Source organism: Ornithinibacillus gellani, assembly GCF_003730295.1.
Classification (GTDB): domain Bacteria; phylum Bacillota; class Bacilli; order Bacillales; family Amphibacillaceae; genus Ornithinibacillus_A; species Ornithinibacillus_A gellani.
Genome location: NZ_QTSZ01000041.1, coordinates 173,014 through 230,684 on the forward strand (window position 1 = coordinate 173,014; position 57,671 = coordinate 230,684).

The following is a 57,671-nucleotide window of genomic DNA, read 5'->3' on the forward strand; positions in this document are numbered from 1 at the left end:
GAAACTTCTCTTCAAAATTATAATTCTTATGGGCAGCACCAATAAAATCTAATACCGTTAAGCATTCTTTTCCTTCTGCAATTCGTAGACCACGTCCCAATTGTTGTAGAAATATCGTTAAGCTTTCCGTTGGGCGGAGAAAAAGTATTGTATTTACATCCGGTATATCGACACCTTCGTTAAATAAATCTGCTACAAAGATGAATTGAATCTCACCTTTTTTTAATTGCTCTTGCGCAGATGCACGTGTCGCTTTATCCGAATTTCCGTGTAACGCAACAGAAGGAATTCCTCTTTTATTAAAATATGCAGCCATATATTTGGAGTGGGCTACCCCAACACAAAACCCTAATCCTTTCACTTCAGCGATATCTGACACGTATTTATATAGGCTGGAAACTATTTGCTGGCTGCGTCTTGTATTATTTGTGTAGATATTTTCTAATTCAGACGTATCATATCCTCTTCTACTCCATTTCAAAGTAGTAAGGTCCACTGTGTCACTTACGCAAAAGTATTGAAATGGACTTAATAGTTTACGATTAACTGCTTCTGTTAGTCTCATTTCGGAAGCAATTTTCCCATCAAAGTATTTGGTGATATCCTGTCCATCCATCCGTTCAGGCGTTGCAGTTAACCCTAATAAAATTTGTGGTTTAAAATGGTTCAACAGCTTTTTATAGGAATTGGCTGCGGCATGATGGAACTCATCCACAATAATAAAATCATAAAAGTCCATCTCAATTTTTTCATATAATTTTTTACTATTAAAGCTTTGGATACTAACAAATAAATGTTCAAACGAATCAGGCTGATAATCGCCAACGAGCATATCACCAAAATTAAAGTCCTTTAAAATAGCACGAAATGTATCCCGGCTTTGATTCAAAATTTCTTCACGGTGGGCCACAAATAACAATCTTGCAGTATGTTCCTTATGGGTTGTCAAAAACCTTTGATAGTCAAAAGCAGATATTACCGTTTTCCCAACACCAGTTGCCGCCACAAGCAGATTTTTATTCCGACCAAAAACTTCTCTTTCCACCTGCAAATTCTCCAACATTTCTTTTTGGTAATAATAAGGCCGGATTTCAAAATTAAAATGAAAACTATCTTCACCCTCTGGTTTTTTCTTCTTTAGTGCAATTTGAAGCATTTGCTTGTCTGATTCACTTTCTCCATCAAACTGCTTAAATTCATTGTCATTCCAATAGCTTTCAAAAGTTGCTTCAAATTTCTTTACAACATCAAACGAATCCTTTTCACTAATCTTCAAATTCCATTCTAATCCTGATGTTAAAGCAGGGTTAGACAAATTAGATGATCCAATATATGCTGTTGTAAAACCTGTTTCGCGCTTAAACATATATGCTTTCGCATGAAGACGTGTCCGGTCTACATCATAGGAAATTTTGACCTGTGTATTTGCTAGTTTGCTAAGCTCTAATACAGCCTTAAAGTCCGTTGCTTCCATGTACGAGGTTGTTATTATTCGTAATTTCCCTCCATTTTGAGTGAATGTTTCCAGTTCCTGTATAATACATCGTATGCCACTCCACTTTACAAAAGAAACTAAGAAATCAATTTCATTTGATGAAATAATTTCTTTTTTAAGCTCATTTAACATATTTGGCTCTTGTGCGGATCCAGTAAACAACGTACTTTCCGCAATGGAGGTAACAGGTCTAATCGCTTTCTTCTTTTGAATACTATGTACCTTATTAAGTTTTTCCTGAATTGCCTGTAATACCTCCCCCGATTCATCTATTTCCAGTTTTGAGAATTCATCTTCATCCAATTCATCGCTTAACATTGTAATAATTCGGTTACAAGTCATAATTTGTCTTAATAACGCTTCTTTATCGTCTTTTTCACTATCACGAACATAATTTAATGCTTTTCTAGTTACATTGGAAATATAAGAAGATAAGATTTTACGTGCCTCTTCCACATCCAAGTTTCCTTTTTCAACCAAATATGTATCATCAACAAAAGATAAAAGCTCCTGTTTCATCTGTTTATTAATAATATCTTCATAAATGCCTGGTTTTAGCAACTCCACTCCCCCATTCTGCCTCCATTATAAGCATTAACATACACAAATAAATGGTATCGTATGGACGCTAAGTCTGCTATTCTCAATATATAATGAAAACTATTACATAGCAAAAAATTAAACAAAGTGATTATATTTTGAAACCAGCAGGTCACCCCATCGTTCCTTCCACAAATTTCAAAAACTTATCTGCTTCCTCTGTAAATGGGTTGTGGTTGCTTTTTTCAAAAGTTGTTAGGGTTGCGGTTGGTATAAGATTGGCGATTTCCACACCAAATTTGTATGGGCATTGTGCGTCATGTTTTCCGCCATAGATATAGCTTGGTACGTTCACATCCGGTAATTCGTCGCGGAGATCGTATGTAGCGCATTCTATTTTTCGAAAGTAGTCCAGGCGATCGCCAACAGTTTTTCCACTATTTGGTTGTTTTAGGGATTCTTTTAGCTTTTCTACATCGTAATAGGACATCCGTGCCCATTCATAATTTAGTTGGCGCCGAGTTTCTATTGGCGTATCTAGGTCATTTAGCTTATCCATAATCGTTATACTTCGTGCAAAATGTTTATTTTGTGGGCAATATATACTGTCCGGGTCAGCACCATATGCAGCACTGGCAGCCGCTCCGCCTGCTATGATTTTGGTTAATGCTTCGGGATGAAGAATGGCATATTTCAGCGCCAGCATCCCGCCTGTCGAGTGACCAGCAAAGCCCCATTTTTCCAGTCCTAAAGCATTCCTAATTGCTTCCAAATCCTGCACCGAAGCCTCCATGCTATATGCATGCTCATGTTCTGCTTTTACGGAATTTCCGCATGCCCGAAGATTAATTAAATACACCCGATAAAATTTTGTAAATGGGTTGGCAAATGTATTTCCTTGCTCATTAAATTCGCTATACAGATGTGTCACTGCTAATGGTTCCCCTTGCCCTGCTTCAAATAATTCAAATGTCCCTCTGTCTGTATCAATGAAACGCTGACGCCACATTTTTAAGACCCCTCCTATTTTTTCAATTCCATCTTCATCCATTATACTATTTTCTTATAAAACCATTGTGAAATAGGAAACCTTTGTTGCGTACACGACGTCTAATAAGCAAATAGGGATTCCTTAGGAGGATTGTAACGATGAAAAAAGCCTTTCAGCTGATTATCATATTGCTACTTGCCAGCTTCCTTTCCGGATGTGGCATGAATAATTCTTCCGGTGACCAAGTGACTGAAATAGATCATCAAATGGAAGAAAAACTCGGCAAACCTGATATTTACGGCTATGTCATGGATAAACAAGATGAAAGGATTTTAGTTGTGAGTCACGAACCAGAAGACTTTCGTGCGACAGGTGGTGTAGCTGAATTTCATAATGCGATCTGGGTTTCTCATATGCCAAAGACCATCCAGACGGGACAAAAAATAAAAATGTGGTTCAGCGCAGTGGCAGAATCCTACCCCGCTCAGGCAGCTGGTGGTAAATACATGCTCATTGAAGAACCGAAGCCCGCCGGCGCACATTTAACAGAAGCTGACGCTTTGCAGCAAGCATTGCAGCAATTGAAAATAGACGAAGGAATACCAACCGTGACATCGATTCTTTATGAATCAGACACGTGGGAGGTTACCATAAAGCACCTCATGCAGGACGATGCGGATGATCAGGAAAGTATCATTTATATCAATGACAAATAAGAACCCTTCCAACGTTTTCCGTCACAAGGGTTCGCCTCTTCTTATCTTATGTCATTGTCGCTGATGTAGCGGCTGCATCATCCGCCTTCGCACAATCAATGGCAATCACGAGCGCCAAGATAATATGTTCCACCGCTTCATCAAAAATTTGAATTTTATAGCTATCGCCCCATGAGAACCATGCTTTATCCACCTGGGCGATGACCTCGCCTTGCTTCACGACCTGGAAATTCATGTCCCACCAATTGCCGCGTACTTCAACACCTGCCGCATCAATTGTATAGCGCGCTTTAAAAAAGGAAAGTTCCTTTTTAATCGTAAGTACCTCTCGCCCATCCACTTCAACAAAAAATTTCGGCAAAAAACTAAACGTCTTTTTCGTAATAGTGGCCACCGTATCCCGGGCTGCATTCATGATGTCATATGTTTTCGGTATTTGCATGAAGCTGCCCTCCACATAATAGGCATCCTGCTCCATCGCATTTTTCACAGTGAATTTACCACCCAAACTGAAAACCTTCTGCTTCATAAATAGTTCGATCATTTCCGCGCCCCCTTTTATCCTAGTATATTACAAAAGGAGACACAATGGTTTAACCATTTCATAAATAGACTGAAAAAACATACAATCGGTGGAACATGAATGTTTCTCACGGTATAATTTAAAGCAGAATAGATAGAAATGGGGTATCAACATGATGTGCGGTTCAAAGTGCTTTCTTGTAGAGATTAAACAAGAAGGCACCAAGCAAATGAAGGAAGTTATCGCAAAAACCCCTATTCATGCGAGAAAAATAACACGGCAAACCTATGGAGCCGATATTGAAATTGTCCGTGTGAAAACGAAACAACGCACATAATCAACTACAAGCGAAGGAGTGATTGGATGGCAATATATAGTTCAGTCGAAGCTTGCCCAAAATGCGGGGAAACCGAGCTTGGAAAAGGGAAACAAAGTGGCTACAGCGTGATGTCCACTAAAAATAAAATAAGCATGGGGTCACCAATAGAGTACATTATTTGCACCCAATGTGGGTATATTATTGAAGGATACGTTACAAAGCCCGAAAAGTTTAAAGGAACGATGTACTAATAACGCGGCTTGGACAGAGACTTTCCCGGGTGCATAACCGGTCATTTTTTGTGCACCCAATCCTTCAATTCACATCAGTTGGACGCACCTTCTGTTCATGCTACAATGAATGCATTCCTTGTATAAAAATCATATAAAAGCTTCATTGCTCCTCTCATACTATTCCCCTTTATTTATTACATAATTAGGAATTTTCATGAATAATTGAGAACATGTGCGCATGTCACAAACTTTTCACATTCCGCTCTAGACAGAACATAACAAGCACGAACCCCTACGCCATCATATTTCATATTAAAAACTACTTCATTTGCAATATCCAATCGTTTGACAAATAATATCTTCTCGATAATAATTAATATGTGATTAGAATTAATATAGTTAAGCAATAATAATGCTATAAACTATTATTGCTTCATTCTTATGCAAAAAATATCATCAGGAGGTTTTTTATTATGTCACTTATCGGAAAACAGGTAGAACCATTTAAAGCATCTGCTTACAATAGCGGAAACGGAGAATTCATCGATGTAACAGATGAAAATCTAAAAGGCCAGTGGAGCATCGTTTGCTTTTACCCAGCAGACTTTACTTTCGTATGCCCTACAGAGCTTGAAGATCTTCAAAGCCAATACGCAGCATTGAAAGAGCTTGGTGTTGAAGTTTACTCTGTATCAACAGATACACATTTCACACATAAAGCTTGGCATGATCATTCAGATGCCATTGGCAAATTAGAATATATTATGATTGGCGACCCATCTCAAACTATTTCTCGCAACTTTGACGTATTGGATGAGGAAGCTGGTCTTGCACAACGTGGTACTTTCATTATCGATCCAGATGGTGTTGTACAAGCTGCTGAAATCAATGCAGATGGAATCGGTCGTGATGCAAGCACATTGATTAAGAAAATCAAAGCTGCACAATATGTACGTAACAATCCAGGCGAAGTTTGCCCAGCTAAATGGGAAGAGGGTTCTGAAACATTGAAACCTAGCCTTGACCTTGTAGGTAAAATTTAAGGAGTGCACCCAATGATACTAGAAGCAGATTTAAAAGCACAGTTAGCACAATACCTTGAAATGATGGAAGGTGACGTCGTTCTTGGCGTACATGCAGGTTCAGACGATACTTCCCGCGATATGGTAGCGCTCGTAAATGAGATTGCAGACATGTCCAATCGTATTAAGGTAGAAGAAGCAAAACTGGACAAAACACCAAGTTTTTGTGTAAACCGTCCTGGCGAGGATACAGGCATCGTTTTTGCTGGTATTCCACTAGGTCATGAGTTTACTTCCCTAGTACTAGCACTATTGCAAGTAAGTGGACGTGCTCCAAAGGTGGAAGAATCTGTTGTTGAACAGGTTAAAAACCTGAAAGGCACTTACCATTTTGAATCCTATATCAGCCTAAGCTGCCAAAACTGTCCAGAGGTCGTACAAGCATTGAACATGATGTGCGTACTGAACCCGAATGTGACACATACCATGATTGACGGTGCTGTCTTCAAAGAGGAAGTAGAAAGCAAAAAAATCATGGCTGTACCAACTGTTTTCCTTAATGGAGAAGAGTTTGGCGGCGGCAGAATGACCATTAAAGAAATCCTTGCCAAAATGGGCAGCACACAAGATGCATCTGAGTTTGAAAACAAAGATCCATTCGACGTGCTTGTTGTTGGTGGCGGACCTGGTGCAGCAAGTGCAGCTATTTATTCCGCTCGTAAAGGGATCCGTACAGGTATTGTTGCGGAACGCTTTGGTGGTCAAATCCTGGATACAGCTGCAATTGAAAACTTCATCAGCGTAAAGCGCACAGAAGGACCAAAGCTTGCAGCAAATCTGGAAGCACATGTAAATGAATATGATATAGATGTCATGGATTTACAACGTGCAACACGCTTAGAAAAGAAAAACCTAGTTGAAATAGAATTAGAAAACGGTGCCGTGCTGAAAAGTAAATCCGTCATCCTCGCAACTGGTGCACGCTGGCGTAATATCGGCGTTCCCGGTGAGGCAGAGTTTAAAAACAAAGGCGTTGCCTACTGCCCGCATTGTGATGGACCATTATTTGAAGGCAAACACGTCGCAGTTATTGGCGGCGGTAACTCCGGTATCGAAGCAGCTATTGATCTAGCTGGAATTGTAAAGCATGTAACTGTTCTTGAATTCTTAGATGAACTAAAAGCAGATTCTGTATTACAGGAACGCCTTTACAAGCTACCGAACGTTACCGTAATCAAAAATGCACAAACAAAAGAAATCACCGGAACTGACAGCGTCAACGGCATTTCGTATATCGAACGCGACACCGGCAAAGAGCAGCACATTGAGCTGGAAGGTGTATTCGTTCAAATCGGTCTTGTACCAAACACGGACTGGTTAGGCGATGCCGTCGAACGTAATAAATTCGGCGAAATCATGGTCGACAAAAGAGGCGCAACAAACGTCCCAGGTGTATTTGCAGCAGGCGATTGTACAGATGTAGCCTATAAGCAAATCATTATTTCCATGGGCGCTGGAGCAACCGCATCCTTAAGCGCATTCGACTACCTCGTTCGAAACGCAGACGCATTCGAACCAGTAAAAGCATAACAAACATAACAGAAGCCACCTTTTGAGGTGGCTTCTTTGATTATGGTGAGGTTGAAATCGGTGAACCAATTTCAATAGTATCTATATACATCTTCGAGTAGTGCTGTTTATTTTTCAGCTATGGAAGCTTTATATCCTTTTCTAATTACCTCATGAACCTGATGAATAGTCACATATGCCTGTGAATCAATTTCCTTAATCAGCTTTTTTAGTCGAACAAATTCAGTTCTACTAATAACAATGTAAAGAACCTTTTTATTATCACCGGTGTATCCTCCATAACCATCAAGTATTGTGATACCCCGTGCCATACTGTGCAATATATTATTGGCAATTTCGTCTGCAGAATTTGACATGATAAATACTGCCACTTTTTCATCCATTCCCTCAACAAAAAAGTCGATAACCTTTGCACCAATATAAACTGAAACAATAGTATACATTCCCTTGTCTATCCCAATCACAAAAACAGAACCTAGCACTATAATGATATCAATTAAAAGCATGGACTTTCCTATACTGAGCCCTAAGCATTCATTAGCTATCTGGGCAAGTACTGTTGTTCCTCCATTCGTCCCACCAGCACGAAATATTAATCCAAGACCAATCCCGATAATTAGCCCAGCAAATACCGCAGAAAGCAACGTATCTTCTGTTAACATCCACCGATTACTTTCCGTGATATGCAAAAATAAAGAGGAAGTGAACACAGAAAATAACGTATAAAGCATAATTTTTCGTTCAAAAAATTTATAACCAACAATTATTAAGGATAAGTTTAAAACGAGATTAATTAATCCAGTTGACCAGCCAAATAAATAATGAGCTATTACAGTAAGGCCCAGGATTCCTCCTTCAGAAAGCGAATTGGGGATGATAAAAAAATTTACACCGATGGAGAAAACCAGTCCTCCAACTCCTATTAAAAATAAATCAATTATTGTTTTTTTCATGATTCATACCTTATTTCTTTTCATTAATAATTTTGAATATCCTCCATAAATAATTGAAAACTTTTATGATTAATTAATCTGTTGACCATCTGCCTATCTCTAGTCCAATTTGAAAACATATCACAAAGTATATTCAAATTATGATCTCCATCTTTTTTGGTTTTAATAAGAAACAGCACTTTAATAATATCTTTTTCCCAAATAATTGGAGATTTTAGCACCGCTATATAGCAGACAGGTTTCCGACATATTTTCTGAAGGTCTTGGAGATGAACGATATTATTACCAATTTCATGGGAAACAAACGGAACTTCAACATTAACGTCTTGTTCAATGATATTTTGTTTCTTTAAGTCAACCACAACTTGCTGTAAGATCTCCTGTTGGCTATCTCCTTCCAGCTCAAAATTCATATGTTCGGGTTTAAAATATTTATCTACATCTAAATCGTTAAGATCGACCTTGTTAATGATTTTCCAAATGTTATTAATATAATTTCCCTTTTCAATAGACACTTGGGGTATTGGACGGGATATCTTTACCTCGTACGATGATACAAGTACATCAATTTCACGAATATGTTCAATTGCATCATCTATGGAATCAAAGTTAATCAATTTAAAAGACTCTTCGGGAAAGTTATCTTCCAATTCATTGATATACATAATTGTTTCAGCCCGTCCACGCCCACTCACAAGACAAATTGTTTTTCTTTCCTTTTTTCTTAAATTCCGTAGCGCAACATTGAAATAAAGTACAAGGTAGCCAAACTCATCTAAATTTATTTTAATATCATAGTGATCTTCAATCACTTTTGTTGCTGAAATAGCAACTTTTGTAGCAAATAAGTATTTTTGAAGATTTTCGTGAACAACTGGATTACGCAGAACCATACGATTTTTAATTCGTCGTATCATTTGCAAAAGATGTAGCGCAAGATATTCATTCAGAATCGGATCAAGTGAAATATCGATATCAAAATTATTCTTAATCTCTGCATAAACTTCTGTCAAAACATCATTCACTTCGGCTAATTTATTATCATTCGTCTCTTTATTTTGTAGAATTTGTTTTCCTTCTAGATGCATACAAATATAGACAGCATCACCATCATTTAGCCCTGTATTGAAAACCGAATTTAAGACATGACACAACTTCATACTGGCTGAATAAATATTAGGGTAATCCGTTTTTATCCCTTCTCTATATTCCTTCGGCGTTTCCACAAACTGGGCAGACTTGCTTCTAAAAATAGAAATCAAGACGTGAATAGCAATATTTTTCAGGGAGAAATCAGATAAAATAATTTGATTTTGATCACAAATTATACGCAGTTGCTCTTCAATGATAGGAATGATTGCCCGATTTAAATCATATACCTCTAAATCAATTCCCTTACTATTTTCAACAGTTGTTTTATTATGAAAGAAATGTTCTGCAATACAAACTCGTTTATTTAATTCTTCTCCTCGAATAATAATACCGTAATTTGCTTTAGACTCAATTTGAAGCTGATAATTGTCAAGGATCCTTTTTACCTCTGGCATATCTCCGTTTAAGGTTGATCGACTTACAAACATTTCATTTGCCAAATCATCCAGTTTTATATAATTGTTACTCAATAATAGAGTCCTTAAAATATAAAAAACACGTTCATAGTTATTGCGTTTAAATAGATGCAATCGCTTCATGTCAATTTGCGAGAAAAATTCTGAAAGGTATTCTTTGGAGGAGCTATCATGATAGTTTAAGGAGTAACCTTTATTTGGGCTGGAATTTATTCCGATTCCATGTCTATCTAATTTCTTTCGTAAATAAGCAATATCACTTTTTACGGTGCGAACCGATGTATCAGCCGCTAAAGACAGATTTAAAGACGTAATAACCTTTTGATTAAATAACTCATTTAAAATAATTAATTGTCTTCTATTCAAATCCATCATAATTAGCCCTCCAATAAATGAACCAACATCTAATGTACAGAATTTATCTGTCAGTACCTTAATGACTCATGTCTTACCCTAATAATTATATCTAAAGAAACTAGACCCCTACCTTCCATATTTGGTATTCCTCCAAATACTGGAGTTGGGGTCTAGTTACGTCAAACAGTGGAAACGACTTAAATAATACCTAGTAATGATCCACCGATACCTACTACAATTGTAATCAGTAATATTGCTGTTGGTTTCATACCCTTTTTCAATAAATAGTACATGAAAATAGTATAAAGCAATGGTAATAATAATGGGAAGATTTGATTCAAATAGTCTTGCATTGGAATCTTTTCACCGCCAACATTGAACACTAGGGATGATTCCAATTTCACCATCGATGCTGTCATTGCCCCAATAACCATCAGTCCAACAATAGTTGCTCCCTTTGATATTTTCTGCATAATTCCTGAATTATTAGCCTGATCCATAATTTTGGTTCCAAATTTATAACCAACTACCCCACCATAATAACGGATTACCATGTGTGGAACATTGAATAGTAACAGAAACAGAATCGGACCTAAAATACTTCCCTGTTGTGCAAGCGACAAACCAATACCAACTGCAATAATTCTAATCGTACCCCAGAATAGGGAGTCCCCAATTCCAGCAAAAGGGCCCATCAACCCAATTTTCACGTTATTAATAATATTTTTATCAAATTTCGGGTTTTGACTTGCTTCTTTTTCCAATGCGGTTGCAACACCTGTAATTGTTGTAACTACATGCGGCGTTGTATTAAATATATTCATGTGGCGTTCTAGTGCTTCTGCTTGATCATTTTTATTTTTATAATAACGCTTTATTGCAGGCCACATACCAATAGAAAAACCGAGTGCTTGCTGTCTTTCATAGTTGTATGAGGCTTCCAGCATAAAAGAACTCCAAAATATTTCCCGCATTAATTTTTTCTCATCTTTATTTAACTTTTTCTTTTCATCAGACATCGAATAAATCCTCCTCATCGTCCACATTTGTACTACCTTCGGCTACAGCTACATCCATTTCTTTACCTTTCATTTCATAAACAATGATAAAAGCTAGAACAACACCGAATAATGTGATTCCTAAGATTGGCAATTCCATGTAAGCAAATAAAGCAAAACCTAGTAAGAAATATAAGATGTTTGTTTTTTTCATCATTGGCAACAGTAATAATGCAAAACCGACAGCAGGTAATAGTCCACCCGCTACTTCTAATCCATTCATAATTGTTTTAGGAATGTTATTTACAAAGCTTTCGACAGCGGAGGAGCCAAAGAGAATGGCAACAAAGCCGACAACAAAATACATTGCACATTGTAGTAATAGCCCTGCCACATTCAGGGTGATTAAACCTTTTATATTTGCTTCTCTAGCTAGTCTCATGGCAAAATCCATGAACCAGCTTCGAACAATAAATACAATAACTTTTAACGACTGCGCTAACAGTGCGATAGGTAATGCAAGTGCTAATGCTGCTTCTGTACCGCTTCCACTTAAAATCGCAAAAGCTGTACCAAGTCCCGCTCCTACAAGAACATCTGGTGGAACTGCTCCACCCACTTGAATAAATCCCATAAATATTAATTCTAAAGATGCACCAACTAAAATACCCGTCTGTAAATCGCCTAATACTGCACCAATAATTGTCGAGACAACAATTGGTCTTATAACCATCGGTGTGCCCAACATTTTTTCTATAAACCACAGAACTGCTAGGATTAAACCCACTAATAATGCTGTTTGCATTAATGTTTCCCCCTTCTATTAAGGTTAAAATGAAAGTTTATTTTTTAATGTTGTATAGTTTTTTACTTTTTCATCTGGAACTTGACGAACTTCTAATTCAATACCTTTTTCTTGAATCTTATCTAAATACTCAATATCCTCTTTTGACACATAAACTGCCGGAGACAATAATACTGTGTTATCTTTCTTCTGCATTCCACCAATATTTAACACTGGTTCTTCATCAATCTTTTCAATAAATTCAAATGCCTCTTTCGGATTTGAAAAAATAACAAAGACCTTCATCGATTGGAGTTTCGGGTTTTTTACTAATTTTACCGCGTCCTCGACATTTCGAATTGCAAGTCTGACACCATCTGGATTACTCATTTTTAATGCCATTTTTCTAACTTCATCATTAGCTGCATTCTCATCAGCAATCACAATTGCATCAAAAGACAATGCTGAATTCCAGCTGTATACTACCTGTCCGTGTAATAAACGATCGTCAATTCTCATTTTTATAATCATTATTAAAATCCTCCATTCAAAGTTTAAAATTTATATATCGAAATCGTCATCTGATTGTTTTGTATTTACTTTTGCAACTTCAGCATTTGCAAAAATAATTTGATCCTTGGAACTGTTAACAATTTCTGTAAGTTTAGTTGATATAACGTCCTGTTCTCCTAGCATACACACCTCAAGTAACACAGGAAGATTAACACCAGAAATAACAAAAATGTTTTCTACAGTTAAATATTTAAGAACTGTCTGATTGACACTTCCACCAAAAACATCAGTGAAAATAATTAATTTATCTTCCTCGGTAATATGTTCATTTAAGAAACTATCCAGTTTCTCGTTAAATGGAATTTCATCAATATATGCATTAATAAAATGCAGGTTTTCCTGTTTTCCTAAAATCAATTCGATAGAAGAAACAATTCCTTCTGCAAACTTAGCATGTGTCGCTACTAATATTTTTTTCATTTTTTAACCTTCCTTTTGTTTATTTTAAATAGACTTATTAATGTAGTTCACAACTTGGGGGTATATTCCTTGAGTTAAGTCCCTTCCTTTATCAGTTGCCAATAGATATGCTAGAACCTGAAAAAATGTAATGTATTCCAAGCTGCTAAAATATTTACTTTTCGGATCAACATTAAAACTAGCATCCGAATTGTCGCCTATTAAATAGCAAGCAGATATTTCCTCGTTAATAAAATTAGTAATTCTTTTTGCTTTTTCCACATCTTCATTGTCCCTACTTACAATGAAATATCCCATCGTTGTATCAAAGGCATTTTGTGGACCATGAATCAACTCTTCCAATTCAAAGCTATTTGTAAGTATGGGTAACATCTCCATAAACTTTATATCAGCTTCCTGAGCTACCGGCCATAAATCATTTGTTCCTGAAAATATAAAGCTAGATTTACGCATTAATTGAAATTGATTCTTTTTATACCATTCGAAAGTATTTTCCTTAACGGTTATTAAATTATCTATCATCAAATGATAGTCCTGTATATATGCTTGGACCTCGTCATCGGATACTTTATTGTAGTACTTTGATAAAGAAATATAGAACCAATATAATGTTGCGCATGTAGCAGAATACCCAAGTGTTCGGTATACATATTCTTCATTTTCAGAGCCAATTTCCAGCGGAACATCTGACAACTTTGCGATTGGAGTATCCAAGGTTTCTGTTAATGATATAGTCGGATATCCTTTGTGTTTGACAAGATTTAAAGCCTCGTATACTAGCTTCGTTTTTCCACCTTGTGAGATAAACACATATAAATTATCTTCACTTAACAATTCTCGATTATAGTATTGAACAAAAATATTAGGATACACAATTTCTACTGGAGAACCGATTACATTTTCCGCAAAACTTTTAGTTGTAAAACCTGCATTATAGGAAGTTCCAGATGCAACCACAACAATTTTATTCACCTTAGAATGCGTTTCCAAAATACTTTCTAATTTATTACTTAAATTATCTCTGGAATCAACAATCTTTTTTAGTTGAACAGGTATACGCTCAATCGTATCCATCAAACTCATTTAATCACTACCTTATTTTTTAATTATTTTTAGAATAAGTCAGATAGGCCAAATTATCCATATTTCATTTTGCACGATTTATAGTGCATAAAAATATTTTTAGAAAATTAGTGAGAATTAGTTCAGGAATATCGCATAGGGTAGGCGCTAACTCGCATGCCCCCTTTCTAAATTCACACGAAGACCACCCACACTCGCGCGCCAATTCCTTAGCCCACACAACAATCCATTGCAAAATCATAGCAAGCCACTCCATAACATGCCCTCTCAACAACAATTAATGGAATCGGCAGTCCGATTCCTACCATAAATACCTATCCATGAACATGAAATCGGCTGCGGCCGATTTCTTCCTCATAATTTCTCTTATTCAATTCGACAAAAATAGAGGATTATTAAGGCTTTATAACGAATGTATGAGTGATAAAAGAGAGGAGAGATTTCATGAGAGCACCGATTGCGAAGCGTATTCCGCATCCTCATCGATTGCATGGCGATGTGCGTGAGGATGATTATTATTGGCTGAAGGATCGTTCGAATCCAGAGGTAATTCAATATTTGGAGGATGAAAATAAGTATTATGACCAGGTGATGGAGCCGCTGGCGGCGCTGACGGAAGATATATTCCAGGGTATGGTGGATCGTGTGCCTGATTCAGAGGTAAACGTTCCGATTAAGCGCGGGCCGTACTTCTACTACGCTCGGTTGGACAAGAGCAAGCAGTATCCAATTTACGCGCGGAAGCAGGCGGATACCAGGGGGCAGCTGGTCGATGCACAGGAAGAAGTTGTGCTTGATTTGAATCAAATGGTGGACGCGGATGGTTATCTCAGTGTCACTGCGCAGCAAATGGACACCGCGCATCGTCGGCTCGCTTATTTGGAAAATCGCGATGGGACAGATCGATATACGATTTTTGTAAAGGATATGGAAACGGGGAAATTATTGCCTGACGAGATTCCGGATGTCTATATTTATGGCAGTATGGAATGGAGTCGGTGTGGGAACTATATTTTTTACATAACGGTAGATGATATGGAGCGCCCATGCCGATTAATGAGACACCGCATGGGAACGGGTGTAGAGCAAGATGAATTAATCTATGAAGAAAAGGATGAAACATTTACCCTGTTCATTCAGAAATCACAAAGCGGGAAATTTATTATCGTCCATGCTGATTCTACTACGACGAGTGAAATGCGCTTGCTTGATGCAGATGAACCACTCTCCGATTTGCGAGTTGTTGAAGCGCGTAAACCTGGTGTGTTATATATAGTAGAGCATTGGCAGGATGAGCTGCTTATTCTAACCAATGAGGGTGCAGAGAACTTCCAGCTGCTCCGCTGCCCACTGGATGACTTAACCAATAGAGAGCATGTGGTCACCTACCATCCAGACCGCTATCTACAGGGACTGTATCCATTCCGTGATACCTTGCTTGTCTCTGGACGGGAAAACGGCTTAACTCAAATTTGGACACTGGAGAATGACCAGCTCATACCCCTAAAATGGGATGAGCCGCTCTATACCGTTGATGTCTTATCCAATCAAAGCTATGATGCGGATGAAGTCTTAATCCATTATGAATCATTGCTAACACCGGAAACGACTTACGGAATCGATTTACAAACGAAAGCAAAGAACCGTCTGCAGGTGGCACCTGTCAGCGGAGCATATGATCCTTCCCAATATCGCCAGGAGCAGCTATGGGCAGTCGCAGAGGATGGCGTCAAAGTGCCGCTAGCTGTTGTGTATAAGGAAGGCGCATTTGACCAAGGTCCCGCTCCGTTAATCCTCCATGGGTACGGCTCATATGGTGCCAATAGTGATCCTTATTTTAGTCCGTATCGCTTACCCATTTTGGAAAAAGGTGTTGTATTCGTAACTGCCCAGGTACGTGGTGGCTCGGAAATGGGACGTCATTGGTATGAAGATGGAAAAATGCAGCAGAAACGCAATACATTTACCGACTTCATCGCTGCTGCCAATCACCTTATTCAAAATAAGTACACTACCAAAGAACAACTCGCAGCTCGCGGTGGTAGTGCTGGTGGACTGCTTATTGGAGCCGTCGCTAATATGGCCGGTGAGCTGTTTGAAGTAATGGTTCCTGAGGTACCGTTTGTCGATGTTGTTACTACGATGCTGGACACGTCCATCCCGCTCACCACCTTGGAATGGAGTGAATGGGGCGACCCGAGAAAGCAGGAAGATTACAACTATATTAAGTCCTACAGCCCCTATGATAATGTGGAAGCGAAAGCATATCCTCATCTATACATCACAACTGGCTTGAACGACCCGCGTGTCGGATATTGGGAACCTGCAAAATGGGTGGCCCGTTTACGTACGTTAAAAACAGATGACCACACCGTCGTTCTGAAAACCAATATGGGTGCCGGACATTTCGGTAAATCCGGTCGCTTTGACCACCTGAAAGATGCTGCCAAGTGCTATGCATTTATATTGGATAAGATTGGATATACCAAATAATATATTACCATCGAAGGAGGCTGAATCGCCTCCTTCTTCTTATTCCTCACATCGCCAGCAATCAGATGGGGGCTTCTTCAAAATGTTCATGGATTGTTCAGTATTTCACAATCCATTCATTACATTGCGTGATATGATAAAAATGTAATCATGATCGATTCCATTACATCATTTCTTTCCTAGCTGGACAGGTTCAAAAATCAATCAAATTCAATTCCAAATTAAAGGAGAGGCTCACAAATGAAAGCAGTAGTCGTTAATCCAAACAGTAAAGCAAACGTGGAAGTAATTGAAAAAGAATTACGCCCATTACAACCAGGGGAAGCATTAGTTGATATAGAATTTTGTGGTGTCTGCCATACAGATCTCCATGTAGCTGCCGGTGATTTTGGCAATGTGGAAGGGCGCACACTCGGACATGAAGGAATTGGTGTTGTTTCAAAGGTTGCGGACGATGTAACAAGCTTGAAAATTGGGGATCGCGTTAGTGTTGCATGGATGTTTGAGGCTTGTGGCAGATGTGAGTACTGTATTACTGGCCGGGAAACATACTGCCGTGAAGTAAAAAATGCAGGCTATAGCGCAGATGGTGGTATGGCCGAGCAATGCATCGTTACTGCCGATTATGCCGTCAAGGTACCAGAAGGATTAGATCCAGCCCAGGCAAGCAGTATTACCTGCGCTGGTGTGACGACATACAAAGCAATCAAGGTGGCAGATGTTAAAGCTGGCGAATGGGTTGCTATTTATGGCTGTGGCGGCTTAGGTAACTTAGCGATTCAATATGCGAAGCATGTGTTCAATGCCAAAGTTATTGCCATTGACATTAATGATGATAAATTATCACTCGCCAAAGAAATTGGTGCAGATATGACCATCAACCCTAGCACAGCGGGCGCTGCAGATAAAATCATTCAAGAACAGCTTGGTGGTGCACATGCAGCTGTCGTTACAGCTGTTTCCAAGGTTGCCTTTAACTCTGCTGTTGATGCCGTTCGTGCTTGTGGCAAAGTAGTCGCCGTCGGTTTACCATCCGAAACCATGGACTTGAGCATTCCTCGTCTCGTTCTTGATGGGATTGAAGTCATTGGCTCACTTGTAGGAACACGGAAGGATTTAGAAGAAGCCTTCCAATTCGGTGCAGAAGGCAAAGTTGTTCCAGTGGTACAAACCCGCTGTCTGCATGAGGTACAGGATATATTTGAAGAAATGGAACAAGGAAAAATTCAAGGTCGCATGGTCATCGACTTCAAACAGCAGTGACGAACAGACTTTCGCAGACTATCTTAAGATATGAGATAATAGCACCCCCCAAACAAGGATTTGGTCTGAAAATATATATACAGCGTAAAGCACCAAGATATATTTACTTACCATAAAAAAACAAGCGTGTTCAGATGATTTCAGCTGACACGCTTGTTTGTATTCATTTTAGATCATTGGTGAAGTTGCATCGGTTAATCATTCCACACGTGAATCCCCACCATTTTTAACGAGATGTATAACCGGCATCTGCATGGATTGTTGTGCCTGTCACATAAGAGGATGCATCAGATGCTAACCACAAATTTGCTTGAGCAATTTCATCTGCTTGCCCGAATCGATTGAGTAAGCTCAATTGAGGTGCATATTCTTCCTCTGTATAACCGAATTGTTCCAATGCGCCGCGCAACATTGGTGTATCAATCGCACCCGGAGCGACAGAGTTAACACGAATATTTTCTGCACCATTTTCTAATGCCGCTACCTTTGTCATCCCTACTACACCGTGTTTCGCAGCAACATATGCAATATTATTTGGCTGTGGACGGAATCCACTAACAGAGGAAATATTAATAATAGATCCACCTTGTCCTTGTGCTTTTAGTTGTTGTAATTCATATTTCATGCAAAGCGCTGTTCCTTTTAGATCAACAGCTATTAGACGATCCCAATAGTTTTCATCAAATTCAGCTGCTGGTTTATCATCAGGTGTTAATGCAGCGTTATTTACTGCAACATCCAATTTGCCATACGTCTCTACCGTAAATTTCACCATTGCCTGTACTTGTTCTGAATTGGAGACATCTACTTTAAAGAATGACGCATCTCCACCATTTGCTTGAATGGACTTGGTCACTTCTCTTCCCTTTTCTTCATTGAAATCAGCAATAACCACCTTTGCTTTTGCATCCGCAAACAGTCTAGCAGTAGCCTCTCCCATCCCCATTGCAGCACCTGTTATGATAGCAACTTTTCCTTCCAATACTGGAAATGTCATATCTATTACCTCCATATATTTTCATTGCACTTCTCTATTTATCTTAACCACTGAAGAGGGATCAAAACAATCCACAAAAAACCTTAAATGTTGATTAATGTACAATTGTGTGACTTTTGTTGATTAATCATTGTAAACTATTATTAATTGTTATGTTTTGCTGGATGGAGGTGGCTGGAATGGAAAGATACTTTGACAAACGCGTACAACGTTCAAAAACTGCAATAAAGGGTGCATTTTTAACATTACTTTATAAAAAACCTTTTTCTCAAATCACTGTTTCAGAAATAGTGAAAGAAGCGGATTATAATAGAGGAACTTTTTATGCAAACTTTGAGACAAAAGAACATCTACGAGATGAATTAATACAAGATATCTTACGTGAAATGGTCAAACAAATCCGTGTTCCTTATCAATCTAATAAAAAGGTTGATTTTTATAAAATGAATGCAGAAGACATCACATTATTCCATTACTTCAAAGAAAATGCCCGACTATATCGATTATTATTAAGTGATCATATTCGAGTAGATTTTCGGCATCAGATGGCAAAAGCGATAGAGGATTTATTCATTCTGGAGTATGACTATCAATTGAAAAAAGACACCATCATTGATTCAAAATGGTTATACATTTACAGAGCCCATGGTGTAGCAGGTCTCATCATTCGATGGATTGAAGAAGACTTTAAAGAAGATCCCATATATATGTCAAGGCAAATCATTGAATTAATGGTTACTTCTACCGATGGGTTTTACGTAAAAGATTAATAGAAAGAAACAAACACAGTTTACTATTTTCTCAGGGGTAATAGACTTCCCGAACGTTTGACATGGGATGATCGTGTATTTCGCTGCTATCTTAGCGTCATTCTACTGATACTGCCGATTTATTTCTCAGCTTGCTATCATTCAAATACGGGATTTACGAAAAGGTTCAAAGATTGTTCAATATTTCACAACTGATTCTTTGTCTCACATGTTATGATAAAAATGTAGTTACAATCGACGATGATATTATTTTTCCCTGATGTTAAAATTAAAAAATGAACCGTACTCTATACTCAAAAACAGTAGCTTATATGGGAATACAAATGGGATTAGAATCATGGGAGAAATCCAATTATATCATAATCGTTTGGAAGCATTATCAATCCATTTTAGGTATCCATCACGCGTTTAACTTAAAACGTATAGGGAATAAGGAACGTAAAATTGATTTTATGAAGGATCAGGGGTAATTGTTCCTATTATTGCAAAAATAGGGACATATCTGTTGTATCATTGACTAGTTAAACTGGTAGAATGTAGATATCTATTTTACGCATTACCCATGATGCCGTTACCCCGACATCCAGTGGGTATTCCTTTTTTCTAAAAAACAAATACATAGGACTGAAGGGAGCAATAACATGTTAAATCTTATTGGAATCGTGGGTACGAACTCTGATCAATCCACGAATCGTCAGCTATTACAATTTATTCAAAAACATTTTGCTGATCAAGCAAACATTGAAATCTGTGAAATTAAAGATTTACCTGCTTTTAATAAGCCAAAGGAAAATCAAGCACCTGAAGAGGTACAAGCACTTGCAGCTAAGATTACTGCTGCAGATGGTGTGATTATCAGTACACCAGAGTACAATCACTCGATTCCGGCTATTTTAAAAAGTGTGTTGGAGTGGTTATCCTATACTTCACAGCCACTCGTTGACAAGCCATTGATGATTACCGGGGCTTCCTATGGAAAGCTAGGTTCTTCCCGTGCACAATCCCATTTACGTCAAATTTTGGACGCACCTGAATTGAAGGCACGAATTATGCCAAGCTCTGAATTTCTTGTCGGCTATTCCTTGCAGGCCTTCGATGAAGAAGGAAACCTAAAGGATGCAAACAAAGTAAGTGAACTCGAAGATATTTTTAATGATTTTACACAATTTATTGAGATTACCAATCATTTGGTAAGCAAGAATCCAACGAAAAAAGCACAAAAATTTTCTTGGGAAGACAATTAATTACGAGGAGGGCTAGATCATGAAAATTGTTGGAATTGTTGGTTCAAACGCCGATTTTTCATATAATCATCAGTTATTAAATTTCATTGCAAAACAATATAAGCAATTGGTTGAAATCGAAGTGTTGGATATTAAAGACGTGCCCATGTTTAACCAATCAGATGATCAAACAGACAGTGCACCCATTCAACATTTAAATGAAAAAATTACCGAAGCAGATGGTGTTATTATTGCAACACCAGAATATAACCATTCGATTCCATCTGCATTACAAAGCGTCATTGAATGGCTCTCATTCAAAATTCATCCACTCGATGGAAAGCCAGTCATGATTGTTGGGGCTTCCTATGACGTACAAGGCTCCTCACGCTCTCAGCTTCATTTACGTCAGATTCTCGATGCCCCAGGTGTAAATGCAGTTGTGATGCCCGGTAATGAATTCCTATTAGGGGAAGTGCATAAAGCATTTGATGAAGAAGGAGATCTTAAGGACGCAGAAACAGCTAAATTCCTGGAATCCTGCATCAAGAAATTCATTCGCTTTATCAATGTCGTGAATGTACTGAATGCACCTGAAGGCATGAAAGACCTATCAAGCGCGGAGGATTTATATGCGACAGGCTCCATCGATACAACGATTCAAGGCATCGACATGATGGCCGATGATTGGGTCGAACAAGCTGCTGAAGCAACTGGCGCAGTAGACGGTGATACGTATGTAAAATTGGATCGTGGAATTTTGACCGTCAATCAGTTGAATCACTTTTTGAATTCTATGCCAGCTGAATTAACTTATGCGGACAGCAATAACCAATTCTTATACTACAACCATCATTTGGACGCGGAAGAAATGTTTGCTTCCCGCCGCCCGGAACAGGTTGGTTATCCATTAGCAGAATGCCATCCCAAGCAAGCATTTAGCGGTGTTTCTTGGGTCATTCAGCAATTACGTAAAGGGAAACAAGATGTCGTTAAAACACATGTACCAACACATGGTCCAGATAAATTTGTCGTTCATAATTATCAGGCGATTCGTGATGAAGAAGGAAATTATCTCGGAATTAACGAATACGTACAAGATATCAAACCAATCATTGATTGGTATCTCGAACAAACCGGCCAGCAATTAACAGGCGGTGATGTGGACGCCGTATCCGGTGCTACATCAAAGGTTGACACCGTCTCAGGCGCTACCGTTAAAGGCTAACATTTCATCATGTATAAAAAAGGTTGGGAAAAAAGAAGCAACAATCCTTTTTATCTCAACCTTTTTCTCATTGGAAAAATTGGAGGGGGATTATCATGCAAAGTCGCGAAATCCAGATGATGGGAACGGTGATTCAATTGGCCGTTCTGCATCCATACGCCACATTTATTTTGGACGAGCTCGTTCTGCAGCTGCAAACATATGAAAAACGGTTTAGTGCGCATGACCCCACTTCAGAATTAATGGAAGTCAATCAGAATGCCGGCATCAAGCCGGTTAAGGTACATCCAGACTTATATGCGCTCATTAAAATTGGTAAGCAGCATAGCACAGCGAAGAACAGCGCTTTAAATATTGCCATTGGCCCGCTTGTGCAAGCATGGCGGATCGGCTTTAAAGACGCTCATATCCCGTCAGAAGCAGAAATTCAATCCTTGCTGCAGCAAACGAATGCAGCGCATATCATGCTCAACGAGACGGAACAAACAGTCTTTCTAAAACAGCCCGGTATGTTTATTGACCTAGGCGCTCTGGCAAAAGGATATATTGCCGATTTACTCATTCGGGATCTAGTAGAAATGGATGTTCCAGCAGGTCTGGTCAATTTAGGCGGGAATGTGATGATCCATGGTACCTCGCCGAACCACGAAGACGGCTACTGGCGAATTGGCATCCAGCATCCCTTCCATCCACGAGGAAATAACATCGCCGTATATAAAGCCTGGAATCAATCCATCGTAACTTCAGGTATATATGAGCGAAACTTTACAGCCAAAAATCAAACCTATCATCATATTCTAGATCCGCAAACCGGCTACCCGATCGAATCGGAAATCGCCGGCTTAACGATTGTATCCAAGAAATCTGTCGATGGTGAAATCTGGACAAGCCGCCTCTTTGGCCAAACACCTGAGAAAATCATTCAAACACTGGAACAGGTGAAAGACGTAGATGCCATCGTCATTACGAAGGACGGCACGCTGCATTATTCAGATACACTGCAGCCATATTTGGAAGAAATAAAAACGACCTCTGCTAACTGAAGGGAGGTCGTTTTGTCTATTTAATTCATAACAGAAGGAATCCATAATGCAGCCGCACCTACTACGCCGCTGTTTTGTTCGAGTTTGGATGGTACAATCTCTGTTGTACGTCCATCTGGATTCAATGCATAGGATTGCACATACGAGCGAATGGGCTGAAATAAGGCAACGCCCACCTTGGAAACACCGCCGCCAATGATGATTTTTTCCGTATCAAATGTATTGATCAAACTAACACAAGCAACACCAAGCACTTTTATAACACTATCCAAATACGGAACAATTTCGGGATGGCCTTGATCATATAATTGAAAAACTTCCTCCGTAGATAAGCTTTCTCCTGTGATTTTAGAGCCTTCTCTGGAGATGGCCGTTCCGGAAGCTATCATTTCCAAGCAGCCTTTCTGACCGCAAGTACATGTTCCAAAGGAAGGATCAACCACCATATGGCCAATATCGCCGGCATTCCCTTTACGTCCACGTAATAATTTCCCATCACAAATGATACCGGAACCGATTCCGGTACTTACTGTCATATAAATAAAATGATTACATGATTGACCAGCGCCAATCCATTTTTCCGCTAGTGCCGCAGCATTCGCGTCGTTCTCCAGTCTTACCGGAAAATCAAATTCTTTTTCAACCCATTCTTTGATTGGAATATCCCTCCACGTTGGTAAATTAGGCGGACAAGTAATCATCCCCTTTTTACTATCCAATGGGCCTGGAGCACCAATACCAATACCTTTTATGTGCTGAGTTGGTATGTTGGCGTTTTGAATAACCTTATTCACTTCACGATTGATTCTTGAAATCATATCATATGGGGTTATCGTTAAATCTGTAGGTATGACAGACTGTTCAATCACCTTGCCTGTACTTTCTACAACGCCAATGGCAACCTTGGTTCCTCCTATATCTACACCGATCGTGTATAACATGGTAACCCTTCTCCTTCATCCTACAATAAGTTCTGTTGTACATAATGATAGACCGCTCCGATCAAATTGGCATCAGCATGAAAATAACATGTATCCATAGCCGGAATAATCGTTGCAACGTCTATCGCTGTAATAAGCTGATTCATTTCTTCCTTTAAGCGGGGGATTAAATCTGTTCTGGCACTAATGGCTCCACCAATTAAAATTAATTCCGGATCATATATATATTGAATATTATATAACCCAATTGCCAGCATGCGGTAAAATTCCGAAATCGCCTGGATACAGACGGGATCTCCCTGCTCCGCCTGCGCAAAAATCCCCTCACCGGTCAGTGCAGACGCATCTATCCCCTTCGCAAGCGCTACCCGCTTAATGATTGAGTATGTCGAAGCAACTTCACTAAATGAATTCATTCCATTTCCCAGCTCGTTCGGATTCAATATGATATAACCGAATTCACCACCATGCAAATGACTGCCTTTATGAATCTTACCATCCTTCACGAGCGCTCCGCCAATACCTGTACCAACGACGACGACAGCGACATCATTTTTATCCTTGGCAGATCCTTTCCAAACTTCAGCAAGCCCGACACAATTCGCATCATTTTCGATATGAGCGGTTAAGCCTGTCACCGATTCAATCCTTGCCTTCATGTTTGGACCATGAAGATATGGTATTGCGCTTGAGCCATGAATGATGCCATTGTCTGCCACAGCTCCCGGGGAACTAATGGCTATTCCATTAATCGCTTGATCTGCATAGATGTCAAGCTGATTTTGAATGACATCCAGTAAGCCTTCCAAACTTTTGGGAGTTGGTACATAGCCCTTGTCTAATATCATTCCCTCATAAGTAACGATACCATATTTTATATGCGTGCCGCCAAAATCAAATGCAAGGATATTGTCCATACGAGTCACACCTCAATAATCTATTCAAAGCCATTTTGTTGCGCAACCTGACCTAGCCATTTGCCGCTTTGTTTCACATAACGTTTTTGGGTGCGAAGATCAACCCGATATAAGCCATATCTATTTTTATATGCATTCAACCAGGACCAATTATCCATAAATGTCCATACATGATACCCAAAGCAGTTGGATCCTTCTTCCATTCCTTTGTGAAGCCACTTCAGATGTTCCTTGTAGAATTCAATCCGGTAATCATCCTGCACCATACCGGAATCATCAATAAACCGCTCTTCGTTCTCCACACCCATGCCATTCTCGGCAACATACCAAGGGATATTTCCGTAATTTTCTTTGATATGAATTGCGATATCATAGAGTCCCTTTTCGTAAATTTCCCAGCCGCGATACGGATTCATGCGACGCTCCGGCCAAATATACGGCTCAAAGAAGTTCTCAGGTAGAATTGCTTCTGTTTGTATAGGTGTCTCTCTTTCCTTTACACGTCGAGGCTGATAATAATTAACTCCCAAGAAATCAACCGTATGCTGTTGAATGATTTCCAAATCGCCTGCCTCTATTGTTGGCAGCAGCTCATACTTCCTTAGCAACTCAACCAATTCACTTGGATAGGCCCCTAAAACGGATGGGTCTAAAAAGCTGCGATTAAAGAATAAATCAGCAATCTTGGCAGCTTCCATATCACCTTTGGAATGGCTTCGCGGATAGGACGGGGTTAGGTTTAATATAATTCCAATTTCACCATGAAGTCCTGCCTGATGATAGGACTGAACCGCTTTAGCACTTGCCAGCATGGAATGAAAAGCAACGGCCACAGCCCGCTTCATATCAACCACACATGGATAATGAAAATCATTTAAATAACCCATCTCAACTGGAACGATTGGTTCATTAAATGTCGTCCATTTTTTCACGCGATCGCCAAATAAATCGAAAGCCGTTTGTGCATAATGATTAAACGCCTCGACCACTTCTCTGCTTTCCCAACCGCCTTTTTCCTGAAAATGCATGGGCATATCAAAATGATACAAATTAACGATTGGTTCCACACCATGCGCAAGCAGCTCGTCAAACATTTGGTTATAAAAATCAACTGCCTGTTGATTTACATTCGTACCATCTGGCAATAAACGCGACCAGGAAATGGACGGTCGAAAGGAATTAAGATGGATAGCTTTCATTCGTTCAATATCTGCTTGAAAGTTTTTATAAAATGTGGAAGTTTCCTGTGGTCCTACACCTTCATGAAATCGCTCTGGCTCTATTTCAAACCAATAATCCCATATGTTCTTTGCTTTTCCATCCACATCTGCGGCTCCTTCTGTTTGGGTTGCAGAAGCTGCTGCTCCCCATAAAAAGCCGTCTGGAAACTGATATGTTGTCATGTTAAAACACCTCTTTCACCATAGATTGAAGTCATTACTACTTTGAAAGTGGACTTCCTTTCACTTGAATACCATGTATATGGAGCATGAATTCACTGAACATTGAATTGGCCCATGAAAACCAAGCCCGCGTAAATTGGGTTGGATCATCTACATGAAATCCTTCATGCATGAGATTTTCGCCTGCGTCTGTCGTCTTAAACATCTGTAAAACAGCCGCTTGTTCTTCATCTGTTTGGGCAGTCATCCCTTGAATGGCAAGTGCAATATGCCAAATATACTGCTCTGGTGTGTGGGGACTGCCAATCCCTTTTGCTGCTTTCCCTTCATAGTAATAGGGATTTAATTTACTTAATAAAAACTTTCTCGTATTTTGATAGATTTCATCATCCACTTCACAGTAACCGAGATATGGAATCGACAGAAGGGATGGTACATTGGCATCATCCATTAAATTATAATGACCCAAACCGTCCGTTTCATAAGCATAGATGGTCCCGTATTGAGGATGCTCGACCCTTCCATAGGTCTGTATGCCATCATCTATTTCCTTCGCTAAAGCAGCTGCTTGGTTTGCCAATCCTTCATCCTGGAAAACCTCTGCTGCAATTTCTTTTACATATCTCAAAGCAACCACGGCAAACATATTAGCCGGTACGAGATAACCATATTGACAAGCATCATCACTTGGACGGAAGCCAGACCATGTCATCCCCGTATATGCTACTGGTGCACCTTGTCCATCATGGGATAGCGTATCCTGAGCAGGGCAGTTCGTCCGTTTAAAGGAATAACTGGATTGCTCGCCATGATTTTGTTCCTTTTTCCATACAGTTAATATATTGTCAATTGCCTGCTTAAACATGTCATTAAAATGCGCTGTGCGACCGGTTGATTTCCAAAATAAATAAGCCAATTGAATCGGATAACAAAGCGAATCGATTTCATATTTTCTTTCCCATAATAAAGGCGTCATCTCTGTTTCGTCATCGGCATACCGTTCACCTGTCGGACTTTCATTAAATGCATTTGCATACGGGTCATGCACAATATATTCCATCTGCTTTTGGATAACCCCTTGAATCATATCAGCGAGCTGCGGATCCGTTTCAGCAAGGATTAAGTACGGTCTCACCTGTGCTGCTGAATCCCGAAGCCACATGGCAGGGATATCCCCCGTAATCACAAAGGTAGTTCCATCCTTCTGTGGACGGATGGTCGTTTCATACGTATTCGAAAAACAATTCTCAAACATCGATGCCAATTTCGCATCCGCTGTCTTTGACTTGATCTGGTCGATCATTTCTATCATTGTGGCAGGTATTTTCCGATTGTCCATAGCTAATATTCTCCTTCACCCAAGCTTTACCAAATACATCGATTATTCTAATTCAAATCCTAATGTAATTATTTCATGATGCTGAACAGGAGTTTGCACTTGATCATGAGCCAGCTCACCCTTCTGTTCTTCTAAAATATTACTCTTGTATATATGTGCTGTCTGTTTTGGCAGCTTTACCTGTAATTCATCATCTGAATCGGCCATATTAAACCAGCGGGCCATGACATGTTGATTCTCTTGCTTCACCTTCAAAGAAGTAAATGCCAATGTCTCGCCCTGCCATTCGATAAAGGAATGAGCAGATGGTAATTTCCCTTCATGAATACCCGTTTGCTTCACTACCCAAGGGATTTGATATTGATAGGCATCCTGATAGGCGGAATATTTTTCCCCTTCACCTTCAAATGGGTAAATTCTAAACGCTGTCGTTTGTTTCCCCTGACACTGGGCCTCTGGCGTTGGGAAGTATCCCCAGTCGCCCATCTCCCTGACAGAACGAACCAATGTAACGGCAATCGTTTGTCTGGAATCTCTTAATACCTCATATTCATTTAATCCCTTATTGGCAATAACGACACCAGCTGTTTCATTACTTATCGCAACAAACTTCTGCTGATGCTGCGAGTGATCCGGATTGGTCCATTCGCTTGCAGGCATATGATCACGCTCCGCTACTTCAAAGATGGCATCCACATCATGTGTTTTACTCTCGATATCCGTTGGGAATAATACCCGGAGACGATGGTCTTTCACCTGATTATCAAAATGGCTCTCCACATTGATTCCCCGATCATTTTTTTCAACGGTAACGCGTGTTTTGATCGTAAATGGAACCAATTCATCGGTACGTGTCGCTTTCCGCTCCGTAAACCAAACCACTTCTTTTTGTTCCTGATCCAGCAAGTCTGTTGCACCTTTTGGCAGCTGCCATTCATGTGTTATTTCAACTACCGCCTTTAGTGGTGTATCTTCCAGGATGCGTGTCGTCGCTTGCAAATCCTTCGTCGTGAAAGCCGTTTCGCCATCCGGCTGTTTATACATATATTCACTGCCCACATCACCTGTATCTTCATACGTACAAAAATCGGTATATTGACGATTCGTTTGTTTATCTGTAATAGTGAGAGAACCATTCGCTTCAATCACAAGCTTAAAATAGCTATTTTCTATTTCACGTTCGTTTTTAAATAAGGAAGTGTCATCCTCGTTCACCTGCTTTTTCACCAAAGCATACGTTTGATAGCCTAATGCCGGAACTTCAGCGGCTTCAAAGGTAATGCGAGCTTGTCTTGCCATATATGGCTGACGGAATCGATCATCCGGTAAATCGTAACCGAAGGAAATGCCTAAATCCTCTATTTGACATATGTATTCCTTTCCTGTCTCATCCATCACAACAGCTTCCCCTAAAGGAAATGCTTTCAGCTGTTTTTTATGAACCCCTTCAGAAAAATATTCCCGTTTCATATCCAATGTTACAGATACAACACCTGAACGCGCATAACCACTCGTATTAAAAACAGTAAACACAGGCGGCTCCCCTGCAACGTCTTTCCATGCAGTCGTATCAATCTGCGCGGTTACTGCTTCCAGGTTATCGTCAATAATCGTTTCCGCAACATGCTTCGCTTTTTCAAAACGCGGAACCATTTCCCGATGCACTTCATCAACGCTACAACCACAAATGCTGTCATGCGGATGGTTTTGCATTAATGTTTTCCATGCATACGCAAATTGATCATGTGGATAAGCCGCTCCCAGGATATGGGCAAATGTCGCTAACGGCTCAGCTACATTTTCCAATAATGTTTCACACGCTCGATTCATCTGCTTCAGATACAAGCGGGAGGAAGCAGTATTTACCAATGTCCCCCAGCCATCCGTCTGCTGGCTGCGCAATTCCCCTTTTATTTCTTTTAATGAATCTGGGAGCGTATTGGTAAGCTCCTTTACATAGTCATTAAAGTTCGAGTGTTTAAAATCAAGGTCAGGATATAGCTTTTCAGCCGTTTGAATTGCTGCTGATAAATCCGTTTGAATCGGTTGATGATCACAGCCGTTCATCATGAGCATATGTGGGGTAGCCGCATACTTCTCCAAGCTTTGAATATGCTGATCCCAATAGACTTTAGCGGCTTGCTCCTCCACCGGAACCTCATTTCCATTACAATACCAATTCGCAAATAAAATACCATATACAGAGGAACCATCCGGTGAACTCCAAATCATTTCGGAATAAGGTGATTCAAAGTGATCCGTCTCCACCACCGTATTATTAAATCCTGTTGGCTTTACACCACGGCCAAATACAGCATGTTCAATACCAGCCTGTTTCAGTATTTGCGGTGCCTGCCCCATGTTGCCGAATGAATCAGGAAAATAACCGATATGGGATAGGCCACCCCACTTCGCCACATCCTTCAAGCCATATTGGAGATTACGAATATTCGCCTCACTGCTGGTCAAAAACTCATCCTGTAAAATATACCAAGGCCCAATATAAATTCGCCCATCATCGATTAATTGTTTTATTTTGTCTCTCATTTGCGGACGCACTTGCAGATAGTCATCCAAAATGATCGTTTGCCCATCGAGATGAAAGCTCTTATAATTGGGATCCTCTTCCAATGTTTCGATGAGTTTGTCCATCAGCTTAATTAACAGCATATGATGTTTTTCATACGGTAAATACCACTCGCGATCCCAATGCGTATGAGAAATGATATGGATTGTTTTTTTGTTGTGCATTTGATTGCCTCCATGATATTGATCTAGAAAATGGGTCGTGAAACGTTGATTATCCTTTTGTTGCACCGCCTAAGCTAAATCCTTTAGACATATATTTTTGACCTACAAAGTACAGAATGATCACTGGAATGGTATAGACAAATGAAAACGCCGCTAATTGCCCATAAAAGACCATTCCATGCTGTCCAAAGAACTGAAAAATACTAACAGACGCTGGCAGTTTTTCTCTGGATTGAATTAAGATAAATGGTACAAAGAAGTTTCCCCAGCTATTGGTAAATGTGAATATTAACACGGTAAAAATACCAGGCTTCATTAAAGGCGCGACTACTTTCCGAAGACCTACAAGCACGGAGGCGCCGTCTACCCAAGCAGATTCCTCTAAACTAACTGGCACAGAGTCAATAAAGTTCTTCATCAGCCAAATCCCGTACGGCAAACCAGATGCAGCCATAAAGAACATCGTTGCGATGAGTGAATCATTCAAGTTAAAAAATACAAACAGCTGATAAACCGGCACCATAATCGCCGTCATCGGCAAACCTGACATAAATAAAATCGTCAGTATCATCGAATTCTTATGTTTCAAATGGTATCTCGAAAGTGGATAAGCAGCCAATGCCGAACAAAAGATTAACACAAGTGACGAAACGAGCGACAGAAACACCCCAATAACGAAGGATCGTAATATTTCCGGATCCGTTAACAATTGGGTATAGTTTTCCAACGTAAATTCGTCAGGCCACTCAATAGACAAGGTTGCATGGGCATCAAATGATGCAAAGATTACCCAAAGTAATGGAATAAAAAACATAATGCCAATGATTGATAGAACCATGTAAGGCAATGCTTTTTGAATGATTTTCCTTTTATTCATATTCAATCCCTCTTTTATTAGTCAGTTTTCAAAAAGCGAATATATAATAGACTCAAAGAAATTCCAATTACCAACAACACTAAGGAAATCGCTGTTCCATAGCCCAATTGATAATTGACAAACGCTTGATCATACATGAAGATCGGTAAAGTCGTTGTTTTTTCACCTGGTCCCCCACCGGTTAGTGCATAGATCAATGTGAAAACGCCAAGTGTTTGCAACGTAACCAATACCATGTTTGTCACAGCTGAACCCTTAATGATTGGTAAGGTAATTCTCCAAAGTCTCTGCCAAGCATTAGCTCCATCAATTTTTGATGCTTCTTCCACTTCTTGCGGAATATCATCGAGTGCCGCTTGATACATGAGCATAGAAAACGCAGCACCATGCCAAATATTTACGAAAATAACACTAACAAGCGGGAACTTGAGCAGCCAGGCAATTGGTTCAATATTGATAAATCCCAGCATGATATTTAAAGTTCCTGAATCACTTAGGAAAGCAAACCAAACAAACGCGACAACAATTTCCGGTGTGATCCATCCTGCCAGAATTAATATCCCAATAATCCTTCTGAAAGGACGCGCTTTTTGTTTCATGAGATAGGCAACTAAAAACCCAACAATTTGCTGACCAATCACTGCTGAAGCAATGAGGAAGACAATTGTGTTTATCACACTTGTCTTAAAGCTGGGATCCTGAAACATTCTGATAAAGTTATCAAATCCCACAAACTGCGTATCCCTTGCAGCCGCTCCCGTTAAAGACATGTTTGTAAAGGAGAAATAAAACGTCATGATAATTGGACCTAATACGAATAGTAATAGGAGAACGATAGATGGTAGGCCGAATAATACGGTTTTTAAATATATATTTCCATTTAGCGACTTACTTTTACCCAAAATGAAACACCTCTTTATAAGAGGATGGGACAAAACGCTATGATTGTATCAAAAAACGAACATGATATAGCCAGGATACCTTGCATCGGAAATATACTACTATTTCCGATGCGGGTCCATGTTATTGTTCGTTTGTCTGATCCATATTTTTGGTTATGTCCCAACCCTTTGTCAGTATCAATTCGTTCGTGATTTATGATGTAAGGAAGCGATATTTATTCTTCTTCTGTTTTATCTTCACCGACATCTCTGTTTACGTCTTTTTTAAATTGCTCCAATGCCTCTTCAGGTGTAAGCGTACCAGTCGTAACTGCTTCTACAGCTTTTTGAATATTGGAAGAAACCATTGGATATTCATCGTACGTTGGTCGATACGTCGTGAATTCTAGAAATTCTGTTATCTTTTGTTGATAGGTCATTTGCTGATAATCATCCAATTCAGCAATATCTTTTCTTGGTGTTAACGCTGTACCATATCTTAAATTGTCTTTACTTGTTGCTGTCTTAATAAATTCAAATGCCAAATCCTTATTGGCAGCTTTTTCAGGAATAGCTAATGTCCATCCACCGGATACGGTAACCTTTCCATCGCCCTGGCCATCCATTGTTGGCATCGCCGTGATGTCAATATGGTCTTCCCATTCCGGCCATGGGCTATTACCACTTTCCTGCCAGTTACCAGACATCCAGTTACCATCGAGCGCAATTCCTACTTCACCTTTTGGCATTAATTCTGTTGATACCTTTGCCCCGGCTTGTCCTGTAATACCCCAGCTGAGACTTGGTCCTAAATCGTTTTGATATACATGGTCAATAAACTTTAGAGAATCTAAAAAGCCTTCACTGCTTACTACCCATTTACCAGTGTCTTCGTTATACAAATCACTGTCTGTACCATTTAACAGCATGAGGAATGTTTGCATTGTAGTACCTTCACCCATTGCTTTACCAGAGTTCATCCAAATCGGTACCTCAACGTCATCCTTGATTGCTTCCGCAGCTGCTAATACATCGTCCCAGCTTTCCGGATTCCAAGGCGTTTCGATTCCGGCTTTTTCCAAAACGGTTTTATTATACCAGAGACCACGAACATCCGTTGAAATTGGCACACCGTAAAACTCTCCGTCTTCTCCAGTGACACCATCTTTAACCGCTTCATAGAAATGATCCCAGTCTTCCCATTCCTCTAACTTATCTGTAATCGGGGCAAGGTAACCTGCAGCCGCATTTGGCTTCAGCCCTTCTGAATCCTCCATGACAATATCTGGTGCTGTATCAGCCGATCTCATCATCAAAATCGTCTTGTTCGGGTAATCCCCCTCATTACTATCAATTGGAGTGATTTTTACAGTGACCCCTTCATTTTCTGCTTCAAATTGTTCCTTTGCTTCCTTCATCCATGATTCAAATGATTCATCGGGTGCTTTATAAACAATTTCGATTTCATTAGCCGACTTCGAGCTTTTCCCTTCTCCTCCGCCACAGGCAGCAAGTGTTAAAATAGCTAAAAATAAGACTGACAATAAAAGTATTCGTTTCTGAAATGTATTCATCTTTCTTCCCCTTTCTAATCTTTACTATTTTGAATGGATCCCAACATGTATATAAAACAAGGTTCACCACCTTATTTCATCGATGATTATATGAGGATATTCTCTGGATAATCAAAAATCTTTTGTTGGATGATGGAGGCCGCGCCCATCAAACTGGACTGGTTGCCAAAACTCGATTTAATAAATGGAATATCATGGGCAAATTCGGAAAAGACGCGATCCTTAGCTATTTCTTCCGTTACCTGAATAATTTCCGGGTATAATTCAATCATTTGTCCCCCAAAAATGACGGTTGTAGGAGAAAAGAAATTCATTGCATTGGTGACGCCGATACCGAGGTAACGACCGATTTCATTCAATATATGTTGCACCAATGGGTCGCCATTTTTTCCATGTTCCATAATGGTTTCCAACGTTAATTCTGCTTCATCGTTTAAATAAAGCGCTGATAAGGAACTCTTTGAGCCGCGGCGGATTTCCTGTTTCACTCTTTTAACTAAAGCAATCCCGGATGCCAAAGCTTCCAAGCAGCCAAAGTTCCCACAATTACATTTCGGACCATCTATATCAATGGAGATATGTCCAATTTCACCGGCACCATTCTTATAACCACGGTAAATGCGAGAGTCGATAATAATTCCTCCACCAATACCTTGGTCCGCAAAAATATAAAGTATATTGCCTTTTGAACCGGCACTGCCAAACCATTGCTCTGCAAGTGCCGCGGCATTGGCATCCTTCTCCAATACCGTTGTTAATTCATACCGCTGTTCCAGTAATGCTTTAATATTTACATTCTTGACGCCGTGTAAGTTGGGTGGCGTTAAGATCTTTCCATCATCTTCATCGATTGGGCCTGGTGCAGATACACCAATGCCGACAATTTTAGAGAAGGACAAGTCAGCCTGAGAAACAAGCTCGTCAATCACCTTGTAAACCTTTTCAATTAAATTAGGTTTATTCGATGGATCTGACATACTTACTTCATGCTGATGATAGATGCTCCCTTTAAAATTGACGAGCGCCGCTGAAACCTGTGTGACCCCTATATCCAAGGCAATGACATAGTAGTTGTCCCAATTAAACTCATACAAAATCGGTCTTCTACCACCATTCGATTTACCATAACCCGACTCCCGGATTGCCTCTATCTCCAACAGTTCTGTAGTGATATTTCCAATCGTCGCAAAGGTTAACTCACTCTTTTTGGAGATTTCCGCCTTTGATACGGGGCCTTCCTTGTAAATGAGCTTCAAGACCAGGGATCGATTATATTGCCTGATTTGATCTGTATTCCAATGTTCTTTCTTTTTCATTGTGCATTGTCCTCTACTTTTTTTAACACGTATAATAAGTGTGTATATAAGAGCGGTTTCATATAAAAATAACGTATAATAACCCGTTTATATTTCACCCTTATTAAAACGTTTTTAATAAGTTGAGTTCATTATAGCACTTGATTTCTTTTCTGTAAAACATCTTTTGTATGCACTTACAATTGCCCTGTTCCAGTCAGAAGGATGGCCGGTACATCATTTTGTAAAATACGAATGCTGGGACAGCACGAGCCCAACATTCGTATGTCGATGATGATTTCTTACAATTGATCGATTACTTTATTTGTATTGGAAGTAAGGGATTCGAAAGCTGCTTCGGTAATTAAACCATTTTCCAGCTGATATTCCAGCAACGCCTTAAATCCTTCCAGATGTTTGGCAACCTTGTCCATTTTGCCTTGTTTTTCATAATGCTCGACTGTGGTTATATGCAGTTTTAATGCGCGCAGGGAATCACTGTCCGACAACTCTCTTCTAACATCCAATTGTTGAAGTAATCGCTTCAGATCAGATACCGTCACGTTTTCATTTAAATATCCAACACTGTATTTGAGACTTTCATCTACTCCCGGTGTTTGCAGCGTGTAATAAATCCGTCCCGCTTCTTCACCGAAGTCTAAATCCGTAAATGTAACGGTGCCATCTTCCTTCGCTACCTTTTCCGCTAAAACCTGATTCGAATCCATCGTGTCATACAATCGAACCACTTGATCTTTTTTAACATTTTCCAAGGTAACTTGATCTTGTGCACCTTCGTTATTTTCAGCTGAGACAAAATGCAACATTACATTTTCCGTCTTCGGTAATTTATCGCTTTCGAATAGTTGCCATTCATAAATACGAATCGCACCCCAAGGCGAAGCACCGCTATTGTGTACTTGCAATTTGAATTCACTTGCCGTAATTGGCTCCTCTAACACAATATCAGTCACCGCTTCTTCATTATCTGTTATTCTTTCAGCCCGGACCCAATCTCCATTGGCATCTTTATAGAGCAGTTCAAAGTCAATGGTGTTCATATTTTTCTCTTCTCCGCCAAACTCCGCATGTTCTACTCTCCACCGTTGAATCGTCTTTTCTTCCCCGATATCAATCGCCAAATGTCCTGTTTGCTTATTGGTCGCAGCCCATTTCGTGCTGGAAGAACCATCTAATGCTTTTGCAGCTGGTTCAGCGGGATTCTCAAATGAAACATCGGTAACTTCTGCGTTTAATGCCACGTTTTCAGATGGTGGGCTCTCATCATATTCCGTCGCGTGAATATCCAAGCCCCAATCAAAGTCTACTTTTAATGCTTTTCCACGTTCAAACGTATCATTAATGGGTACAATCTTGATCGCTGTAACCTGATCATCCGCAGCATTTTCCACTGTTCTGGAAATGTTCGGTGTGTAAAAATGGTGATTCGGTGTAACCCCTAATAGCTTCGTATCTCCATGGGCATTTTCTTGATAAACCTCATACTGCAATGCATCTTCGTTTGGTGTCCAGCTGATTCGCGCTTCCGCTTCGTCAGCAGCATGCAGCATCTTTTCATCTATCTTCGCCTTTTCGACGGAAAGCTTCGGGGCTTCCGCATCATAAATGGCAAGCTGCCCCAAATGAAGCGCATAATCATGTACTTCATCCGTATTTTCAACCTTTACACTTACGGCATAAGCAGTTTTTCCGCTTTCCGCACTCAAATCAATTTCAGTTGTTTCCCAATCTTTGTCAGCGTCCGGTAGCGGGTAATACACGATATCTTCCTCCGCATAATCCTCACCATATGCAACGCCAAGTGAAATATCAGCGCCAGGCTCATTTTGATAAACCAGACGTACTTTGGTTTCATCGGTCACAGAAATCTTCGTGCTATATAGCATGACTTCATTCTCAGCGTTTGCTTCCAGGTCTCCACTGAATTGTAATGAATTCCCGCCATTATAGGCTTTGTCAAAATCATACGCTCCAGTTAACTTGCTGCCTTCTCCTCGAATCCACCAACGCCATGTCGGCATAATATCCTGCACAGAACGGTTATTCCATTCCTGCGCACTTACTTCTTCTCCATTTGCATAGTATTTCTTCCCATGCCCACTGTTAAAATTGGTGGTGAATGGCTTATTTTGGATCACAGATGAATCTGTCGCAAATCGAGCCAGCCCCTTCCAATCGGCTGAATCATCTGCTTTGGATGGATCACCCTGCGGACCAGTCCAGAGATAGTTTTCCTGCTCATGAAAATCAGCCGGATCACTCGCAAGACCCATCGTAGAGTTCGGGGTATATAGCGCGATGGAGACCTTTGATTGGCCATTTTCATCCAGCAGCGCATCTGTATTCACGTTTGTATTATAGGAATTCTGTTGTAATTCAAATCCGGCAAACGCTTGATAAGGAGAATGGTCATGTTTCTTCATCGTTGCAACTGTCGTATTGATTTTATCCACATTCCAATTGTAATTTAAAAAGAACTCATCGACTCCATACACGCCATCTTCCGCACGCTCCACATACATATCATTTTTGTCATTGACAGCATCCTGATAGGATATCGTGCCATTATTCGATTGTGAATCATACCAGCTAATTTGCAGGTCGGAGTGACGTTTTATATAGCGCATCATTTCATTCATGCGTACGGCCGTTTCCTTGCTTACACCGGACGTTTCCTGGTTGAAGAAGTAACCATCAAAACCATAATACTCCGCTACTTCAATCATCTTATCGGCTACCGGAAATGTTCCGTCCTCCAATTGCTCCGTAAAGGCTTCAATCTCAGCCAATGTTTCCGGTGAACCAGGTCCCCAAGGGAAACCTAACGAAGCATAAACTGGAACACCATTCCGATGGGCCGCATCGACAATATCAGGGGATGGTAATGCAAATACCCCCTCTTTATTGGGAGCACCAGGCCAGTAAATATAGGATTCCAGCAGCTGCCAATGATCAAAGGCATACACATCAAAGTTATTGCTCCCGACAGAGCTAGATAAATCATGGTCCGGCGTCGTAATCGAGGCTGCCATAATCCCAACTTCAGGATGTGCCAATGGGTTAATTTGATGCCCTTTAAATCGGTCTTTATTTAGCGGTACACTCGCCTGATTCAATTGCGCATCCGGATCATCTTCAGGGGACCATTCCAAAAGCGACTCCACACTGAAAGCGGGTGCCACTGGCTGCAGGCTTACTTCATCACGATAGCGTTCATTGATCATATGATCCTCACTATCTTGAGCAGCAACACTTAATGGCATGGAAAAATGAGATAATATGAGCAACGTAATGGTTGCAGTAATCAAATAATAAAAATGCTTGTTCTTTTTTAACATAAATATCCTCCTTCGACATCGCCAATTTTAATATCCAATCGTTTGTACAATATACGAAAGATCACAGCCTTCGGAAAACGGTCTCCCTCCTTTTTATCACCCCACTTCTTAAATGCGATTTAAAAATAAAAGCAAAATAAACCGCTTACAAATATAAGCATTGGGTTAAATCTGTTTGTTTGGGCACACTAATTAAATTACATTTAAGAAGTTCATCAAAAAGCATATCACATTCTCTCACAGACGGTAAATAAGATTTCGTGTTTTCCGAACATAATACTTCTTTTTACCTAGATTAGCTATTATCAGAAGGAACGGGTTGAAAAGCATGCAACAACCGCCTACATACATGTACTCCACACGGATAACCTACAAACAAAATCAGAACGGTCCATCATCAGACAACGGAAACGGTATTCCCATGAGAAAGATTGAAATATAAAGGGTTGACCGTTGTTTTTTTGGCTTTCAACAGCCTGTAAAATCACCACCATACAACTCGTTTTAAAGCCGCTAGAAGTATACTTTGTACCTATTGTAGATGAATTTTGGATATGATAATCTAACTATAACTTCACATGCATACATGTTACTATTTGATTAGGCATGGTGGTCTGTAGAGGAGGAAAAATGCCCCCTCTAGTACCCCATGTCTTTTTTGGCGACTTTTTGGCCTACTTGGTCTACTTGACCTACTTTATTAAATTAAGAAAGTGCAGGATGTGGCTTGTGTAAGCCTTTTGGAATAGCGGCGATTATTCCAGCACCTCCAGAAGCGAGCAAAACCGCTTGTTCGGACGTGCCTTGCGCAGCTACGAACTTCCCTGCATCATGCATGTGAACCAAATAGTATTTTTTAAGGTGGTGTGACAGCGCTTCCAGATTTTGAAAAGTACTACAGCAATTTACAGGCTTCACCCTAGGAAATTCATCAAGAAAATAGAGGAGGATATGATTCTTTATGCGCAAAACAATTATTTTTACGTTGTCCTTACTGGTATTTGGATGTATAGGAATCATCGGTAATGCTTTTGTATCCAACGCGGAAGAAGTGAAAGATGACCGCATGACAGAAAAAGATATCAAAGACAAATTGGTACCGCTGCCTCGCGACATTCAAGTATTAGACGGCAGCTTGGAAATGACGGAATCCGTCAATATTTTAGGACAGGAAACGGCAGATCAAGATGCCTTAAACAGCTTAAAAGCATTCTTAACAGAAAATGGCATTGAAGTGAACGACACCATTCAGGATGCTTCCACTACCATCGCTTTAGGTGAAGAAGGAAGCCTTACAGATGATGTGAAGCGCATCGAAAAGGAACTTGATGCTACGAACGAAGCAGACTTATCTGCAGAGGGATATGTATTGAACATTGACTCGCAGGAAGCAGGTGGCACCATCTTTCTAAAAGGTGCCGATGGAGCAGGGACTTTTTACGGTGTGAAAACATTGATCCAATTAGCGAATACAGAAGACGCTTCGCTTACCTTTGCAAATTTGCATATCGTTGATGAGCCTTCCATGCGTGTGAGAGGTATTATTGAAGGCTTCTATGGCAGTCCTTGGGATCAGGCAGATCGCCTGGATCAGATTGAATTTTACGGTGATTATAAAATGAACACCTACATTTATGCACCGAAAGACGATCCATATCACCGCGAGAAATGGCGCGAGCCGTATCCGGAAAGCGAATTGGACCGCATGGAAGAATTGATTCAGACAGCAAATCAAAATAAAGTTAACTTTACCTTTGCGATTTCTCCCGGTATCGATATTCGTTTTGATGGAGAAGCAGGCGAAGAAGACTTCCAAGCATTAATTGAAAAAAGTGAATCCCTATATGATATGGGCGTGCGTGATTTTGCGATTTTATTCGATGATATCGACAATAAAGATGGCAAAAAGCACGGCGAATTATTAAATCGCTTTAATGAAGAATTTATCAAAGAAAAAGAAGATGTTCACCCGCTAATTACTGTACCAACGGAATACGACACCATTGCAATGGGCGGAGAAGTTTCGAATATAAGCAAGTATACCAAAGCGCTTTCCGAAACAATTGATGACGACATTACGGTTATGTGGACAGGACAAGTGGTCGTTTCCGAATCCCTTCCACTTGAGAACGTACAGTTCATGCAGGAAGTATATGGCGACCAAATCGGTGTATGGTGGAACTACCCGGTATCAGATTATTTAACATCGAAGCTGGCATTGGGACCGATTGTCGATATTGACAAGCGACTAGAAGGGGAAGTTGATTTCTTTACGATGAACCCGATGGAGCATGCCAACATGTCCAAAATCACGTTAGCAACTGGTGGAGACTATTCCTGGAACATTCCAGATTATGATTCCGACCGATCCTGGAATCGCTCCATTGAGCTTTTATTTGGTGATCTTGCTGACGAAATGAAAACCTTCGCCAACCACTCCTCCCGTATGACGGGCGCATGGAGTATCGGACGGAAGGATGCACCAAATGTAAAAGAAATGATCAATGACTTCTGGGCGAACGTTTCCAAACGAAAAGACGTGACAGAAGATTTGAACCAGCTGGAAGAAGAATTTACGAACATGGTACAAGCAGCGGAAACATTGAAATCAGAATTACCAGCGGAAATTCTTAATGAATCCGAGCGGAACCTGGATAAATTACAATTACTCGGGGAAAAAGCGCAACTCGCCTTAGACATGGTCATGGCAAAAGTGAACCAAGAAGATGCGGAATACGACGCGCTTTATGAAGAGCTGGAATCCAGTCTTCCCGCATTAAACCGCGGAGCAAGAGTATCAGAAGAAACAGTACTCGCATTCATTAAAGATGCAATGGACTTTGATACACTACCAACTGTTTCATTTGATGCTTCCAAAACATTGGTAGCTCCAGGGGAGGCAATCGAATTTTCAAGTACAAGCTCCCTCACGACAGAGGAATTGGAATGGTCATTTGAAGGTGCAACAGTGGAAACAAGCACAGAAGAAAACCCTACTGTTGTCTACGATCAAGAAGGCATCTACACCGTCAAGCTTGTCGGTAAAAACGTGCTTGGCGAAGATGAAGTCATCAAAGAAGGCTTCATTACAGTTACAGAACTAGCTAACCAAGAAACAACGAATCTGGCATTAAATAAAGAAGCAACTGCCTCCAGCATTTGTGCACCGACAGAAGGAGCAGAAAAAGCATTTGACGGCAGCACCTGGACCAAATGGTGTGCCAATGGCGCAGGCCCGCATACGTTAACAGTAGACTTGGGCAGCACTAACCTCGTTAGCGAGATTATCATCAAGCATGCAGAAACAGGTGGCGAGCCAGTTGGTTCCAACACAGCGGCATACCGTGTGTTGATCAGTGAAGACGGTGAAAACTTTGAAGAACTCGTTCAAGTAACCGATAACGAAAGCGGCATTACGAAGGACCAGGTTCCAGCTACAAAAGGTCAATATGTGCGTCTCATTATCGACAAACCAACACAAGGGGATGACAATGCAGCACGTATTTATGAGCTAGAAGTGAATGGACTGGAAGGCGATGTAGATCTGCCGCCTGTATACACACCAGAAGAACCCGAGCTCGTGGAAAATGCTGATGAACTAAAAGCACTTGTCCAAGAAATGGCAGACGAAGGAGCTATCCAGAAACAGGCAGTCCGCCCGCTCATCGTCCATTTGGAAACAGTCAGCCATTTTGAGAAAAAAGGATCCGCCAATAAGGTGGTCAAACATATGGAAGGCTTCAAACAAATCCTGGACCATACGTTAGAAAAAGACCGGATTGACGAAGCATCCTATAACACGCTGCTGGAAAATGCAGATCATTTAATCGAAATTTGGAAATAAACACAGCAAGGAGCAGCCTCCAGCACTTGTATACACAGGTGCTGGAAATGCCCCTGCATCATGATGACATCGGAGGAGAACGACTTGAAAAAAACATCCGTCATTTTATTATCAGCCTTATTGATACTATCAACTTTCATCAGTCCCGTTGCTGCGCAGCAATCCACGCAGTCGAAGGAGGAACTAGCTAGCTTGGCATTACCAATTGTTCAATCCTATGAAACCGACGAACAAGCTACAACATGGACCATGGACGAAACAACAAGACTTGTTATCCCAGCTACAGAAGCTTACATGGAAAATGATAGACTCAAAGAAGTAGTAGAGCTCGTAGCAGCAGAATTTTTGGAAAAAGAAATTCCCGGAACAAAAGAAATTGAAAAAGTATATGCAAAAGCATCAGATACTACCGCGCAGGACATCGTTGTAACTTTAGATGAAAATGCAAACATCACCGAAGAAAGCGACAGCGAAGAAGCATATAAAATTGAAATCAACGATGACGGCGTAAAAATTGTCGCCGCTTCCGAAAATGCAGCACTATATGCATTACGCACCATCCAGCATTTGATGATTATCAATAACGAAAGCCTTGTATCCGGAGAAATCATCGACTATCCAGAACTGGAAGAACGTAGAATGCATGTTGATATGGCTAGAAAATACATCACCAAAGAATGGATCATTCAGCATATTAGAGAAATGTCATATCTAAAAATGAATACCATCCAGCTTCACTTCTCAGAAAATATGGGCTTCCGTATTGAAAGTGAAACAGACCCAGCCATCGTGTCACAGGACGGCTATTTAACAAAAGACGAAGTAAGAGAGATTTTGGCAGAAGCGAAGAAATATGGCGTGAAAGTCATCCCATCTCTAGACACACCAGGACATACAGAACATATCCTGAAGGTTCACCCAGAATATGGACAAGTAGATGTAAATGGTAACCACAGTGATGTTGCTTTAGATATCACGAATCCAGAGGCTGTAGCATACATTAAGAGCCTTTATAGCGAATACATGGAGCTATTCGCAGGCTGTGAACATTTCCATATTGGCGGAGATGAATACATGGAATTTGACCGTGACCCATTCATTTCTGATTACAAGCCAGTACTAAACGAATATGCAAAAGAAACACTTGGCGAAGGATACATCTGGAAAGATGCCATGGCCAACTATATCAATGATATTGCAGCACATGTACACGAAGCAGGCTTTAAACCAAGAATTTTTAATGACGCCGTCTACTATGGGGAAAACGGTAAAAACTCCTGGGAACCAGAGGAACCAAAGCAAAAGATTGACATGCATGACTATATCGGCATTGATTTCTGGTCACAAATGGCATGGAATAAAAGCATCGCCAAACTAGATGCCTTTATCAATCGCGGCCATGAAAATATTTACAACATGAACGCAAGCTTTTTCTACTATGTACTAAGAAACGACAAGCCAGATGATGGCCGTGAACAACATTCCTTTGACTATCTAAACCAAGATAAACGAATCTATGAAGAATGGTCACCTGGTAAATTCCAAGAAAATACGGTTGCTGACGACTCCTCCTTTATCAAAGGTGCCGCATTAGCGATTTGGAATGATAACCCAGACTTAGTTGGCGAAGATGTGATTACCGAAGATATCGCGAAAGAATTACGTTCCCTTGCTACGAAATCCTGGAACACATCCAGCAATGAAATAGCTGACATCGATACATTCAAAGCCAACTACGCCAAGCTTGGAAATGTCGCCGCATTTGAAAAAGGCAGCGAATTACCAGAAGTAGAACCCATAAAAGTAATTGAAAAACAAGTAACGAACGCAGAAGAACTAAACGACGTCGTGAAAGAATTATTCGCAAACGACCAGCTTGACCTGAAGGCAGCCCGCCACCTATCCGTTCATTTGGATACCGTCAAGCATTTCGAAAAGAAAGAAGAAGCTAGAAAAGTTATCAAACATATGAACGGCTTCAAAGATTTACTCGATCATTATCACAACAAGAAAAACATGATCGACGCCGACGCATATGAAGAACTGCTAGACCAAGCTAACCACCTGATCCAATTATGGCAGGATAAATAAACAATAGCATGATGAAGCCAGGCCAATGAATTGGGGCCTGGCTTTTTTGTGTGCCTTTCTGTAGTCCGCTTTTGAAATTTTTTCATTTGGCATTTTTACGAGTTGCTGTTAAATATAACTTTAGCTACAGGATGGGTGGAAGTTGCATGGGTTTGGGTGGAAGCTCGCATGCCCCGGCACGAAAGTCGCATGACTTGGACCCATACTCGCATGCCCCCGCACGAAAGTCGCATGACTTGGACCCATACTCGCATGCCCCCGCACGAAAGTCGCATGACTTGGCCCCTAACTCGCATGCCTCAGCATGGAAGTCGCATGCCTTGGACCCTAACTCGCATGCCTTCCTGCTAAAGTCGAGCGCCAAACGGGTAAACTCGAGCACCAAACAGGTGAAGCCGAGCGCCAACTGGCTATAGTCGAGCACCAAACAGGTGAAGTCGGGCGCCAAACAGGTAAACTCGAGCGCCAACCAGCCGTACTCGCGCATCCCCCAGCCAAAGTAATTTTAATATGAGGGAATCGGCTTGCCGATTCCAACCCCATTTGTTTTAAAAGAACTTTTTATCCCTTTTGCTAGAAAGTCGCATGGGTTTGGATGGAAGTCGCATGCCTCAGCGTGAAAGTCGCATGACTTGGCATCAAACTCGCATGCTTCAGCATGAAAGTCGCATGCCCTCGCACGAAAGTCGCATGCCTCGGCACTCAACTCGCATGCCTTCTTGCTAAAGTCGAGCACCAACCTTCCATACTTGCGCCTCCCCCCCAGCCAAAGTAAATTTAATTAGGAGGGAATCGGCTTGCCGATTCCAACCCCATTTGTTTTAAAAGAATTATTTACTTCTTTTTGCCAGAAAGTCGCATGGGTTTGGGTGGAAGTCGCATGACTTGAACCCTAACTCGCATGCCTCAGCGTGAAAGTCGCATGACCGACCTGGCCCCCAACTCGCATACCTCAGTGTGAAAGTCGCATGCCCTGGACCCTAACTCGCATACCTTAGCATGGAAGTCGCATGCCTTGGACCCTAACTCGCATGCTTCAGCGTGAAAGTCGCATGCCTTGGACCCTAACTCGCATGCTTCAGCGTGAAAGTCGCATGCTCTGGACCCTAACTCGCATACCTCAGTATGGAAGTCGCATGCCCTGGACCCTAACTCGCATGACTCAGCGTGAAAGTCGCATGACTTGGACCCTAACTCGCATGACTCAGCATGAAAGTCGCATGCCTTGGCCTCAAACTCGCATACCTCAGCATGAAAGTCGCATGACTTGGACCCTAACTCGCATGCCTTAGCATGAAAGTCGCATGACTTGGACCCTAACTCGCATGCCTCAGCGTGAAAGTCGCATGACTTGGACCCTAACTCGCATGCCTTAGCATGAAAGTCGCATGCCTCGGCACTCAACTCGCATGCCTTCCTGCTAAAGTCGAGCGCAAACTGGATAAAGTCGAGCACCATCCTGGAGAAGTTGAGCGCCAACCAGGTGAAGTCGAGCGTCAACTGGGTAAAGTCGAGCACCAACAGGGCGAAGGCGGGCACCAAACAGGTAAACTCGAGCGCCAACTGGCTATAGTCGAGCATCAACAGGGCGAAGGCGGGCACCAACAGGGTGAAGGCGCGCGCCAAACGGGTAAACTCGAGCACCAAACAGGTGAAGTCGCGCGTCAACTGGGGAAAGTCGAGCACCAACCAGATGAAGGCGGGCACCAAACAGGTAAACTCGAGCGCCAAACGGGTAAACTCGAGCACCAAACAGGCGAAGTCGAGCACCAACCAGGTGAAGTCGCGCGTCAACTGGGGAAAGTCGAGCACCAACCAGATGAAGGCGAGCGCCAACAGGCTAAAGTCGAGCACCAACCTTCCATACTCGCGCCTCCCCCCAGCCAAAATAAATTTAAAATGAGGGAATCGGCTTGCCGATTCCAACCCCATTTGTTTTAAAAGAACTTTCTATCCCTCTTTGCCAGAAAGTCGCATGGGTTTGGATGGAACTCGCATGCCCTAGCCCCTAACTCGCATGCCTTAGCATGGAAGTCGCATGCCCCGGCCCCTAACTCGCATGACTCAGTATGAAAGTCGCATGCCCTGGACCCTAACTCGCATGACTCAGCGTGAAAGTCGCATGCCTTGGCCTCAAACTCGCATACCTCAGCATGAAAGTCGCATGCCTTGGACCCTAACTCGCATGCCTTAGCATGAAAGTCGCATGACTTGGACCCTAACTCGCATGACTCAGCGTGAAAGTCGCATGCCTTGGACCCTAACTCGCATGCTTCAGCATGAAAGTCGCATGCCCTCGCACGAAAGTCGCATGCGCCGGCGCTCAGCTCACATTCAAAGAAAAACTGCAGCTCTATTTCGGAGCTGCAGTGCTTTCTCTTACAATCAATTTTGTAAATATGCTGATTTTCTTTCCTACTTCTCGTTCTTTGTTGATTTTCTCCAATAATAAATCAACTGCATTTTCTGCGAGAATATCGGTATACAGTTTAATCGTTGTCAAAGGTGGCATCATGTATTGGGCGGTTGGAATATCGTTGAATCCAATAATACTGAAATCTTCTGGGATGTGGATACCCATCTCATGTGCCGCTTTGTAGCAGCCGACGGCAATGGAGTCATTGGCTACAAATACCGCTGTTGGTGGTGTGTCGCTTGCCAATAGTTCTTTAAAAAATAGATAGCCGGCTTTCGGATTGTATTCGCCAATTTTGATATAGGCTTCGTTCAGCAATCCTTTTTCCGCTAAAAATTCTTCAAATGCAATTTGCCGTAAATCCTTGTTACCGCTTCCCAGAATGTCACTGTCTGAGCCACCGATAAAGCCTATTTTACGATGGCCCAGGTCAATGAGGTGACTGAGCGCATTTCGGGCTGCCGATTGGAGATCAATAACGACAGAATCAAAGGAATTGGCATCTTGATTCGAGTCGACAAACACAAATGGCTTGTTAAAGTCTTTTATTCTCTCGATTTCATTTGGATGAAATGTTCCGAGACAAAGGATGCCAACAATTTTCTTCAAATCTGCATTGGAGGTTAGCGAATCTATCATAATGATTTCATAGCCGATGCTTTTTAAATATTTCTCCAAATCTATGCGGATTGAAAGATAGTACGTATCAACCAACTCTTCCTCTAATGAATAGGAATAGAAAAGTCCAATAAACTTCACTTTCCTGGCTGTCTTTCTTGGTTTGACCTTGTATGAAATTTCTTCTGCTGCTTCAAAGATTCTTTTTCTTGTTTCTGGTGTGACATTTAATGTTTCATCATAGTTCAGTACTCTGGATACCGTTGAACTTGAAACGTTTGCCAGCTTTGCTATATCTTTAATCGTCGCCATCTTTTTCAACCTCTATTCAGCTTATTATCAGCGTGGTTCACAATCTGGCCAAGGAAACGTTTAACGATTCAGCCGTACCATATGACATGTACATCCTACTCCGATAGGCATCATAAGGGCTTCAATCACTCCACCCTTATACTTTCCTTTGCTTTTACGATATCACTTATTTCCTTATTGGAATAAACGGATAGTTTCATTTCCAATGTAAAGGCTTCAAATTTACAACGGTATTTCTCCAATTGATCTTGTCCACAGGAATTAGAGCCTAAGCCATTTTGTTTATGATCCAAATGAAGGACAATATAGTCTCTCTTCTGTAAGTCCACCGTGTGTTTTGCCTTTTCCAAATCCGCTATTTCGTAAAAGCCTGCACTGAAATCAAATGTATCTTTCCCAACCGCACTTGCCATCAAGCCTGTGCCATGCTGATTCACCAGCCTAGCCCAATGGGTATCTGTGCGGTTTCCATTTTCTTGTGGGTGTACATAAGGCGTGAATAATTCATCCACTGTTTTTTCATAGACGCCAAATAAATTGGCTTGCTTCGAATCGCTATAGGATTCACCAGGTCCTCGACCATACCACTTCACATGTTCACAATCCTTTTGTAAGCGCATTTCTACTCCAATACGCGGGATCATGGTTGGTGCATTCTCTATCATACCATCTGGTGTACCAGTTACACTAAATTGAATATCTCCATTGGCAAAGATATTATACTCATATTTGCACACATAATGCCAGGACGCATTTGTCGTACCGTTCACGGTGCGAACTGTTACCTTTACTTTATTTTCGTCTTCCGTGCTAATATCAACGGCATCCACCATTTCATGCCAAAGATGCATGAAGTACTTTTCCTTATCATCTTTCAGCAAATACATATCATTGTCAATGGGTGCCCGCCAGAATTGGAGCTTCGGACCTTGCTGGACAACTTCTATCCCATTCTTCTTCCACGAGGTCATTTGTCCGTTAATCTTATCGAATACCACTTCCACTTCATCACCCGTAATCGTGACCGCATATGGTGTTTCAGCCACCGCAAGCTGGCCTGTTGGAGACACCATTAGCGATTCTGTTTCTACAGGCAATTGGAATTGTGCTGTAGCGAGTTCATGTCCAGCGGCTGCCCATGGAAAGCTTTGATTGGTTACATAGGAAATGGTGAGATAATAATCTGTTCCAGCCGCTTTCGGGAAGTTCAAATCATAATCCAGCTGTATTTCACCTGTTCCTCTCGCTGGAATTCCTGTCGGCTTGGTTGAACCAGTACGAATCACTTCTCCATCTTTTTCAATGACAAAATGTACATCCAAATGATCCAGGGAAATAAAATCATATTTATTTTCCAGCAAAAGCTTGCCTGTTTCTAAATCCATTGCTTTCGTATGGACAGGTTCAATTATCTTTTTATATTCAAGCAATGCTGGGGAAGGTGTGCGATCAGGCATGAGCAACCCATCGATACAAAAATTGCCATTGGTTGGATCATCGCCAAAATCTCCCCCATAGCGGTAATATACTTCCCCATTCTCATCGATGGTCTCTATCCCATGGTCAAACCATTCCCAGATAAAACCACCTTGAAGATGCTCGTGTTCATAGACCAATTCCTGATATTCCTTTAAACCACCTGGCCCATTTCCCATCGCATGCCCATACTCACAATGAATATGCGGTTTTTCAGTCGTTTCCGCAATCTCCTTCATTGTTTTTCGTTTTTTATCGGCACGCTCCAGCCAGGTGTACATGGTGGAATAAACGTCCGTCACCTCTGCTTCGGCGTCGCCCTCATAGTGAACCAGTCTACTTGGATCGATTTCCTTGCAGATTTTTGCCATCTCACGGAAATTATGCCCGAAGCTGGATTCATTTCCAAGTGACCACATGATAATCGATGGATGATTTTTATCCCGATGTACCATTCGAACGAGACGGTCCGTATGCATGTCTTCCCACGCAGGGTCATCCGCAATCCAGTTGTACTTGCCTGTTAACTCAAATCCGTGACACTCCACATCCGCTTCATCAATCACATACATGCCATAACGATCACAAAGCTCATATAAATATGGTGCGTTAGGGTAATGTGCCGTTCGGATTGCATTGATATTATGCTGTTTCATCAGCTTAATATCTTTTATAATATCCGCTCTGGAAACGACTCGCCCTGTTTTCGGATGATAATCATGACGATTCACACCCTTCAGCTTAATCGCTACTCCATTCACTGTAAATATTTTACCCTTACGTTCGATTTGGCGAAATCCAACATGCTGCGGAATGACCTCGATTATTTCATCGCCTGCTTGAACCGTTAATAGTAACGTATATAAATAAGGCTGCTCGGCACTCCATAACTTAGGTGCTTGGATGCTTTCAGAAATGTGAAAGCTTTCCTCCAGTGATTGCGCTCCAGATTGTACGAGAGTCTGCTCGTCATCCAGAAGTTCGTATGCAAGTGTTAAATCCTTTCGCGCACCACGTAGTGTGCCATTTACCTCCAATTGCCAGTCAGCCGTTTCCGGATGTAGGAAGGTATCTACTTTAAAATCTTCCACACCTGTCTCTGTCTGTGTGTACAGCTCCACATCTCGAAAAATCCCGCTCAGCCACCACATATCTTGATCCTCTAGATAGGTACCATCAGACCATTGATACACCCTGACAGTCAGGTCATTCTCCCCTTCTTTTAGATGGGGAGTAATATTAAATTCAGATGTCATTCTAGCACCCTTGCTGTAGCCTACCTCTTCGCCATTCACCCATACATGGAACGCAGAATCGACACCGTGAAAACGCAAAATCACATCCTTCTCCAACCAAGAATCAGTCATGCGAAAGCTTCGTTTATAAATACCAGTCGGGTTATCTGATGGCACATATGGCGGACGAATCGGGAAGTTATACCATAAATCCGAATAATGCATGCTGCCATAGCCTTCCATCTGCCAATTGCTCGGCACCTGAATCTGATCCCAAGTTGTCGTATCTGCCTCCGCTTTTTCGAAACCGACTGGGGAATATTCCGGTGCAGGCAAAAATAGAAATTCCCACATGCCATTCAAGCTTTTAAAATGATCTGTATATCCCGGCTCACCAATCATGGCAGCCTGTCTCGTTGGAAAAGCTTGAAACGAAGCGCGCGGCTTCAACCTATTAATATCTGTAATTCGAATATCTTCCCAAACCTTGTAATCTCTCATACGTCATTCTCCATTTCTGACTGATAATTTTTGTGGAACACCATCATCTCAGCATCGCCTTTTCTCTTTGCCCTTTATAATTTACAGCGATAATGCCAATGGCGATCAATGCCATCGCACCAATAATAAATGCGTTCAGGCTTTCTCCAGGAATAAACAGCGCTGATAAAATGGCTCCTGAAACAGGTGTGATAAATTTAAACATACTAATTTCGCTGGCTTTATTGAATTTAAGGACAGAATACCATAAAGCAAATGCCGCCGTTGATAATAGAGCTGAATAAATAAAAAGCCCCCAACCAAGCGGTGTGAAGATGATTGCATCCTGCTCCAATTGCGGTAAACCAATGATCAACATGAGTACCGCTCCAATCGATAATTGCCAGCCCGTTAAAGCAAAGGGATGAATTCCGACAGCCAATTCCTTTGCCATAATTGTCCCAATGGCACTTGTCAGGGCAGCTAGAATCATATAGCCCTCCCCAGTTAGATGAAAGGTCGGCTGTAGATCCTGTCCCCAGTTGGCAACGATAATGCCAGCAAATCCCGCTACCAATCCAAAGATTTTTTTACGATTAATTCGATCATTTTTATAGAAAAAATGGGCCAATAGGATAACAAAAAAAGTTCCACTAGATTGCAGGATAGCTCCTTGCATTCCTGAAACTTTCGCAAGGCCATTGTAAAAGAAAAAATATTGTAAACCTGTTTGTAAAATACCGAATAGAAACAGGAATACCGCCTGTCTTTTGGTCACTAATAATTTACTGCGATCGGAAATGCACATGCCAATTAAAATAATGACTCCTGCCAATAAAAAGCGCATGCCGGCAAATACTATTTTAGCAATCGTATCATCGGGTGCCATCTGTAATTCTTCATAGCTTACCTTTAATACCGGAAAGGCGCTTCCCCAAAGGACGGAGCAGAAGATGGCAGTGAGAACAACAATCCACTTCTTTTCAAAAATACTTTCCACGTTATGTCATCTCCTATGTTGCTGCACACGACAATGCCTATCTTGTCCAGAATACACCTATCATCAGGTGTATTCTATCACAAGATGTCAGCTCATCATCCGTATCACGAAGGGTCGTAAAGTGTGCTATTCTATTACTCTTTGACAGAGCCTCCGAGGATACCGGATATGAAGTGCTTCTGAAAGATCAGGAAGAATATGAGCACAGGAATGATAGATAAGGTTGTACCGAGCATTAATTGTCCGTAATCAATTCTTGCCAATCCGACCAGGCTGGATAGTGCTACCGGCAAGGTAAACATGTCTTTTGAATTCAAGGTGATCAACGGCCATAGCAAGCTATTCCATTGTGACATAAAAGAAAAGATGGCGACAGCTGCCAATGCTGGCTTCATCGTAGGCAATACAATCGAGAAAAAGATTTTAAATTCTCCTGCGCCATCGATACGTGCTGATTCAATAATTGATAGCGGCACAGAGAGCATGTTTTGTCTCATGAGAAAAATCGCGAAAGGTGAAGCCAATGTTGGCAATATGATTGCTTGATAGGTATTCAACCAATCCAATGCGACAACAATTTCAAACAAAGGAATCAACATCACCTGAAAAGGGATCATTAAGGTACAAAGAATAATGAAAAACATAGCGCTTTTTCCTTTAAATTCAAACTTTGCAAATGCATAGCCTGCCATGGCGGAAATTAAAACGCTAATGACCGTATAAGTAACAGAAATAAACAGCGTGTTCCACATAATTTTTAAAAAGTCGAGCGACTCATTTAAGGTTTTCGCATTTTCCAGTAAATGATTTCCCGGCAGGAAGGTAGGTGGAACACTGAATATTTTTCCTGATGGCAGTGTCGATCCGACAGTCATCCAGTAAAACGGTAGAATCGATACAATAACGCCAATAGAGAGCACCACATATAAGAAGGTTTTATTTACATATTGATTGTTATGGTTCATGTTATGAATCACCTACCACTTTCATCTGTACCCAGGAAATAATCGCGATAATTACTACCAGTACATATGCCAATGCAGAAGCATAGCCAAATTCAAAATATTTAAAGCCGGTTTCATATAAATATAAGGTAATCGTCATCGTCGCATTATTTGGCCCACCAGTAGTTAAGATGTACGCTTCATCAAATAATTGCAACGTACCAATCGTTGACATAACGACCGTAAAAATAAACACTGGCTTTAGCTGTGGAATCGTAATGAAGAAAAATTGTTTCACCTTTCCTGCACCGTCAATCGAGGCTGCTTCATACAAATCCTTTGGTATCGTCTGTAAACCAGCTAGAAAAATAACCATATTATAACCGGTCCATCTCCAAGTCATTACAACAATAATGGATACCTTTGCCCAAAACGGGTCATTCAACCAATCGATGGGGTCAATGCCTACTAAGGACAATAAATAGTTTGCCACACCATAGTTGCTGTCGAGAATAACCATAAAAATAATCGACGCAGCGACGAGCGCTGTAATGGCCGGTAAAAAATAGGCTACCCGGAAAAACCCATGGAATTTAATAAGAGATGAATTCAGACCAACTGCAATTAAAATGGCCAGGCTAAGCATAATCGGAACCTGTACAATTAATATTTGGAAGGTGTTGACTAAGGATTTATAAAAGATTGGGTCTTTAAATAGCCTGATATAGTTGTCAAAGCCAACAAAGTATTTATCTACCCCGCTCATGCCTTGAAAGCTTAAGATAAAGGATGAGATTACTGGATATAGTGTAAATATCACCAGTAAGACGACAGAAGGGGCAAGAAAATAGTATGGCGCTGTTTTTGGATTGATAAGCTTGTTATGTTTGATCGTGCTATTGTTCTTTTTCAAGCGATCACCTCTTCTTGTATAAAGCGCAATCGGAAGAAGAATGTGTAACGTTCTTCTTCCTAGCTATCGACTAATTGCGCTTCATGTTGTTACCTGTTATTTTTTCATTTCATTTTCTAATTGTTTTTTCGCATCGGATAGCGCTTGATCGACAGGTTTATCTTCCAATAGAATGGCAGCCTGTGTATTCGACATGATCTTGGAAGCTTTCGCATAATCTTTTGTTAGATTAATCTGTGGAACGTCATCCACAATGTCGGCGAAGTTTTTAAAGACTGGTTTGTTATTGAAATACGCACTTTCCTGCGTGAGAATTTCTGAATCATAGGTGCTCTTCAAGGATGGGAATAGACCATACTTTTCAAAGCCTAATAGCTGGGTATCATCATCGGTTGTAAAGAATTCTGTGAAGGCATATGCTGCGTTTTTATTATCTGTGTAAGACGGAATCAATAAGGATGATCCACCTACGTTTGCATAGCGATTTCCACCTTCTTCAAATGCTGGCAGGTAGAACATATCCCATTTCCCTTCCAGGTCAGGCGCTTGGTCCATAATCGTTCCGGTATACCACACACCGTATGGCACAGTTGCTACATCTCCGTTTACAGTAGCTGTGACAATGCCATCCCAGCCGCTATTATTCAAAATAATGTCGTTCTCGTGGAACTTCTTAATCATTTCCATCGATCTTTTTGCTTCATCTGTTTCAAATGCAAACTCTCCATCTTCGTCAAAATAGGATAACCCTTGCTGCTGCATCATCATTTGGAAGACACCATCATAATTAGAAATATCAATAGGCAGCATTTTTGTGCCTGTCTTTTCCTTCACCTGAATACCTGCCTCCAGGAAGTCATCCCATGTTTCAATATCGTCTGCTGATACGCCTGCTTCTTCAAAGATATCTACACGATAAAACATACCTGCTGGCCCAATATCCCAAGGAGCTGCAACCATCTTGCCATCCTGGACGACGTTTTGGATTTTGGCATCGTTGAACAGGTCATCATGCTTGTCATAGCCCATTTCAGAAAGATCTAAGAAGCCTTCCGGAAACTGACTAACATAACCAGGGATTCGTTCATCCTCCATCAATACAACGTCTGGTAGTCCAGAGCCTCTTGATACAAGACCAACTGTCAGCTTTTCATATAGGTCACCACTACCGAATTCCTCTACAGTCACTTTGACATCCGGATATTTCTCATTAAATTTCTCGACCGATTCCTTGAAGGTGGCCGCTGCTACATCCCAGCCCCAAACAGTGATTTCGCCTGCAATTTCATCCGAATCTAGATCCGCGCCACCACCGCTCGACTTATTGGAACAACCAGCCAAAACAATCCCCAATATAAATACCAACATCAACATTCGCTTCATGCTATTCCCTCCTCGTGGAATATTACTTATTTGGTTTTATTAATTGCTCGCTTTTGTTTTTTTCAAATATGCACGCCATGTGACGGCCCATTTATTAGGATCCTCGAACGGACTTTGATCCACTACTGCATGAATGGAACTGTTGTATGGTGCGCTTTTCACTTTTTCCGGGTCGGTATATGCTTCATTTGCAATATGCGTCAAGGAAGCAATGTACTCATCCAAATCTGTTTTGGAGTAGGATTCCGTTGGTTCCAATGTAAATGGCTGCGGAACGACGAACGGATGATGACTTGTCCAATATTGATGCCCGAAATCAGCCATTCTTCGGGAAATATCCTCTGTCGTCACCCCGGTATCCTGATAAAGCTTTTCCCAGCTGTAACGAACTTGCTCCAGTCTCTTCCCTTTGATATAAGGTGCACCCGCTCCTTTAATTTTTAAAATTTCATGATATAAATAGTTATTATTCAGTACGGCGGTTTCCGCGACCTGCTTCAAGCCTTTCGCACCGAGGGCACGAATCCAGGCATAAGCCCTTAAAATATTTTGCGGTACACCATGATAGGAACGAACCTTGCCAATGCTATGCTCAAGGTCATCATTCAGTGTGTACGTGTCACCATCTTTTTCAACAATTGGCCCTGGCAAGAACGGTTTCAATTGATCCGTCACGCCCAGTGCTCCCGCAGCCGGACCTCCACAGGCATGCGGCGTTGAGAATGTTTTATGAAGGTTGAAGAAGCACATATCAAAGCCAGCTTCCTTCGCCCGCGTAATACCTAGTAAACCGTTCGCATTCGCCTGATCGTAATAACAAATTCCGCCTGCGTCATGGACAATTTTAGTAAATTCCTTTATTTTTGCGTTATAAATACCCGTATCTTCCGGATTGGCTACGACAAATCCGGCCGTTCGTTCCGATACAGCAGCCTTTAGCTTGTCGATATCCGGAAAACCATCCTCATCCGGATACAAGGTAATGATTTTATAGCCTTTTACTGCCGCAGTAGCAGCCTGTGATGGATGGGAGAAGATGGTCGTAATAATTTCATCGCGCTGATCCGCTTCACCATTTGCTTCATGATAAGCTCTTACAATCGAAGCCATCGCAAAGAGCGATTGTGTTCCTGAACCAGGCTGGAAGGAAAAATAGTCCATTCCGGAAATTTCCCGCATATATAAATCCAAATTGTGAATGACTTCCAGCATTCCCTGCACGGTTGCATCATCCTGTTTTGGGTGGAGTGCTGTCACTTTCGGAGAAGCAGCATACACTTCATTTATTTTCGGTGAATATTTCATCGTGCAGGTACCTTGTCCAATTTCCACATTGAAGGCCGCACCTAATGTTTCCTGTGATAAGCGTAAATAATGACGCAGCACCCGATTTTGAGATATTTCAGGCAGCTTCGGATCTGCTTTACGCTGCAATGCTTCTGGCAATACCGACACACCATCTCCGACCGATTCCGTGATATCTTGTTCGGCATGAGGAGGAATGACGCCGCGTTCCCCTTCCTGATGAAGTTCAAAGATGATCGGCTCATCCCATTTTGCCTGGTGGAAATTCCGTACCTTCTGGTTTCTAATTATCCCTTTCACTTTGCTCCCTCATTTCTGTTTGTTATTTATAACGATTGAAGCGCCTCAACCAGTTGATCAATATCCGCCTTGGAATGAACCTCTGTTACACAATAAAGCGCAGCCTGACCAAGCTCCGGGAACTCCTCCGATAAATCAATCCCTCCGAAAATACCTTTTTCCCGCAGTTTCTCGTTAACCTCTTTCACCGTCTTGCCCGTGCCATTAAAATCAACCACAAATTCCTTAAAGTTAATCCCCTTAAAATGAGAAGCAGTGATGCCTTCGATTTTGTCCAATTGCTGCACCGCATACTGAGACTTCTGCATAATCGTCGTGCCAAGCTCCTTCATTCCATTCGGACCCATTAATGCCAAATATACACCTGCCGTAATCGCCCACATCGATGTCTGTGTACCAACCGATTCCTTGCCTTTCTCCCTTTGTGCCATCGACGTTCTTTCATACAACACATCGCCAAACCCATATTCGCCTTCTACACTTGTCGGTGCCACACCAAATAGTCGGGAAGGAAATTCTTCCACAAACTTCACTTCATCTCTTGTCGCGATAAAACCGGAAAGACCGCCACCATAATTCATATGAATACCAAGTGGCTGCAGCTCGCCGCAAACGATATCTGCCCCATAACGACTTGGCGGCTCCATGATGCCGAGGGAGCTCGGGTCCACCCCAACAATCGTAATCGCAGCATGTTGTTTCGCCAGCTCATTTATTTCCTTACAGGCAGTTTCAATGAAGCCGAGATAGCTCGGATTTTCAAAATAAACCGCCGCAACGTCCGCAGATAGCTTGCGCTGTAAATCAGCTAAATCCATTTTCCCTGTCGCTTCAT

The 57,671-nt window shown here is 41.1% G+C and carries 43 protein-coding genes (2 of these 43 only partly in view); 14 read left to right on the top strand and 29 right to left on the bottom strand.

The window, feature by feature from the left end:
• Together DX933_RS13145 and DX933_RS13150 are read right to left on the bottom strand one after the other, a co-directional pair.
• Positions 1-2,056, bottom strand: the 5' portion of a protein-coding gene (locus tag DX933_RS13145) for a DEAD/DEAH box helicase (RefSeq protein WP_123316904.1). 1,109 nt of this gene lie to the left of the window's left edge; the window shows 2,056 of its 3,165 coding nt (coding positions 1-2,056); the start codon lies at positions 2,054-2,056; its stop codon lies beyond the left edge, outside the window.
• 151 nt (positions 2,057-2,207) lie between these two features.
• Entirely contained in the window at positions 2,208-3,044 is an 837-nt protein-coding gene (locus tag DX933_RS13150; RefSeq protein ID WP_123316905.1) for an alpha/beta fold hydrolase, read from the bottom strand.
• 140 nt (positions 3,045-3,184) lie between these two features.
• Here DX933_RS13150 and DX933_RS13155 point away from each other — a divergent pair, with 140 nt between their 5' ends.
• The gene (locus DX933_RS13155) at positions 3,185-3,742 is read left to right on the top strand and encodes a DUF3221 domain-containing protein (protein WP_123316906.1); all 558 of its coding nucleotides are present in this window, start codon (positions 3,185-3,187) and stop codon (positions 3,740-3,742) included.
• Between the two features lie 46 nt (positions 3,743-3,788).
• On the opposite strand, the gene DX933_RS13160 is transcribed toward DX933_RS13155, so the two are convergent.
• Complete coding sequence (locus DX933_RS13160) at positions 3,789-4,286, bottom strand: LURP-one-related/scramblase family protein (RefSeq protein WP_123316907.1); 498 nt, start codon at positions 4,284-4,286, stop codon at positions 3,789-3,791.
• Positions 4,287-4,437: 151 nt separating this feature from the next.
• Between DX933_RS13160 and DX933_RS18495 the strand changes: the two genes are divergently transcribed.
• From DX933_RS18495 to ahpF, 4 genes are all read left to right on the top strand, one after another.
• Positions 4,438-4,602, top strand: coding sequence for a hypothetical protein (locus tag DX933_RS18495; RefSeq protein WP_190279522.1), 165 nt, complete (start codon positions 4,438-4,440; stop codon positions 4,600-4,602).
• A 26-nt stretch (positions 4,603-4,628) separates the two neighbouring features.
• The gene (locus DX933_RS13165; protein WP_123316908.1) at positions 4,629-4,835 is read left to right on the top strand and encodes a transcription initiation factor TFIIIB; all 207 of its coding nucleotides are present in this window, start codon (positions 4,629-4,631) and stop codon (positions 4,833-4,835) included.
• Positions 4,836-5,290: 455 nt separating this feature from the next.
• Positions 5,291-5,860, top strand: a complete 570-nt coding sequence (ahpC, locus tag DX933_RS13170; RefSeq protein ID WP_123316909.1) for an alkyl hydroperoxide reductase subunit C — start codon at positions 5,291-5,293, stop codon at positions 5,858-5,860.
• Positions 5,861-5,872: 12 nt separating this feature from the next.
• A complete protein-coding gene (gene ahpF, locus DX933_RS13175) occupies positions 5,873-7,429 on the top strand; it encodes an alkyl hydroperoxide reductase subunit F (protein WP_123316910.1) in 1,557 nt (518 codons plus the stop codon).
• 107 nt (positions 7,430-7,536) lie between these two features.
• Here the strand turns inward: ahpF and DX933_RS13180 are convergent, their stop codons facing one another.
• The 7 genes from DX933_RS13180 to DX933_RS13210 form a co-directional block, all read right to left on the bottom strand.
• On the bottom strand, positions 7,537-8,385 hold the full coding sequence (locus tag DX933_RS13180; protein ID WP_123316911.1) for a YitT family protein: 849 nt from the start codon (positions 8,383-8,385) through the stop codon (positions 7,537-7,539).
• A gap of 20 nt (positions 8,386-8,405) precedes the next feature.
• Positions 8,406-10,325, bottom strand: coding sequence for a BglG family transcription antiterminator (locus tag DX933_RS13185; protein ID WP_123316912.1), 1,920 nt, complete (start codon positions 10,323-10,325; stop codon positions 8,406-8,408).
• Between the two features lie 179 nt (positions 10,326-10,504).
• On the bottom strand, positions 10,505-11,326 hold the full coding sequence (locus DX933_RS13190) for a PTS system mannose/fructose/sorbose family transporter subunit IID (protein WP_123316913.1): 822 nt from the start codon (positions 11,324-11,326) through the stop codon (positions 10,505-10,507).
• Positions 11,319-12,110 (bottom strand): PTS mannose/fructose/sorbose/N-acetylgalactosamine transporter subunit IIC, encoded by a 792-nt coding sequence (locus DX933_RS13195; protein WP_123316914.1) that lies wholly within the window; start codon positions 12,108-12,110, stop codon positions 11,319-11,321. The genes DX933_RS13190 and DX933_RS13195 overlap by 8 nt, the downstream gene beginning before the upstream one ends.
• A gap of 24 nt (positions 12,111-12,134) precedes the next feature.
• Entirely contained in the window at positions 12,135-12,620 is a 486-nt protein-coding gene (locus DX933_RS13200; RefSeq protein ID WP_123316915.1) for a PTS sugar transporter subunit IIB, read from the bottom strand.
• A 30-nt stretch (positions 12,621-12,650) separates the two neighbouring features.
• Positions 12,651-13,082 carry a PTS sugar transporter subunit IIA gene (locus DX933_RS13205; protein ID WP_123316916.1) on the bottom strand — a complete coding sequence of 144 codons (432 nt, stop codon included), beginning with the start codon at positions 13,080-13,082 and terminating at the stop codon, positions 12,651-12,653.
• Positions 13,083-13,106: 24 nt separating this feature from the next.
• Positions 13,107-14,165 (bottom strand): SIS domain-containing protein, encoded by a 1,059-nt coding sequence (locus tag DX933_RS13210; RefSeq protein ID WP_123316917.1) that lies wholly within the window; start codon positions 14,163-14,165, stop codon positions 13,107-13,109.
• Positions 14,166-14,609: 444 nt separating this feature from the next.
• Between DX933_RS13210 and DX933_RS13220 the strand changes: the two genes are divergently transcribed.
• Complete coding sequence (locus DX933_RS13220) at positions 14,610-16,658, top strand: S9 family peptidase (protein ID WP_123316919.1); 2,049 nt, start codon at positions 14,610-14,612, stop codon at positions 16,656-16,658.
• Between the two features lie 240 nt (positions 16,659-16,898).
• The gene (gene adhP / locus DX933_RS13225; RefSeq protein ID WP_123316920.1) at positions 16,899-17,921 is read left to right on the top strand and encodes an alcohol dehydrogenase AdhP; all 1,023 of its coding nucleotides are present in this window, start codon (positions 16,899-16,901) and stop codon (positions 17,919-17,921) included.
• A gap of 226 nt (positions 17,922-18,147) precedes the next feature.
• Here the strand turns inward: adhP and DX933_RS13230 are convergent, their stop codons facing one another.
• A complete protein-coding gene (locus tag DX933_RS13230; RefSeq protein WP_123316921.1) occupies positions 18,148-18,918 on the bottom strand; it encodes an SDR family NAD(P)-dependent oxidoreductase in 771 nt (256 codons plus the stop codon).
• 179 nt (positions 18,919-19,097) lie between these two features.
• Here DX933_RS13230 and DX933_RS13235 point away from each other — a divergent pair, with 179 nt between their 5' ends.
• The 4 genes from DX933_RS13235 to DX933_RS13250 all read left to right on the top strand — a co-directional run bounded on the left by DX933_RS13235 (position 19,098) and on the right by DX933_RS13250 (position 23,182).
• Positions 19,098-19,688 (top strand): TetR/AcrR family transcriptional regulator, encoded by a 591-nt coding sequence (locus tag DX933_RS13235; RefSeq protein ID WP_123316922.1) that lies wholly within the window; start codon positions 19,098-19,100, stop codon positions 19,686-19,688.
• A gap of 641 nt (positions 19,689-20,329) precedes the next feature.
• Positions 20,330-20,932: an NADPH-dependent FMN reductase gene (locus tag DX933_RS13240; RefSeq protein WP_123316923.1), complete on the top strand. Its 603-nt coding sequence runs from the start codon at positions 20,330-20,332 to the stop codon at positions 20,930-20,932.
• A 19-nt stretch (positions 20,933-20,951) separates the two neighbouring features.
• Positions 20,952-22,139, top strand: coding sequence for an NAD(P)H-dependent oxidoreductase (locus DX933_RS13245; RefSeq protein WP_123316924.1), 1,188 nt, complete (start codon positions 20,952-20,954; stop codon positions 22,137-22,139).
• Between the two features lie 95 nt (positions 22,140-22,234).
• Positions 22,235-23,182 (top strand): FAD:protein FMN transferase, encoded by a 948-nt coding sequence (locus DX933_RS13250; protein WP_190279523.1) that lies wholly within the window; start codon positions 22,235-22,237, stop codon positions 23,180-23,182.
• A 20-nt stretch (positions 23,183-23,202) separates the two neighbouring features.
• On the opposite strand, the gene DX933_RS13255 is transcribed toward DX933_RS13250, so the two are convergent.
• The 10 genes from DX933_RS13255 to DX933_RS13300 form a co-directional block, all read right to left on the bottom strand.
• Positions 23,203-24,123, bottom strand: coding sequence for an ROK family protein (locus tag DX933_RS13255; protein ID WP_123316925.1), 921 nt, complete (start codon positions 24,121-24,123; stop codon positions 23,203-23,205).
• Between the two features lie 20 nt (positions 24,124-24,143).
• Entirely contained in the window at positions 24,144-25,040 is an 897-nt protein-coding gene (locus tag DX933_RS13260) for an ROK family protein (RefSeq protein WP_123316926.1), read from the bottom strand.
• Positions 25,041-25,060: 20 nt separating this feature from the next.
• Positions 25,061-26,443, bottom strand: a complete 1,383-nt coding sequence (locus DX933_RS13265; protein WP_123316927.1) for a glycoside hydrolase family 1 protein — start codon at positions 26,441-26,443, stop codon at positions 25,061-25,063.
• Positions 26,444-26,480: 37 nt separating this feature from the next.
• The gene (locus DX933_RS13270) at positions 26,481-27,782 is read right to left on the bottom strand and encodes a glycoside hydrolase family 125 protein (protein ID WP_123316928.1); all 1,302 of its coding nucleotides are present in this window, start codon (positions 27,780-27,782) and stop codon (positions 26,481-26,483) included.
• A 42-nt stretch (positions 27,783-27,824) separates the two neighbouring features.
• The gene (locus tag DX933_RS13275) at positions 27,825-30,533 is read right to left on the bottom strand and encodes an alpha-mannosidase (protein WP_123316929.1); all 2,709 of its coding nucleotides are present in this window, start codon (positions 30,531-30,533) and stop codon (positions 27,825-27,827) included.
• 49 nt (positions 30,534-30,582) lie between these two features.
• Positions 30,583-31,410: a carbohydrate ABC transporter permease gene (locus DX933_RS13280; RefSeq protein WP_123316930.1), complete on the bottom strand. Its 828-nt coding sequence runs from the start codon at positions 31,408-31,410 to the stop codon at positions 30,583-30,585.
• 17 nt (positions 31,411-31,427) lie between these two features.
• Positions 31,428-32,207, bottom strand: a complete 780-nt coding sequence (locus DX933_RS13285) for a carbohydrate ABC transporter permease (RefSeq protein ID WP_123316982.1) — start codon at positions 32,205-32,207, stop codon at positions 31,428-31,430.
• Positions 32,208-32,527: 320 nt separating this feature from the next.
• The gene (locus DX933_RS13290) at positions 32,528-33,865 is read right to left on the bottom strand and encodes an extracellular solute-binding protein (RefSeq protein ID WP_123316931.1); all 1,338 of its coding nucleotides are present in this window, start codon (positions 33,863-33,865) and stop codon (positions 32,528-32,530) included.
• Between the two features lie 86 nt (positions 33,866-33,951).
• A complete protein-coding gene (locus DX933_RS13295) occupies positions 33,952-35,181 on the bottom strand; it encodes an ROK family protein (RefSeq protein WP_123316932.1) in 1,230 nt (409 codons plus the stop codon).
• A 281-nt stretch (positions 35,182-35,462) separates the two neighbouring features.
• Entirely contained in the window at positions 35,463-38,519 is a 3,057-nt protein-coding gene (locus DX933_RS13300; protein WP_123316933.1) for an endo-beta-N-acetylglucosaminidase, read from the bottom strand.
• Between the two features lie 961 nt (positions 38,520-39,480).
• Here DX933_RS13300 and DX933_RS13305 point away from each other — a divergent pair.
• From DX933_RS13305 to DX933_RS13320, 3 genes are all read left to right on the top strand, one after another.
• Positions 39,481-42,363 (top strand): beta-N-acetylglucosaminidase domain-containing protein, encoded by a 2,883-nt coding sequence (locus tag DX933_RS13305; protein WP_123316934.1) that lies wholly within the window; start codon positions 39,481-39,483, stop codon positions 42,361-42,363.
• Positions 42,364-42,447: 84 nt separating this feature from the next.
• Complete coding sequence (locus DX933_RS13310) at positions 42,448-44,454, top strand: beta-N-acetylhexosaminidase (protein ID WP_223805968.1); 2,007 nt, start codon at positions 42,448-42,450, stop codon at positions 44,452-44,454.
• A gap of 1,377 nt (positions 44,455-45,831) precedes the next feature.
• A complete protein-coding gene (locus DX933_RS13320; protein WP_123316937.1) occupies positions 45,832-46,395 on the top strand; it encodes a hypothetical protein in 564 nt (187 codons plus the stop codon).
• 412 nt (positions 46,396-46,807) lie between these two features.
• On the opposite strand, the gene DX933_RS13325 is transcribed toward DX933_RS13320, so the two are convergent.
• From DX933_RS13325 to gcvPA, 8 genes are all read right to left on the bottom strand, one after another.
• Entirely contained in the window at positions 46,808-47,800 is a 993-nt protein-coding gene (locus DX933_RS13325) for a LacI family DNA-binding transcriptional regulator (RefSeq protein ID WP_123316938.1), read from the bottom strand.
• A gap of 125 nt (positions 47,801-47,925) precedes the next feature.
• Entirely contained in the window at positions 47,926-51,012 is a 3,087-nt protein-coding gene (gene ebgA / locus DX933_RS13330) for a beta-galactosidase subunit alpha (protein WP_123316939.1), read from the bottom strand.
• A 43-nt stretch (positions 51,013-51,055) separates the two neighbouring features.
• Positions 51,056-51,991, bottom strand: a complete 936-nt coding sequence (locus tag DX933_RS13335) for a DMT family transporter (RefSeq protein WP_123316940.1) — start codon at positions 51,989-51,991, stop codon at positions 51,056-51,058.
• Between the two features lie 134 nt (positions 51,992-52,125).
• Complete coding sequence (locus DX933_RS13340; protein ID WP_123316941.1) at positions 52,126-52,956, bottom strand: carbohydrate ABC transporter permease; 831 nt, start codon at positions 52,954-52,956, stop codon at positions 52,126-52,128.
• 1 nt (position 52,957) lies between these two features.
• On the bottom strand, positions 52,958-53,848 hold the full coding sequence (locus DX933_RS13345; RefSeq protein WP_190279524.1) for a carbohydrate ABC transporter permease: 891 nt from the start codon (positions 53,846-53,848) through the stop codon (positions 52,958-52,960).
• A 96-nt stretch (positions 53,849-53,944) separates the two neighbouring features.
• Complete coding sequence (locus DX933_RS13350) at positions 53,945-55,231, bottom strand: ABC transporter substrate-binding protein (protein ID WP_123316942.1); 1,287 nt, start codon at positions 55,229-55,231, stop codon at positions 53,945-53,947.
• A 39-nt stretch (positions 55,232-55,270) separates the two neighbouring features.
• On the bottom strand, positions 55,271-56,836 hold the full coding sequence (gene gcvPB / locus DX933_RS13355; protein WP_123316943.1) for an aminomethyl-transferring glycine dehydrogenase subunit GcvPB: 1,566 nt from the start codon (positions 56,834-56,836) through the stop codon (positions 55,271-55,273).
• Positions 56,837-56,862: 26 nt separating this feature from the next.
• Positions 56,863-57,671, bottom strand: partial view of an aminomethyl-transferring glycine dehydrogenase subunit GcvPA gene (gene gcvPA / locus DX933_RS13360; RefSeq protein WP_123316944.1) — the 3' portion only. The gene runs 583 nt beyond the window's last position; 809 of the gene's 1,392 nt are visible here — the last part of the coding sequence; its start codon lies beyond the right edge, outside the window; its stop codon occupies positions 56,863-56,865.

Excerpts from the sequence above, each read along its gene's own strand:
- DX933_RS13150 (WP_123316905.1), bottom strand. The coding sequence starts at position 3,044 with ATGTGGCGTCAGCGTTTCATTGATACAGACAGAGGGACATTTGAATTA.
- DX933_RS13155 (WP_123316906.1), top strand. The coding sequence starts at position 3,185 with ATGAAAAAAGCCTTTCAGCTGATTATCATATTGCTACTTGCCAGCTTC.
- DX933_RS13160 (WP_123316907.1), bottom strand. The coding sequence starts at position 4,286 with ATGATCGAACTATTTATGAAGCAGAAGGTTTTCAGTTTGGGTGGTAAA.
- DX933_RS18495 (WP_190279522.1), top strand. The coding sequence starts at position 4,438 with ATGATGTGCGGTTCAAAGTGCTTTCTTGTAGAGATTAAACAAGAAGGC.
- DX933_RS13165 (WP_123316908.1), top strand. The coding sequence starts at position 4,629 with ATGGCAATATATAGTTCAGTCGAAGCTTGCCCAAAATGCGGGGAAACC.
- ahpC (WP_123316909.1), top strand. The coding sequence starts at position 5,291 with ATGTCACTTATCGGAAAACAGGTAGAACCATTTAAAGCATCTGCTTAC.
- ahpF (WP_123316910.1), top strand. The coding sequence starts at position 5,873 with ATGATACTAGAAGCAGATTTAAAAGCACAGTTAGCACAATACCTTGAA.
- DX933_RS13185 (WP_123316912.1), bottom strand. The coding sequence starts at position 10,325 with ATGATGGATTTGAATAGAAGACAATTAATTATTTTAAATGAGTTATTT.
- DX933_RS13190 (WP_123316913.1), bottom strand. The coding sequence starts at position 11,326 with ATGTCTGATGAAAAGAAAAAGTTAAATAAAGATGAGAAAAAATTAATG.
- DX933_RS13195 (WP_123316914.1), bottom strand. The coding sequence starts at position 12,110 with ATGCAAACAGCATTATTAGTGGGTTTAATCCTAGCAGTTCTGTGGTTT.
- DX933_RS13200 (WP_123316915.1), bottom strand. The coding sequence starts at position 12,620 with ATGATTATAAAAATGAGAATTGACGATCGTTTATTACACGGACAGGTA.
- DX933_RS13205 (WP_123316916.1), bottom strand. The coding sequence starts at position 13,082 with ATGAAAAAAATATTAGTAGCGACACATGCTAAGTTTGCAGAAGGAATT.
- DX933_RS13210 (WP_123316917.1), bottom strand. The coding sequence starts at position 14,165 with ATGAGTTTGATGGATACGATTGAGCGTATACCTGTTCAACTAAAAAAG.
- DX933_RS13220 (WP_123316919.1), top strand. The coding sequence starts at position 14,610 with ATGAGAGCACCGATTGCGAAGCGTATTCCGCATCCTCATCGATTGCAT.
- adhP (WP_123316920.1), top strand. The coding sequence starts at position 16,899 with ATGAAAGCAGTAGTCGTTAATCCAAACAGTAAAGCAAACGTGGAAGTA.
- DX933_RS13230 (WP_123316921.1), bottom strand. The coding sequence starts at position 18,918 with ATGACATTTCCAGTATTGGAAGGAAAAGTTGCTATCATAACAGGTGCT.
- DX933_RS13235 (WP_123316922.1), top strand. The coding sequence starts at position 19,098 with ATGGAAAGATACTTTGACAAACGCGTACAACGTTCAAAAACTGCAATA.
- DX933_RS13240 (WP_123316923.1), top strand. The coding sequence starts at position 20,330 with ATGTTAAATCTTATTGGAATCGTGGGTACGAACTCTGATCAATCCACG.
- DX933_RS13245 (WP_123316924.1), top strand. The coding sequence starts at position 20,952 with ATGAAAATTGTTGGAATTGTTGGTTCAAACGCCGATTTTTCATATAAT.
- DX933_RS13250 (WP_190279523.1), top strand. The coding sequence starts at position 22,235 with ATGCAAAGTCGCGAAATCCAGATGATGGGAACGGTGATTCAATTGGCC.
- DX933_RS13255 (WP_123316925.1), bottom strand. The coding sequence starts at position 24,123 with ATGTTATACACGATCGGTGTAGATATAGGAGGAACCAAGGTTGCCATT.
- DX933_RS13260 (WP_123316926.1), bottom strand. The coding sequence starts at position 25,040 with ATGGACAATATCCTTGCATTTGATTTTGGCGGCACGCATATAAAATAT.
- DX933_RS13265 (WP_123316927.1), bottom strand. The coding sequence starts at position 26,443 with ATGACAACATATCAGTTTCCAGACGGCTTTTTATGGGGAGCAGCAGCT.
- DX933_RS13270 (WP_123316928.1), bottom strand. The coding sequence starts at position 27,782 with ATGGACAATCGGAAAATACCTGCCACAATGATAGAAATGATCGACCAG.
- DX933_RS13275 (WP_123316929.1), bottom strand. The coding sequence starts at position 30,533 with ATGCACAACAAAAAAACAATCCATATCATTTCTCATACGCATTGGGAT.
- DX933_RS13280 (WP_123316930.1), bottom strand. The coding sequence starts at position 31,410 with ATGAATAAAAGGAAAATCATTCAAAAAGCATTGCCTTACATGGTTCTA.
- DX933_RS13285 (WP_123316982.1), bottom strand. The coding sequence starts at position 32,207 with ATGACGTTTTATTTCTCCTTTACAAACATGTCTTTAACGGGAGCGGCT.
- DX933_RS13290 (WP_123316931.1), bottom strand. The coding sequence starts at position 33,865 with ATGAATACATTTCAGAAACGAATACTTTTATTGTCAGTCTTATTTTTA.
- DX933_RS13295 (WP_123316932.1), bottom strand. The coding sequence starts at position 35,181 with ATGAAAAAGAAAGAACATTGGAATACAGATCAAATCAGGCAATATAAT.
- DX933_RS13300 (WP_123316933.1), bottom strand. The coding sequence starts at position 38,519 with ATGTTAAAAAAGAACAAGCATTTTTATTATTTGATTACTGCAACCATT.
- DX933_RS13305 (WP_123316934.1), top strand. The coding sequence starts at position 39,481 with ATGCGCAAAACAATTATTTTTACGTTGTCCTTACTGGTATTTGGATGT.
- DX933_RS13320 (WP_123316937.1), top strand. The coding sequence starts at position 45,832 with ATGAAAGTCGCATGCCTCGGCACTCAACTCGCATGCCTTCCTGCTAAA.
- DX933_RS13325 (WP_123316938.1), bottom strand. The coding sequence starts at position 47,800 with ATGGCGACGATTAAAGATATAGCAAAGCTGGCAAACGTTTCAAGTTCA.
- ebgA (WP_123316939.1), bottom strand. The coding sequence starts at position 51,012 with ATGAGAGATTACAAGGTTTGGGAAGATATTCGAATTACAGATATTAAT.
- DX933_RS13340 (WP_123316941.1), bottom strand. The coding sequence starts at position 52,956 with ATGAACCATAACAATCAATATGTAAATAAAACCTTCTTATATGTGGTG.
- DX933_RS13350 (WP_123316942.1), bottom strand. The coding sequence starts at position 55,231 with ATGAAGCGAATGTTGATGTTGGTATTTATATTGGGGATTGTTTTGGCT.